Source organism: Streptomyces sp. NPDC059477, assembly GCF_042749375.1.
Lineage (GTDB): Bacteria > Actinomycetota > Actinomycetes > Streptomycetales > Streptomycetaceae > Streptomyces.
Map to the genome: position 1 here is coordinate 117070 of NZ_JBHYUG010000005.1, position 55964 is coordinate 173033.

The 55964-nt window shown below is 71.7% G+C and carries 50 protein-coding genes and 1 pseudogene (1 of these 51 running past the window's edge); 28 read left to right on the top strand and 23 right to left on the bottom strand.

The genetic code is table 11. The features are described from left to right. Positions 1 to 376 precede the first annotated feature (376 nt). Positions 377 to 799: a cobalamin B12-binding domain-containing protein gene (locus tag ACFXAZ_RS04275; protein ID WP_384584782.1), complete on the top strand. Its 423-nt coding sequence runs from the start codon at positions 377 to 379 to the stop codon at positions 797 to 799. A 51-nt stretch (positions 800 to 850) separates the two neighbouring features. Here ACFXAZ_RS04275 and ACFXAZ_RS04280 read toward each other — a convergent pair whose 3' ends face one another. Together ACFXAZ_RS04280 and ACFXAZ_RS04285 are read right to left on the bottom strand one after the other, a co-directional pair. Further along, a complete protein-coding gene (locus ACFXAZ_RS04280) occupies positions 851 to 2536 on the bottom strand; it encodes a DUF5691 domain-containing protein (RefSeq protein WP_384584785.1) in 1686 nt (561 codons plus the stop codon). Between the two features lie 279 nt (positions 2537 to 2815). Next, complete coding sequence (locus tag ACFXAZ_RS04285; RefSeq protein ID WP_384584787.1) at positions 2816 to 4168, bottom strand: SWIM zinc finger family protein; 1353 nt, start codon at positions 4166 to 4168, stop codon at positions 2816 to 2818. Positions 4169 to 4299: 131 nt separating this feature from the next. Here ACFXAZ_RS04285 and ACFXAZ_RS04290 point away from each other — a divergent pair, with 131 nt between their 5' ends. The 5 genes from ACFXAZ_RS04290 (at position 4300) to sucD (ending at position 12034) form a co-directional block, all read left to right on the top strand. Further along, positions 4300 to 5490, top strand: a complete 1191-nt coding sequence (locus ACFXAZ_RS04290) for an AAA family ATPase (protein ID WP_384584790.1) — start codon at positions 4300 to 4302, stop codon at positions 5488 to 5490. Positions 5491 to 5664: 174 nt separating this feature from the next. Beyond that, entirely contained in the window at positions 5665 to 8055 is a 2391-nt protein-coding gene (locus ACFXAZ_RS04295; protein WP_384584792.1) for a DUF5682 family protein, read from the top strand. A 215-nt stretch (positions 8056 to 8270) separates the two neighbouring features. After that, positions 8271 to 9575: a vWA domain-containing protein gene (locus tag ACFXAZ_RS04300; RefSeq protein WP_384584795.1), complete on the top strand. Its 1305-nt coding sequence runs from the start codon at positions 8271 to 8273 to the stop codon at positions 9573 to 9575. A 365-nt stretch (positions 9576 to 9940) separates the two neighbouring features. Then, the gene (sucC, locus tag ACFXAZ_RS04305) at positions 9941 to 11122 is read left to right on the top strand and encodes an ADP-forming succinate--CoA ligase subunit beta (protein WP_384584798.1); all 1182 of its coding nucleotides are present in this window, start codon (positions 9941 to 9943) and stop codon (positions 11120 to 11122) included. Between the two features lie 27 nt (positions 11123 to 11149). Next, on the top strand, positions 11150 to 12034 hold the full coding sequence (gene sucD / locus ACFXAZ_RS04310) for a succinate--CoA ligase subunit alpha (protein WP_382680462.1): 885 nt from the start codon (positions 11150 to 11152) through the stop codon (positions 12032 to 12034). 212 nt (positions 12035 to 12246) lie between these two features. Here sucD and ACFXAZ_RS04315 read toward each other — a convergent pair whose 3' ends face one another. Continuing rightward, positions 12247 to 13551: a helix-turn-helix domain-containing protein gene (locus tag ACFXAZ_RS04315; RefSeq protein WP_384584801.1), complete on the bottom strand. Its 1305-nt coding sequence runs from the start codon at positions 13549 to 13551 to the stop codon at positions 12247 to 12249. A 96-nt stretch (positions 13552 to 13647) separates the two neighbouring features. Here ACFXAZ_RS04315 and ACFXAZ_RS04320 point away from each other — a divergent pair, with 96 nt between their 5' ends. After that, entirely contained in the window at positions 13648 to 15165 is a 1518-nt protein-coding gene (locus ACFXAZ_RS04320; protein ID WP_384584804.1) for a DUF6350 family protein, read from the top strand. Here ACFXAZ_RS04320 and ACFXAZ_RS04325 read toward each other — a convergent pair. After that, positions 15162 to 16019, bottom strand: coding sequence for a hypothetical protein (locus tag ACFXAZ_RS04325; protein WP_384584807.1), 858 nt, complete (start codon positions 16017 to 16019; stop codon positions 15162 to 15164). The genes ACFXAZ_RS04320 and ACFXAZ_RS04325 overlap by 4 nt on opposite strands. A gap of 353 nt (positions 16020 to 16372) precedes the next feature. On the opposite strand from ACFXAZ_RS04325, the gene purN reads away from it, so the two are divergent. Further along, complete coding sequence (purN, locus tag ACFXAZ_RS04330; RefSeq protein ID WP_384584961.1) at positions 16373 to 17017, top strand: phosphoribosylglycinamide formyltransferase; 645 nt, start codon at positions 16373 to 16375, stop codon at positions 17015 to 17017. Continuing rightward, positions 17014 to 18618: a bifunctional phosphoribosylaminoimidazolecarboxamide formyltransferase/IMP cyclohydrolase gene (gene purH, locus ACFXAZ_RS04335; RefSeq protein ID WP_384584809.1), complete on the top strand. Its 1605-nt coding sequence runs from the start codon at positions 17014 to 17016 to the stop codon at positions 18616 to 18618. Before purN ends, purH begins: the two co-directional genes overlap by 4 nt. Before the next feature lie 11 nt (positions 18619 to 18629). On the opposite strand, the gene ACFXAZ_RS04340 is transcribed toward purH, so the two are convergent. After that, on the bottom strand, positions 18630 to 19046 hold the full coding sequence (locus ACFXAZ_RS04340) for an ATP-binding protein (RefSeq protein WP_384584812.1): 417 nt from the start codon (positions 19044 to 19046) through the stop codon (positions 18630 to 18632). After that, a complete protein-coding gene (locus ACFXAZ_RS04345) occupies positions 19043 to 19243 on the bottom strand; it encodes a hypothetical protein (RefSeq protein WP_382680469.1) in 201 nt (66 codons plus the stop codon). Before ACFXAZ_RS04345 ends, ACFXAZ_RS04340 begins: the two co-directional genes overlap by 4 nt. Before the next feature lie 118 nt (positions 19244 to 19361). On the opposite strand from ACFXAZ_RS04345, the gene ACFXAZ_RS04350 reads away from it, so the two are divergent. Next, a complete protein-coding gene (locus ACFXAZ_RS04350; protein WP_384584816.1) occupies positions 19362 to 20225 on the top strand; it encodes a Scr1 family TA system antitoxin-like transcriptional regulator in 864 nt (287 codons plus the stop codon). Then, complete coding sequence (locus tag ACFXAZ_RS04355; protein WP_384584819.1) at positions 20194 to 20397, top strand: DUF397 domain-containing protein; 204 nt, start codon at positions 20194 to 20196, stop codon at positions 20395 to 20397. Before ACFXAZ_RS04350 ends, ACFXAZ_RS04355 begins: the two co-directional genes overlap by 32 nt. Before the next feature lie 40 nt (positions 20398 to 20437). Here the strand turns inward: ACFXAZ_RS04355 and ACFXAZ_RS04360 are convergent, their stop codons facing one another. Beyond that, the gene (locus tag ACFXAZ_RS04360) at positions 20438 to 20980 is read right to left on the bottom strand and encodes a hypothetical protein (protein ID WP_384584821.1); all 543 of its coding nucleotides are present in this window, start codon (positions 20978 to 20980) and stop codon (positions 20438 to 20440) included. A 275-nt stretch (positions 20981 to 21255) separates the two neighbouring features. Here ACFXAZ_RS04360 and ACFXAZ_RS04365 point away from each other — a divergent pair, with 275 nt between their 5' ends. The 4 genes from ACFXAZ_RS04365 to ACFXAZ_RS04380 all read left to right on the top strand — a co-directional run bounded on the left by ACFXAZ_RS04365 (position 21256) and on the right by ACFXAZ_RS04380 (position 25818). Further along, positions 21256 to 22110 carry a bifunctional methylenetetrahydrofolate dehydrogenase/methenyltetrahydrofolate cyclohydrolase gene (locus ACFXAZ_RS04365; RefSeq protein WP_384584824.1) on the top strand — a complete coding sequence of 285 codons (855 nt, stop codon included), beginning with the start codon at positions 21256 to 21258 and terminating at the stop codon, positions 22108 to 22110. A 46-nt stretch (positions 22111 to 22156) separates the two neighbouring features. Next, on the top strand, positions 22157 to 22624 hold the full coding sequence (locus tag ACFXAZ_RS04370; RefSeq protein ID WP_384584964.1) for a DUF3017 domain-containing protein: 468 nt from the start codon (positions 22157 to 22159) through the stop codon (positions 22622 to 22624). 377 nt (positions 22625 to 23001) lie between these two features. Beyond that, the gene (locus tag ACFXAZ_RS04375; RefSeq protein WP_384584827.1) at positions 23002 to 24471 is read left to right on the top strand and encodes a DUF2690 domain-containing protein; all 1470 of its coding nucleotides are present in this window, start codon (positions 23002 to 23004) and stop codon (positions 24469 to 24471) included. 357 nt (positions 24472 to 24828) lie between these two features. After that, positions 24829 to 25818: a malate dehydrogenase gene (locus ACFXAZ_RS04380; RefSeq protein WP_384584830.1), complete on the top strand. Its 990-nt coding sequence runs from the start codon at positions 24829 to 24831 to the stop codon at positions 25816 to 25818. 97 nt (positions 25819 to 25915) lie between these two features. Here ACFXAZ_RS04380 and ACFXAZ_RS04385 read toward each other — a convergent pair whose 3' ends face one another. Continuing rightward, entirely contained in the window at positions 25916 to 26359 is a 444-nt protein-coding gene (locus tag ACFXAZ_RS04385) for a carboxymuconolactone decarboxylase family protein (RefSeq protein WP_384584833.1), read from the bottom strand. Beyond that, on the bottom strand, positions 26356 to 26865 hold the full coding sequence (locus tag ACFXAZ_RS04390) for a carboxymuconolactone decarboxylase family protein (protein WP_384584836.1): 510 nt from the start codon (positions 26863 to 26865) through the stop codon (positions 26356 to 26358). The genes ACFXAZ_RS04385 and ACFXAZ_RS04390 overlap by 4 nt, the downstream gene beginning before the upstream one ends. Positions 26866 to 26912: 47 nt before the next feature. Here ACFXAZ_RS04390 and ACFXAZ_RS04395 point away from each other — a divergent pair, with 47 nt between their 5' ends. Next, positions 26913 to 28346 carry a PLP-dependent aminotransferase family protein gene (locus tag ACFXAZ_RS04395; protein ID WP_384584839.1) on the top strand — a complete coding sequence of 478 codons (1434 nt, stop codon included), beginning with the start codon at positions 26913 to 26915 and terminating at the stop codon, positions 28344 to 28346. A 175-nt stretch (positions 28347 to 28521) separates the two neighbouring features. Here ACFXAZ_RS04395 and rocD read toward each other — a convergent pair whose 3' ends face one another. Then, positions 28522 to 29814: an ornithine--oxo-acid transaminase gene (gene rocD / locus ACFXAZ_RS04400; RefSeq protein ID WP_384584842.1), complete on the bottom strand. Its 1293-nt coding sequence runs from the start codon at positions 29812 to 29814 to the stop codon at positions 28522 to 28524. A 364-nt stretch (positions 29815 to 30178) separates the two neighbouring features. On the opposite strand from rocD, the gene ACFXAZ_RS04405 reads away from it, so the two are divergent. Beyond that, positions 30179 to 31630, top strand: coding sequence for a glycine hydroxymethyltransferase (locus ACFXAZ_RS04405; protein WP_384584845.1), 1452 nt, complete (start codon positions 30179 to 30181; stop codon positions 31628 to 31630). A 70-nt stretch (positions 31631 to 31700) separates the two neighbouring features. On the opposite strand, the gene ACFXAZ_RS04410 is transcribed toward ACFXAZ_RS04405, so the two are convergent. The 3 genes from ACFXAZ_RS04410 to ACFXAZ_RS04420 form a co-directional block, all read right to left on the bottom strand. Next, positions 31701 to 32417, bottom strand: coding sequence for a hypothetical protein (locus ACFXAZ_RS04410; RefSeq protein ID WP_384584848.1), 717 nt, complete (start codon positions 32415 to 32417; stop codon positions 31701 to 31703). A 218-nt stretch (positions 32418 to 32635) separates the two neighbouring features. Further along, entirely contained in the window at positions 32636 to 33601 is a 966-nt protein-coding gene (locus ACFXAZ_RS04415) for a hypothetical protein (protein WP_384584851.1), read from the bottom strand. Then, positions 33594 to 34229, bottom strand: coding sequence for an RNA polymerase sigma factor (locus ACFXAZ_RS04420; protein ID WP_384584854.1), 636 nt, complete (start codon positions 34227 to 34229; stop codon positions 33594 to 33596). The genes ACFXAZ_RS04415 and ACFXAZ_RS04420 overlap by 8 nt, the downstream gene beginning before the upstream one ends. Before the next feature lie 179 nt (positions 34230 to 34408). On the opposite strand from ACFXAZ_RS04420, the gene trpS reads away from it, so the two are divergent. Together trpS and ACFXAZ_RS04430 are read left to right on the top strand one after the other, a co-directional pair. Next, the gene (trpS, locus tag ACFXAZ_RS04425; protein WP_384584857.1) at positions 34409 to 35422 is read left to right on the top strand and encodes a tryptophan--tRNA ligase; all 1014 of its coding nucleotides are present in this window, start codon (positions 34409 to 34411) and stop codon (positions 35420 to 35422) included. A gap of 195 nt (positions 35423 to 35617) precedes the next feature. Next, on the top strand, positions 35618 to 36199 hold the full coding sequence (locus ACFXAZ_RS04430; RefSeq protein WP_384584859.1) for a 2'-5' RNA ligase family protein: 582 nt from the start codon (positions 35618 to 35620) through the stop codon (positions 36197 to 36199). A gap of 163 nt (positions 36200 to 36362) precedes the next feature. Here the strand turns inward: ACFXAZ_RS04430 and ACFXAZ_RS04435 are convergent, their stop codons facing one another. Continuing rightward, positions 36363 to 37118, bottom strand: coding sequence for an SDR family NAD(P)-dependent oxidoreductase (locus tag ACFXAZ_RS04435; RefSeq protein WP_384584967.1), 756 nt, complete (start codon positions 37116 to 37118; stop codon positions 36363 to 36365). Between the two features lie 217 nt (positions 37119 to 37335). Between ACFXAZ_RS04435 and ACFXAZ_RS04440 the strand changes: the two genes are divergently transcribed. Then, positions 37336 to 38478 carry a YihY/virulence factor BrkB family protein gene (locus tag ACFXAZ_RS04440; protein ID WP_384584862.1) on the top strand — a complete coding sequence of 381 codons (1143 nt, stop codon included), beginning with the start codon at positions 37336 to 37338 and terminating at the stop codon, positions 38476 to 38478. Between the two features lie 143 nt (positions 38479 to 38621). On the opposite strand, the gene ACFXAZ_RS04445 is transcribed toward ACFXAZ_RS04440, so the two are convergent. Continuing rightward, a complete protein-coding gene (locus tag ACFXAZ_RS04445; protein WP_384584865.1) occupies positions 38622 to 39950 on the bottom strand; it encodes a D-alanyl-D-alanine carboxypeptidase family protein in 1329 nt (442 codons plus the stop codon). Between the two features lie 91 nt (positions 39951 to 40041). Here ACFXAZ_RS04445 and ACFXAZ_RS04450 point away from each other — a divergent pair, with 91 nt between their 5' ends. The 3 genes from ACFXAZ_RS04450 to ACFXAZ_RS04460 all read left to right on the top strand — a co-directional run bounded on the left by ACFXAZ_RS04450 (position 40042) and on the right by ACFXAZ_RS04460 (position 43504). Next, the gene (locus tag ACFXAZ_RS04450) at positions 40042 to 40281 is read left to right on the top strand and encodes an SCO4848 family membrane protein (protein WP_384584868.1); all 240 of its coding nucleotides are present in this window, start codon (positions 40042 to 40044) and stop codon (positions 40279 to 40281) included. Between the two features lie 161 nt (positions 40282 to 40442). After that, on the top strand, positions 40443 to 41780 hold the full coding sequence (locus ACFXAZ_RS04455) for a metallophosphoesterase (protein WP_384584870.1): 1338 nt from the start codon (positions 40443 to 40445) through the stop codon (positions 41778 to 41780). 182 nt (positions 41781 to 41962) lie between these two features. Further along, complete coding sequence (locus ACFXAZ_RS04460; RefSeq protein ID WP_384584873.1) at positions 41963 to 43504, top strand: ABC transporter substrate-binding protein; 1542 nt, start codon at positions 41963 to 41965, stop codon at positions 43502 to 43504. A 64-nt stretch (positions 43505 to 43568) separates the two neighbouring features. Here ACFXAZ_RS04460 and ACFXAZ_RS04465 read toward each other — a convergent pair whose 3' ends face one another. The 3 genes from ACFXAZ_RS04465 to ACFXAZ_RS04475 form a co-directional block, all read right to left on the bottom strand. Then, complete coding sequence (locus ACFXAZ_RS04465; RefSeq protein WP_384584876.1) at positions 43569 to 44183, bottom strand: Uma2 family endonuclease; 615 nt, start codon at positions 44181 to 44183, stop codon at positions 43569 to 43571. Positions 44184 to 44274: 91 nt separating this feature from the next. Beyond that, on the bottom strand, positions 44275 to 45003 hold the full coding sequence (locus ACFXAZ_RS04470; RefSeq protein ID WP_384584879.1) for a TetR family transcriptional regulator: 729 nt from the start codon (positions 45001 to 45003) through the stop codon (positions 44275 to 44277). 74 nt (positions 45004 to 45077) lie between these two features. Continuing rightward, positions 45078 to 45509, bottom strand: a complete 432-nt coding sequence (locus tag ACFXAZ_RS04475; RefSeq protein WP_384584882.1) for a VOC family protein — start codon at positions 45507 to 45509, stop codon at positions 45078 to 45080. 68 nt (positions 45510 to 45577) lie between these two features. Between ACFXAZ_RS04475 and ACFXAZ_RS04480 the strand changes: the two genes are divergently transcribed. Both ACFXAZ_RS04480 and ACFXAZ_RS04485 read left to right on the top strand, forming a co-directional pair. Next, the gene (locus ACFXAZ_RS04480; protein WP_384584885.1) at positions 45578 to 45970 is read left to right on the top strand and encodes a hypothetical protein; all 393 of its coding nucleotides are present in this window, start codon (positions 45578 to 45580) and stop codon (positions 45968 to 45970) included. Continuing rightward, entirely contained in the window at positions 45970 to 48543 is a 2574-nt protein-coding gene (locus tag ACFXAZ_RS04485; protein ID WP_384584888.1) for a DUF4132 domain-containing protein, read from the top strand. Before ACFXAZ_RS04480 ends, ACFXAZ_RS04485 begins: the two co-directional genes overlap by 1 nt. 104 nt (positions 48544 to 48647) lie before the next feature. Here the strand turns inward: ACFXAZ_RS04485 and ACFXAZ_RS04490 are convergent, their stop codons facing one another. The 5 genes from ACFXAZ_RS04490 to ACFXAZ_RS04510 form a co-directional block, all read right to left on the bottom strand. Beyond that, on the bottom strand, positions 48648 to 49409 hold the full coding sequence (locus ACFXAZ_RS04490) for a succinate dehydrogenase iron-sulfur subunit (protein WP_384584891.1): 762 nt from the start codon (positions 49407 to 49409) through the stop codon (positions 48648 to 48650). Next, the gene (gene sdhA / locus ACFXAZ_RS04495; protein WP_384584894.1) at positions 49409 to 51163 is read right to left on the bottom strand and encodes a succinate dehydrogenase flavoprotein subunit; all 1755 of its coding nucleotides are present in this window, start codon (positions 51161 to 51163) and stop codon (positions 49409 to 49411) included. The genes ACFXAZ_RS04490 and sdhA overlap by 1 nt, the downstream gene beginning before the upstream one ends. A 19-nt stretch (positions 51164 to 51182) precedes the next feature. Continuing rightward, positions 51183 to 51665 carry a succinate dehydrogenase hydrophobic membrane anchor subunit gene (locus ACFXAZ_RS04500; RefSeq protein WP_384584897.1) on the bottom strand — a complete coding sequence of 161 codons (483 nt, stop codon included), beginning with the start codon at positions 51663 to 51665 and terminating at the stop codon, positions 51183 to 51185. A 5-nt stretch (positions 51666 to 51670) separates the two neighbouring features. Beyond that, on the bottom strand, positions 51671 to 52051 hold the full coding sequence (sdhC, locus tag ACFXAZ_RS04505) for a succinate dehydrogenase, cytochrome b556 subunit (RefSeq protein WP_384584900.1): 381 nt from the start codon (positions 52049 to 52051) through the stop codon (positions 51671 to 51673). Between the two features lie 251 nt (positions 52052 to 52302). Next, complete coding sequence (locus tag ACFXAZ_RS04510; protein ID WP_384584903.1) at positions 52303 to 52968, bottom strand: 2-oxo-4-hydroxy-4-carboxy-5-ureidoimidazoline decarboxylase; 666 nt, start codon at positions 52966 to 52968, stop codon at positions 52303 to 52305. A 126-nt stretch (positions 52969 to 53094) separates the two neighbouring features. Between ACFXAZ_RS04510 and ACFXAZ_RS04515 the strand changes: the two genes are divergently transcribed. The 3 genes and pseudogenes from ACFXAZ_RS04515 to ACFXAZ_RS04525 form a co-directional block, all read left to right on the top strand. After that, on the top strand, positions 53095 to 54687 hold the full coding sequence (locus ACFXAZ_RS04515; RefSeq protein WP_384584970.1) for a glycoside hydrolase family 20 protein: 1593 nt from the start codon (positions 53095 to 53097) through the stop codon (positions 54685 to 54687). Positions 54688 to 54840: 153 nt separating this feature from the next. After that, a pseudogene (locus ACFXAZ_RS04520) lies at positions 54841 to 55275 on the top strand (hypothetical protein); the annotation flags it as partial. A gap of 504 nt (positions 55276 to 55779) precedes the next feature. Further along, positions 55780 to 55964 carry the 5' end (the start) of a hypothetical protein gene (locus tag ACFXAZ_RS04525; protein ID WP_384584906.1) on the top strand. 238 nt of this gene lie beyond the right edge of the window, so 185 of the gene's 423 nt are visible here — the first part of the coding sequence; the start codon lies at positions 55780 to 55782; its stop codon lies off the right edge, out of view.

Sequence of the window (55964 nt, forward strand, 5' to 3'; positions counted from 1 at the left end):
GGGGGGCGGGCCCGGGGGGGGGGCGCGGGGGGCCCCCCCCCCCCGCGGCGGGGGGCGGGGGGGGGGGGGCGCCCACGACCTCGTTGCGGCTCCCGGTGCGTGTGGTCCCTCCCGTGGTCCCTGAACCACGGACGCTTGCGGTCCCTCGACCGCGGAGCGCTGGGGCGACGCGCTGTGGATGTGTCCCATTATGTGATTTCCCCGTTGGTCCCGACCGTGAAACTGCCGGTTGCGGGATGCTGGAGACAACGCTCGTTCACTTCACTCGTCTGCCCGGGCCGAGGTGCGTGTGGGGGATATGTGTGATATTGCCCTGTAATGCCGCATATTGTCGGTGCGGAGGGATGACGTCGCTTCATGGAGGCAGGAGGCAGTGATGGGTGTGGCAGCCGGTCCGATCCGCGTGGTGGTGGCCAAGCCGGGGCTCGACGGCCACGACCGGGGCGCCAAGGTGATCGCGCGGGCGCTGCGCGACGCCGGTATGGAGGTCATCTACACCGGGCTCCACCAGACGCCCGAGCAGGTCGTCGACACCGCGATCCAGGAGGACGCCGACGCCATCGGGCTGTCCATCCTCTCCGGCGCCCACAACACGCTCTTCTCCGCCGTGATCGGCCTCCTCAAGGAGCGCGACGCGGCGGACATCCTGGTCTTCGGCGGCGGGATCATCCCCGAGGAGGACATTCCGGAACTGAAGGCGAAGGGCGTCGCCGCGATCTTCACCCCCGGGGCGACCACGACTTCGATCGTGGAGTGGGTGAGGGAGAACGCGCGGCACCCGGCGGCATCGGAGGGCTGAGCACGCCCCCGACGCCCTCTCCCTGCCCCACGCCCTACTCCCGCCCCTGCCTCAGCTCCGCTGCCTCAGCTCCGCCGTCATCGCCGCCCGCAGCCGCAGCGTCGTGACCAGCCGCTGGAACGCCTCCGCCCAGTACCCGCCCGCGCCCGGTGACGCGTCCTCCGGTTCCTCCGGTACGGCGAGCAGGCCGTCGAAACGGCTTGCCTCGGCCGGGTCGAGGCAGCGCTCGGCCAGGCCCATCACCCCACTGAAACTCCATGGGTAGTTCCCCGTGTCCCGCGCGATGTCGAGCGCGTCGACCACCGCCCCGCCCAGCGGCCCCGACCACGGCACCGCGCACACCCCGAGCAGCTGGAACGCCTCCGACAGCCCGTGCGCGGCGATGAACCCGGCGACCCACGCCGCCCGTTCGTCCGCCTCCAGCGTCCCGAGGAGCCGGGCTCGCTCGGCCAGCGACACCGCCCCCGGCCCGCCCGCTTCCGGCGCGGACGGGGCGCCGAGCAGCGCCCGCGACCAGCCGGCGTCCCGCTGCCGTACGGCCGCCCGGCACCACGCCGCGTGCAGCTCGCCCCGCCAGTCGTCGGCCACCGGCAGTGCCACGATCTCCTCCGGCGTACGGGCGCCCAGCCGGTCCGGCCAGGTCGCCAGCGGCGCGGCCTCCACCAACTGGCCCAGCCACCATGACCGTTCGCCCCGCCCGCTCGGCGCCTTGGGCGCCACGCCGTCCCGCTCCATCGCCGCGTCGCACTCGTGCGGCGCCTCGACCGCGATCGTCGGGGTGTCGCGCAGCGGGTCCAGGGCCACGCACGACCACGCCCGGACCGCCATCCGCGCGGCGAGCGCCGAACCGGGCAGCGCCGACAGCAACTCCGCCGCCGTGGCCCGCACATTGCGGCTCCGGTCGGACAGTGCCTGTTCGAGGAACGCTTCGTCGGCGCCGGAGAGTTCCGTCCGCAGCGAGTCGAGGAACATCAGCCGGTCCTCGGCCCGCTCGGTCTGCCAGGTCGCGGCGAGCAACTCCCGCGCGGCGGCCGGTCTGCCCGCCCGTATCGCGGACAGCAGGGCGACCCGCTCGGCGAACAGCCCCTCCTGCCACAGCCGACGCACCCGCTCGCCGTCGTCCAGGTCCGGCAGCGCCGCCCCGCCGCCCGGAGTCGACCGCAGGGCGAACCGCCAGTCCGGATTCAGCCGCGCCAGCCACAACGCCCGCTTCCCCGCGAACGCCAGTGCCGCCGGGCGCAGATCCGTACGGCCCCGGGCCGCGTTCAGCAGCGCGGGCAGCGCCTGCGGGGGTGCCGCGTACCCGTGGGCGTTCGCTGCCGCGAGCCATTGGGGGAGCAGCTCCATCAGGTCCGGGGCGGTGCCTCGGCGGCTGCCGCCGGCCCCGCCGGGGCGGTCGTCCAGGAGCTGGGCGAGTCTGCGGGCGGCGGCCGTGGGGAGCGCTGGGCGAGGGTCCTCGGGCGCGGGCTCCGGCCGCCGCGCCGCCCGCGCGGGACGCAGCCCGGCCCGCCGCCGTACGGTCTCCAGGGCCGCCGCGTCCAGCAGCGCGGCCGGTGCCTCACGTCCGGGCGGGACACCGGCCGGGGTCCGGCGCTCGGTGCCGAGCAGGGCGGCGGTGACGAGGTCCTCCCAAGGGGGAGGAGGGGCGGGTGGGGCCGCCAAGCCGGGTGATGTGGGCGGGTCGGGGGCGGCAACCGGTGAGGGGGGTGTGGTGGCCGGGGTGGAGGGCCGGTTCATGGGGGTCCTTTCCGGTCCGGGGGAGGCGGGCTGTGCGCCTGGGGCCTGGTGCGAGTGGTGCCGTGGGATCGCGTCGGGGTGGTGCTCCGGGGGCTGGTGTCGGTAGTGCGCCTGAGGTCTGGTGCAGTGGTGCTCAGGGGTCTGGGGTGCGGGGTGCGCCGGGGTCTTGTCCGGAAGGTGCGCCCGGTCCTGTAGGAGGGGTGTGCCGAGGTGTTGTCCGAGTGGTTCACCCGGGGTCTTGTGCGAGGGGTGCAGTGGGGCTTGGCCGGGTCGGTGGTTCTAGGTGAGGGGTATGGCCTCGCCCGGGTCCCGCGGCCAGGCCGTCAGGGGGGTGAAGCCGTGGTGGCCGCATTCGCCGAAGACCTTGACGGGGGCGCCGCCGGACAGGGCGACCAGGCGCCACAGGCCGGGGCGGTTCCGGGCGGCCGGGGTGAGCGGCAGGGCCGTGTCCCCGTCGGCGTCGGCCAGTTGCCAGGAGTCGCCGTCCGGTGTCGGTACGACCCGGTCCAGGGTCACCGGGACCGACTCCAGCCAGGGATCGTGCCGCAGCGCGTCGCCGTAGCGGGCGGCGGCCTGGGCCGTCGTACCGCCCGGGGGCCGTACGGCGGTGGGGGCCGGGGGCGTGAACTGCTCGCCCAGCGCCGCCCGTAGCCGGTGGGCGCCCGGGTAGGTGGACAGTTCGGCGTCCAGGGTGAGGCCGACCGGCAGGGTGATCTCGGGGGAGCGGCCGGCCGCGCCGTACGACAGGATCAGCGCCGTGCGGTCCGAGTCGGTGCCGTACAGCCAGATGCGGCGGGTCGTCAGCTTCGGGTCGGCCGTGTCGTACTGGGCGAGGACCAGCCAGTGGTCGCGCGTCGGTGGTCCGTCCGCCGAGGCGGGCAGGCCGATCCGGGAGCGGACGGTGGCCGCCAGGTCGTCCGGGAGCAACTCGCGGTGCAGCCAGCCCCGGTCGAGGAGGTGCAGCAGCGCGCACTCCTCCAGCAGCCGCACGGGCCAGCCGGGCCCCGACGCCGGTATCGACCCCAACTCCCTCGCTCTCGACGCGAGTCCGGGGGCCTGGGCGTCGACCATGCGGGCGGCCGTCTCCTCCCACAGCCCGTACCCCGCGCCCTCCGCCGTGGCCAGGCCGCCGCGCAGCAGATCGGCGAGGCGCCGCTCCAGCTCGGTCGCGCCCGCCGTGACCCGCTCGGCCCGGCGCTCCGCCCGGCGCCGCGCCGCCCCGGGATCAGCGGTGGCGCCGCCCGGCGCGGTCCGCTCCCCCTCCGCGCGCTCCCTTCTCCCCTCTGTCCACCCCGCCACCCAGTCCGGCACCGCGCCGACCGGCACCACGGCGTCCCCGTCCGCCCAGAGCAGCAGCAGCCCCAGCGCGTGCTTGCACGGAAACTTCCGGCTCGGACAACTGCACCGGTACGCGGGCCCGCCGCCGTCCGTGCTGTCCGCGAGATCGACGACCGTTTGATACGGCGTGCTGCCGCTGCCCTCGCACTGCCCCCACACCGTCCCCTCCCGCGAACTGCCCGCCCCGGACCACGGACCGGCCGTGCCGAGCTTGCTCCCCGCTTTGCGTGACGCCGCGTCAGGTGCCAGTGCCAGCACCTGGTCCGCGGTCCAGCGCACCCCCTGCTCAGTCATGACATCGAAGGTAGATCCCCCCACTGACAATCGGCCCAGCGAGCACGTTTTCGCAGGTCAGAGCGATTGTCAGTGGGGTGGTGCATGGTGGAGTCAGATCCGAACCGGCCGAGCTGGAGGGGGCCTCAGCCATGTCCGTGTCCGCCGAAAAGAAGTCCGCCGAAGAGAAGCCCGTCGAAGAGAAGCCCGTCGAAGAGAAGCCAGCCGACGGGAATTCGGCCGATCCACATGACCAGGCGGGAGCCGAGCTGCTGCGCCCGCACGCCGAGGACGTCTTCGCGGGGGAACTCGCGGCGCTGGCCGCGCAGGACGACCGGCCGCGCCCGGCCCGCTGGCGGCTGTCGCCCTGGGCGGTGGCGACCTATCTGCTCGGCGGCACCCTGCCCGACGGCACGGAGATCACCCCGAAGTACGTGGGTCCGCGCCGGATCGTCGAGGTCGCCGTCAGCACCCTCGCCACCGACCGCGCCCTCCTGCTGCTCGGCGTGCCCGGCACGGCGAAGACATGGGTGTCCGAGCATCTGGCCGCCGCCGTCAGCGGCGACTCGACCCTGCTGGTCCAGGGCACGGCGGGCACCCCGGAGGAGGCGATCCGGTACGGGTGGAACTACGCGCAGTTGCTCGCCCACGGCCCCACTCATGACGCCCTGGTGCCCAGCCCGGTCATGCGGGCCATGGCCCAGGGGATGACGGCCCGGGTGGAGGAGCTGACCCGCATCCCGGCCGACGTACAGGACTCACTGATCACGATCCTGTCCGAGAAGACACTGCCGATACCGGAGCTGGGCTCGGAGGTCCAGGCCGTGCGCGGCTTCAACCTCATCGCCACGGCCAACGACCGCGACCGCGGGGTCAACGACCTGTCCAGCGCCTTGCGCCGCCGCTTCAACACGGTGGTGCTGCCGCTGCCGGAGAGCGTCGACGTCGAGGTCGACATCGTCTCCCGGCGCGTCGATCAGATCGGCCGCTCGCTGGACCTGCCCGCCGTCCCCGACGGCGTCGACGAGATCCGCCGGGTCGTGACCGTCTTCCGCGAACTGCGCGACGGGGTCACCGCCGACGGCCGTACGAAGGTGAAGTCGCCCAGCGGCACGCTGTCCACCGCCGAGGCCATCTCCGTGGTGACCAGCGGTCTTGCCCTCGCCGCCCACTTCGGTGACGGCGTGCTGAGGGCCGGCGACATGGCGGCGGGCATCCTCGGCGCCGTCGTCCGGGACCCGGCCGCCGACCGGGTGGTCTGGCAGGAGTACCTGGAGGCGGTCGTTCGCGAGCGTGACGGCTGGACGGACTTCTACCGGGCGTGCCGGGAGGTGAGCGCGTGAACAGGCAGCTGGGCAGCGGCCCGAGGAACTACGAGGTGAGCGACGAGGTGAGCGACGAGGTGAGTGGTGCGGTGAGCGACGAGGAGAAGGACCTGGGGTGGCCGTTCGCCGGTCGGGGCGGGGGAGTCCGGGGTCGGCGACGGGGGGCGGGACGCGGATCGCGCGGAGGACGCGATGACGGTTGCTGAGGGGGACGGGGGCGGGGGAGCGCCGCGCGCGTCCGGGGGCGAGCCGCTGTTGCTGGGGGTGCGGCATCACGGGCCGGGGTCCGCGCGGGCGGTGCGGGCGGCGCTGGACGCGGCGCGGCCCCGGGTGGTGCTGATCGAGGGGCCGCCCGAGGCGGACGGGCTGATCCCGCTGGCCGGTGACGCCGCCATGCGCCCGCCGGTCGCGCTGCTCGCCCATGCCGTGGACGAGCCCGGCCGGTCGGCGTTCTGGCCGCTCGCCGAGTTCTCCCCGGAGTGGATCGCCCTGCGCTGGGCCGTGGAGCGCGGGGTACCGGCCCGCTTCATCGACCTCCCGGCGACGCACACGCTGGCGTGGGAGAGGGATGGGGAGGCGGGGGCGCCCGATGCGGGTGAGACCGGCGGGGGCGACGGTCCCGGGGAGGGGGCGCGGGACGTCCGGATCGATCCGCTGGCCGTGCTGGCCGCCGCCGGGGGCTATGACGATCCCGAGCGGTGGTGGGAGGACGTCGTCGAGCACCGGGGGGTCGGTGGGGACGTGTTCGCGCCGTTCGGGGTGGTGGCGGAGGCGATGGGGGCGCTGCGGGAGGCGTACGGGAGCGGTGGGCACGAGCGGGATCTCGTGCGGGAGGCGTACATGCGGCTCCAGGTGCGGGCGGCCCGGCGGGAGTTCGGGGACGGCGTGGCCGTGGTGTGCGGGGCGTGGCATGTCCCGGCGCTGCGGGAGCGGACGGCCGTGGCGGCGGACCGGGCGCTGGTGAAGGGGCTGCCCAAGGTCAAGGCGGACATGACGTGGGTGCCGTGGACGTACCGGCGGCTGGCACGGGCCGGGGGATACGGGGCGGGTGTCGACTCGCCGGGCTGGTACGGGCATCTGTTCGCGGCGCCGGACCGGCCGGTCGAGCGGTGGATGGCCAAGGTGGCGGGGCTGTTGCGGGCCGAGGACCGTGTCGTGTCGTCCGCCCATGTCATCGAGGCGGTGCGGTTGGCGGAGACGCTGGCGGTGATGCGGGGGCGTCCGCTGCCGGGGCTCGGTGAGACGACCGACGCGGTGCGGGCGGTGATGTGCGAGGGCTCGGATGTCCCGCTGGCGCTGGTGCGGGACCGGCTGGTGGTCGGGGATGTGCTGGGGGAGGTGCCCTCGGCGGCTCCGGCGGTGCCGTTGCAGCGGGACCTGGACCGGGCGCAGCGCAGACTGCGGATGAAACCGGAGGCACGGGAGCGGGAGCTGGAGCTGGACCTGCGCAAGGAGATTGACGCCGGGCGCGGGAGGCTGCTGCACCGGCTGCGGCTGCTGGGCGTGGCGTGGGGGGAGCCGGCGGAGTCGCGGGGAAGCACCGGCACTTTCCGGGAGACCTGGCGGCTGCGGTGGGAGCCGGAGCTGGTGGTGCGGGTCGCGGAGGCGGGGGTGTGGGGCACGACCGTGCTCGGCGCGGCGACCGCCAAGGCGGCGGCGGACGCGGTGGCGGCGCCGGGTCTGGCCGAGGTCACGGCGCTGGCGGAACGGTGTCTGCTGGCGGAGCTGCCCGACGCGCTCCCGGCGGTGATGCGGATCCTGGCCGACCGCGCGGCCCTCGACGCGGACGTCGGGCACCTCGCCCAGGCGCTGCCCGCGCTGGTCCGTTCCCTGCGGTACGGGGATGTGCGGGGCACGGACACGGGGGCGCTCGCCGAGGTCGCCGCCGGGCTCGCCGAGCGGATCTTCGTCGGTCTGCCACCGGCCTGCGCCGCGCTCGACCGGGACGCGGCCGACGAGATGCGGCGCCATGTGGACGCGGTGCACGGGGCGGTGGGGCTGCTTGCCGAGGGGGCGATGGGAGAGGGGACGGCAGGAGAAGGGGCGGGGAGCGACGCCGGTGCCGGTGCGGGTGGGTTGCTGGAGCGGTGGCGTGAGGTGCTCGGGGTGCTGGCGGGACGGGACACCGTACCGGGGGTGATCCGGGGGCGGGCGGCCCGCCTGCTGCTGGACGCCGGGCGGCTGGACCAGGACGGGGCGGCGCGGCTGATGGGGCTGGCGCTGTCACCGGGGACGCGGCCGGGGGACGCGGCGGCGTGGATCGAGGGGTTCGTCGGGGGCGGCTCCGGGGGCGGGATGCTGCTGGTGCACGACGAGCGGCTGCTGGGGCTGGTGGACACCTGGCTGACGGGGGTGTCGGCGGAGGCGTTCACGGATGTGCTGCCGCTGCTGCGCCGGACGTTCGCCGAGTACGAGGCCGGGGTGCGGCGCACCCTCGGTGAACTGGTGCGGCGGGGGCCGGGGCAGCGGGCGGCGGCCGTCGGGGCGGGGGCCGGGATACCCGGATTCGGGGACGGGCTCGATACGGGGCGGGCGGACGCGGTGGTGCCGGTGGTGCGGTTGTTGCTGGGGGTGGGGGCGTGACGGACGGGGGCGTGGTGGGCAGCGGTGCGGTGGCCGGAGCCGGAGCCGGAGCCGGAGCCGGAGTCGGAGTCGGAGTCGGAGCCGGAGTCGGAGTCGGAGTTGGGGCGGTGGCCGAGGTGGGGGCCGAAGCCGGGGCCGCGTCCGCGGCTGGGTCTGCGACCCGAGCCGTGGCTGAATCCGGCGGCGGGGTTGGGGCGGTGGCCGGGTCTGGGGCTATGACTCCAGCCGGGTCTAGGTCCGGGGCGGGAGCCGGGGTCGTGTCGGGGGCCGGGGCCGGGGCCGGGGCCGGGGCCGGGTCTGCGGGCAGGGCCGGGGTTGGGGTTGGGGCCGGGGTTGGGGATGTGGCCCTGGCGGAGACCGGAGCCGGTGGGGGGCTCGGTGTGGTGGAGGAGCGGTTGCGGCGGTGGCGGTTGGTGCTTGGGGGTGGGGAGGGGGCCGACGGGACCGGGTACGGGTTGGTCGGGCGGGACGCCGGGATGGACGGGGCGCTCTCCGCGCTCTATGGGAAGAAGGGGCGGTCGGGGAAGGAGCGGTCGGCGGGGCTGGGGGCTTCGGCGCCGGCCGTGGCGCGGTGGCTCGGGGACATCCGGACGTACTTCCCGGCGTCCGTGGTGCAGGTGATGCAGCGGGACGCGATCGACCGGCTCGGGCTGTCGACGCTGCTGCTGGAGCCGGAGATGCTCCAGGCGGTGGAGGCGGACGTGCACCTGGTGGGCACGCTGCTGTCGCTGAACAAGGCGATGCCCGACACGACGAAGGAGACCGCGCGGGCGGTGGTGCGCAAGGTCGTCGACGATCTGGAGAAGCGGCTGGCCGCGCGGACCCGGGCCACGCTCACCGGGGCGCTCGACCGCAGCGCCCGGGTCACCCGCCCACGCCACCGGGACATCGACTGGAACCGCACGATCGCGGCCAACCTCAAGCACTACCTCCCGGAGCGGCGGACGGTCGTCCCCGAGCGGCTCGTGGGGTACGGGCGGGCCTCGCGGGCGATGAAGAAGGAGGTCGTGCTCTGTATCGACCAGTCGGGGTCGATGGCGGCGTCGGTGGTGTACGCGTCGGTGTTCGGGGCGGTGCTGGCGTCGATGCGGTCGATCGGTACGCGGCTGGTGGTGTTCGACACGGCGGTGGTGGATCTGACGGATCAGCTCGACGATCCGGTGGACGTGCTGTTCGGCACGCAGCTCGGGGGCGGTACGGACATCAACCGGGCGCTGGCGTACTGCCAGTCACGGATCACGCGGCCCGCGGACACCGTGGTCGTGCTGATCAGCGATCTCTACGAAGGGGGCATCCGCGACGAGATGCTCAAGCGGGTGGCGGCGCTGAAGGCGTCGGGCGTGCAGTTCGTGGCGCTGCTCGCGCTGTCGGACGAGGGGGCGCCCGCCCACGACCGGGAGCACGCGGCGGCGCTCGCGGCGCTGGGCGTGCCGGTGTTCGCGTGTACGCCGGATCTGTTCCCGGACGTCATGGCGGCGGCGATCGAGAAACGGCCGCTTCCGGTACCGGACGGGACGTGACGCGGCCGGGTGCGAGATGTGGCCGAGTGCGGGATGTGGCTGAGTGCGTGACGCGGCCGGGTGCGGGATGTGGCCCGATGGGGATGTGACTGAATGGGGTATGTGGGCTAATGGGGGATAGATGTGAATAGTGTCTAGTGACACTCCGTGCCGTGAAATGCGGCATCATGTGACGGGTATCACCGCTCATGTGTGACTCTCGATTTAGGGGCCTTCGGTAAGCAGCGATAACCTGCGAGACGGACATGCCGCGCGCTCGGACACCGTGTGCGCTTCCCCTGTGACCCATGCGGACGTCACGTTGCCCTTCGCGGCACGCCCACGCATCCAACGAACCGCGAGATCACTGATAGGGACGGAAGCGCGTGGACCTGTTCGAGTACCAGGCGAGGGACCTCTTCGCCAAGCACGATGTACCGGTGCTGGCCGGTGAAGTCATCGACACGCCTGAGGCGGCGCGCGGGATCACCGAGCGGCTGGGCGGCAAGTCCGTCGTCAAGGCCCAGGTGAAGGTCGGTGGCCGCGGAAAGGCCGGCGGCGTCAAGCTGGCCGCGACCGCGGACGAGGCCGTCGCCCGTGCGACGGACATCCTCGGCATGGACATCAAGGGCCACACGGTCCACAAGGTGATGATCGCCGAGACCGCGCCGGAGATCGCCGAGGAGTACTACGTCTCCTTCCTCCTGGACCGCGCCAACCGCACCTTCCTCTCCATCGCCTCCGTCGAGGGCGGCATGGACATCGAGGAGGTGGCCGCCAACCGTCCGGAGGCCGTCGCGAAGACGCCGATCGACGCCATCGACGGGGTGACGCCCGAGAAGGCGCGCGAGATCGTCGAGGCCGCGAAGTTCCCGGCCGAGGTCGCCGACAAGGTCGCCGATGTCCTGGTCAAGCTGTGGGACGTGTTCATCAAGGAGGACGCCCTCCTGGTCGAGGTGAACCCGCTGGCCAAGGTCGCCTCCGGCGCTGTTCTCGCGCTCGACGGCAAGGTGTCGCTGGACGACAACGCGGAGTTCCGGCACCCGGACTTCGAGGAGTTCCACGACAAGGCCGCGGCCAACCCGCTGGAGGCCGCCGCCAAGGAGAAGAACCTCAACTACGTCAAGCTGGACGGCGAGGTCGGCATCATCGGCAACGGTGCCGGGCTGGTCATGTCCACCCTGGACGTCGTCGCGTACGCCGGTGAGAACCACGGCAACGTCAAGCCGGCGAACTTCCTGGACATCGGTGGTGGCGCCTCCGCGCAGGTGATGGCCAACGGTCTGGAGATCATCCTCGGGGACCCGGACGTCAAGTCCGTCTTCGTCAATGTCTTCGGTGGCATCACCGCGTGCGACGAGGTCGCCAACGGCATCGTCCAGGCGCTCCAGCTGCTCGCGGACCGCGGTGACGCCGTCACCAAGCCGCTGGTCGTCCGCCTCGACGGCAACAACGCCGAACTGGGTCGCAAGATCCTCACCGACGCCAATCACCCGCTGGTGCAGCGCGTCGACACCATGGACGGCGCGGCCGACCGGGCCGCCGAGCTGGCCCACGCCGCTAAGTAAGCACTCAGGACGAGGACACAACACACCATGGCTATCTGGCTCAACAAGGACAGCAAGGTCATCGTCCAGGGCATGACCGGCGCCACGGGCATGAAGCACACCAAGCTCATGCTCGGCGACGGCACCAGCGTCGTGGGCGGGGTGAACCCGCGCAAGGCGGGGCAGACCGTGGACTTCGACGGCACCGAGGTACCCGTGTTCGGGACCGTCAAGGAGGCCATCGAGAAGACCGGTGCGAATGTCTCCGTGATCTTCGTGCCGGAGAAGTTCACCAAGGACGCGGTGGTCGAGGCGATCGACGCCGAGATTCCGCTGGCCGTCGTGATCACCGAGGGCATCGCCGTCCACGACTCGGCGTCCTTCTGGGCGTACGCCGGGAAGAAGGGCAACAAGACGCGGATCATCGGTCCGAACTGCCCCGGGATCATCACCGTCGGTCAGTCGAACGTCGGGATCATCCCGGGCGACATCACCAAGCCGGGGCGGATCGGGCTGGTGTCGAAGTCGGGCACGCTGACGTACCAGATGCTGTACGAGCTGCGGGACATCGGGTTCTCGACGGCCGTCGGTATCGGTGGGGACCCGATCATCGGGACCACGCACATCGACGCGCTGGCGGCGTTCCAGGATGACCCCGACACCGATCTGATCGTGATGATCGGTGAGATCGGAGGGGACGCGGAGGAGCGGGCGGCTGCGTTCATCAAGGACAACGTGACGAAGCCGGTCGTCGGGTATGTCGCCGGGTTCACCGCGCCCGAGGGCAAGACGATGGGGCATGCCGGGGCGATCGTGTCCGGGTCGTCCGGGACGGCGCAGGCCAAGAAGGAGGCGCTTGAGGCCGCCGGGGTCAAGGTCGGCAAGACGCCTACCGAGACGGCGAGGCTCGCCCGCGAGGTTTTGGCCGGCTGAGGTCGGTTCGGCTGAGCGTCCGTAGGCCCGTCCCCGGCGTGGGGGCGGGCCTATCGGCGTTTTCGCTGGCGGCGCGTTTGCGTGTTTCGGCGGGATCCGGCGGGTTGTTCGGCTGCGGGGCGGTGGTGGGCTGGTCGCGCAGTTCCCCGTGCCCCTGTGGGGGTGGGGGCGGCTCGCGTTCGCAGTCGTCGTCGCTGCCGCTGCGGCAGGGCTCACTCCACCCTTGGGATCAGGCGTTCCGGGCCCGTTGCTGATTCGTTCCTCAGTTTTTCTCGGAGGGCGAGTTGTTCGGCTGACAGGGGGCCCGGGGCCGGTTTGGGGGGGACTCCTCGGACGGTTTGGCCGGGGGGGATCGGGGGCTCGTACTGGGTGGGGGCCGTGCGGACGGTCAGGGCTGTTGCGCCGATCAGGGCCACCGTGAAGGCGATGGCGGCCCGGGTCCAGAAGCGGGCCCGGCGTTCGCCGGCCAGGCGGACCGGCTTGGGCTGGGCGGCGCGGAGCCGTTCCGCGGAGGCGAGCCGGGCCAGCCGGTCGTGCAGGACGGACGGGTCGGCCAGCTCGGGCAGCCACCCGGCGACCGTCTCGCGGGCGTGCATCAGACGGGTCGCCGCCGCCGGAGTGCTCGCCTCCGTCTCCGCCGCCGTGTCCGCCAGGTCCAGCCCCACGCCGTCGTAGAGGAGCAGCGTGCGGCGGTGCGGTGCGGGCAGGGCCAGGAGCGAGCCGAGCAGGGCGCGGTCGGCCGGGTCCGCCGGAGGGGCCTCCGGATGGCGGTATCGCGGGCGGTAGCGGTGCCAGGGGGCGAGCGCGTACTCGTACGCCGCCGCGCGGACCCAGCCCGCCGGGTCCCGGTCCACCGCGACCTCGGGCCAGCGCTGCCAGGCCAGTTGGAACGCCCGTTCCACCGACTCCCGCGCCAGCTCCCGCCGCCCGCACAGCAGATACGTCTGCCGTACGAGGGCGGGCGCGCAGAAGGTGTACAGCGCGTCGAACGCCTGATCGGGGGTCAGTGACCCGGTCTCCTCCGGCGGACCGGCGGACACGGATTCCGCGACCGCCGTCACCGTCTGCGCGACCCCCGGCATCGGCTGCTTCTGGTGTACGGGCATGGCCAATGGCTCCTGACGTGCGCTCACCTCGATGTCCGGGGCGATGTCCCGGACCGGCCTTTCCTGCGCCGCCGCCTTCTTCGGCCGCGGGGTTTTCCTCGACGGCTCCGGCCTCCGCGGCTCGGCCGTCCTCTCCGGCTCGGCCGTCCCCTCCGCCTCCCCGGCCGCCCCCTCGACCTCCCTGGCTGCCCCTTCTGCCGCGTCGGCCGCCCCGGCCAGCCGCGCCAGCACCTTCGCGTACGTCTCGCGCTTGCGTCCGCGCGGGGTAGTACGCCCGGTCTCCCAGGCGCGTACCGTCTCGCGGGTGACACCGACCTGGGTGGCGAGCTGAGCCTGTGTCAATGAGGCGGCCTCGCGCAGCCGTCGGCACTCCTTGGGCGGCGGGAGCGGAGTGGCAGGACTCCGTGTCACAGGGCGCCCCTTCGCTCGATAAAGTACATAAACATATATTGGGCGACACTTCGGAACTTCGCCTGTTACGGCGGGAAAGCGTGTGTCGTTGGGAGCATGGCGCACGTGATCCCGATGACCGATCGCCCGACAGGTCGCCCCCCTTCCCGCCTGCCCCACCTGCCGCCGCCGCTCACCCGGCAACTGACCCGGCTGCGCGGGCGCTCGCCCGGCATCGTCTCGGGCATGCTGGGCGGCGCGGTCGCGGCCGGGCTGGGGCTCGGCTCGTTCGCCGTCCTGGTGACGATGCTGTGGATCAGCTCGCCCTACCCCGACAGCGGCCCCGGTGGCGCCCTGCATGTCGCCGCCGCGCTCTGGCTGCTCGCGCACGGCGCCGAACTGGTCCGCGCCGACACCCTCTCCGGTGCCGCCGCCCCCGTCGGCCTCACCCCGCTGCTGCTCCTCGCCGTCCCCCTCTTCCTCCTCCACCGCGCCGCCCGGGACGCCGTCGACCGCGCCGCCGAGGGCCACACCCCGTCGTCCGCGCGTACGGCGTGGGCGGGCGTCGTCCTCGGCTATGTCGCCGTCGGCGCGGCGGCTGCCCTCTACGCCACCGGCGGTGACCTGCGCCCTTCCTGGCCCTGGGCCGTCGGCTGTGTTCCGCTGGTCGCGGTGGTGGCGGCCGGTGCCGGGGTCTGGACGGCGTACGGGCGCCCCCACGAGCCGTTCCTCGGGCTGCTGGTCAGGCTGCCGCGCCGACTGCGCCGCCCGCTGATGCCGCCCGTCGCCCGGGACCGCTACGGCGAGGCGGTGCGCGGTGCGGCGGCCGGTACGGCGGTGCTGGTCGGCGGCGGTTCCCTGCTGGTCGCGGCCTCACTGCTCGGACACACCTCGGCCGCCGTCGCCGCCTTCGGGCAGCTGACGGAGGGCTGGTCGGGACGGTTCGCGGTCTTCCTGCTCTGTCTGGCGCTGGTCCCCAACGCCGCGATCTGGGGCGCCGCCTACGCCCTCGGCCCCGGCTTCCTCCTCGGCGTCGGCCACACCACCGGCCCCCTCGCCTCCGCGCCGGGCCCGCTGCTGCCCCCCTTCCCGCTGCTGTCCGCCGTACCCGCCACCGGCCCCGGCACCCCCCTGACCTGGGCGACCGCGGCGATCCCGGTGGCGGCGGGCCTGACGCTCGGCTGGTTCATGGCGACCGCGGCGGTACGCCCCCCGGCCCCCCTTCCGGACCCGGCCACCGCCCCCCACCCCCCGTACGACTACGCCCCGCCCCCCTGGTCCGCCCGCCGCACCCTCGCTTTCACTTTCCTCGCCGCCCTCCTGTGCGCCGCCGCCCTCGCCCTCCTCGGCGCCCTCTCCGGCGGCCCCCTCGGCGCGTCCGCCCTGGCCCGCTTCGGCCCGGTGTGGTGGCAGACCGGCACGGCCACCCTGGCCTGGACAGCCCTGCTGGGCCTCCCGACCGCCCTGGTCGTACGGGGCTGGCGGCTCCGAGCGCAGCGCCGCGCCCCCAAACACACCGGCAAACACACGGACAAGCACACCGGCAAACACACCGACGCCGCCCAGGAGCCCTCCCGGACGGCGTCGAAACAAAAGCCCGCTGGACGTACCGGCGCGGGAACCGGCGACGGCTAACCCTGCCCCAGCACGTCCCGCAACTGCTCCGGCAGCAGCCGGTCACAGGACTGCCGCTGCTCATTGGTGAGGGCGTCGCTGCGGCACGTGTAGTAGTCGCTGTACACCAGCTGGGCCACGAACGTGGCGCCGACCAGCACGATCGCGAGGGACGCCGCCACGATGCCGCTGACCGCCGCCGTGGTCTGCGGCCGTCCGCCGGTCGGCTGCTGCGGCGCCGGGCTGTCCGGGTCCGGCGTACGCGGCTTGGTGTTCAGCGCGCTGATGCCCCAGTACAGGGCGAGCGCGCCGAGCAGCAGCGCCACGTACGGCCAGCTGAAGAGGGCGAAGAAGAAGGCCCACATGCCGCCGAGGAGCGCGTACCGCGCACGGCGCTGGGCGGGGTCGGTCGGGTCCCAGCGCGGAGTGGGTCCGCCACCGGGACCGGTGGGGCCGTCGGGCCTGCCGCCGGGGCGATCGCCGAAGCCACCCCCCGAGGAGCGGCCGGGCTGCTGGTCGCTCCACCCACTGCCCCAGACCGGACCACCACCCCCCTCCCCGCCACGCGAACCGTCATCCGGAGAACCGGACGAACCGGACGAGCCGGAGGAGCCGTTCCCATTACCGGGCGGGCCATCGGCGCCGTCCGGGCGGCGCGGCTGCCAGGGGCGGTCCGGGCTGCCCTCCGGCGGCGGCGCGAAGGGATTGTCGTCCTGCCCGGAACCGCCAGGGTTCCCGGAGTGCCCGGAACCGGTCCGCCCGGACGAGGCATCCGGCGCCGACGAGGGGCGGTCCCGCAGCAGCACACCGCTGCGCCGCCCTCCCCGCTCCGGCAGCGGGGTCGGCATGAGGGGTCTCAGGCTGCGGTCCGGCATCAAGTGAGCGTCATCCCTTGGTGGTTGAAACCTTGCGGTTGCGGCTCGGTGGGTACGGCTGCGGTGCGGTGACCGGGCCATCACCTTATGAAACGCTTCGCTCGCCACGCACGTTCCCGACCCGGCTCCCCCAGACGCTACCTTCCGGCCACGCCCCCGTCCCGTGGGGGCTGTCCGGTGTGCCGGTATCGTTGCTGACGGTCGGCCGCTTCGTAGGCTTCCCCGTATCCGGGGGCGCGAAGCATTCGTACGAACGCACAAACGCGGACGCACAAACGCGAGCGCACAAACGCGGACGCGTAAACGCGAACGCACAAACATCCGCCGACCCCATAGGACCAGGACATCGACGTATCTCCAGAAAGGGCCGACCCGTGGCCGAGCGTGTCAAGCGCCTTGTCGTGCTGGTCTCCGGATCGGGCACCAACCTCCAGGCGCTGCTCGACGCCATCGCCGAGACCGGCGTCGCGCGCTACGGCGCCGAGATCGTGGCCGTCGGCGCGGACCGTACCGGCATCGAGGGGCTGGCCCGTGCCGAGCGGGCCGGGCTGCCGACCTTTGTGCGCAGGGTGAAGGACTACGCGACCCGCGAGGAATGGGACGCCGCCCTCGCCGAGGCGGTCGCCGCCCACGAACCCGACCTCGTGGTGTCCGCCGGGTTCATGAAGATCGTCGGCAAGGAGTTCCTGGCCCGCTTCGGCGGGCGGCTGGTGAACACGCACCCGGCCCTGCTGCCCAGTTTTCCCGGCGCCCACGGCGTCCGTGACGCGCTCGCGTACGGCGCCAGGGTCACCGGCTGCACCGTCCACTTCGTCGACGACGGCGTCGACACCGGCCCGATCATCGCCCAGGGCGTGGTCGAGATCCGGGACGAGGACGACGAGAGCGCGCTGCACGAGCGCATCAAGGAAGTCGAGCGAAGGCTGCTCGTCGATGTCGTGGGGCGGCTCGCCCGCAACGGCTATCGCATCGAGGGACGAAAGGTAGTTATCCAGTGACCGCCGAAAACGCCGGGTCCGCCGGGTCCACCGGGACCGCCGAGAGCAACGGCAAGCGGGGTATCCGCCGCGCGCTGGTCAGCGTGTACGACAAGACCGGCCTGGAAGAGCTGGCCCAGGGGCTGCACGCCGCCGGGGTCCAGCTCGTCTCGACCGGTTCCACGGCCGCGAAGATCGCCGCCGCGGGCGTCCCCGTCACCAAGGTCGAGGAGCTGACCGGCTTCCCCGAGTGCCTGGACGGCCGGGTCAAGACCCTGCACCCCAAGGTGCACGCGGGCATCCTCGCCGACCTGCGCCTCGCCACCCACCGCGAGCAGCTCACCGAGCTGGGCGTGGAGCCCTTCGACCTGGTCGTCGTGAACCTCTACCCGTTCCGCGAGACGGTCGCCTCCGGCGCCTCCCCCGACGAATGCGTCGAGCAGATCGACATCGGCGGCCCCTCCATGGTCCGCGCCGCCGCCAAGAACCACCCCTCCGTCGCCGTCGTCACCAGCCCCGCCCGCTACGCGGACGTGCTCGCGGCGGTCGGCTCGGGCGGCTTCGACCTGCGCACCCGCAAGCGGCTGGCCGCCGAGGCGTTCCAGCACACGGCCGCCTACGACGTGGCCGTGGCGAGCTGGTTCGCGAGCGAGTACGCGCCCGTCGACGACTCCCCGTTCCCCGACTTCCTCGGCGCCACCTGGGAGCGCGAGAACACCCTGCGCTACGGCGAGAACCCGCACCAGCCCGCGGCCCTGTACGTCGACCCGGCGGGCGGCGGCCTCGCCCGCGCGGAGCAGTCGCACGGCAAGGAGATGTCGTACAACAACTACACGGACACGGACGCCGCCCGCCGGGCCGCCTACGACCACGACGAGCCCTGCGTCGCGATCATCAAGCACGCCAACCCGTGCGGGATCGCGATCGGCGCGGATGTGGCCGAGGCGCACCGCAAGGCGCACGCCTGTGACCCGCTGTCCGCGTTCGGCGGCGTGATCGCCGTCAACCGGCCGGTCAGCAAGGAGATGGCCGAGCAGGTCGCGGAGATCTTCACCGAGGTCATCGTGGCGCCCGGGTACGAGGACGGCGCGCTGGAGGCCCTCTCCCGCAAGAAGAACATCCGGGTCCTCACCGCGCCCGGCGCCCCCGCCAACCCCGTCGAGGTCAAGGCCATCGACGGCGGCGCGCTGCTCCAGGTCACCGACCGCCTCCAGGCCGACGGCGACGACCCGGCGAACTGGACCCTGGCCACCGGCGAGGCCCTCACCCCCGCCGAGCTGCGCGAACTCGCCTTCGCCTGGAAGGCGTGCCGCGCGGTCAAGTCCAACGCCATCCTCCTCGCCAAGGACGGCGCCTCCGTCGGCGTCGGCATGGGCCAGGTCAACCGGGTCGACTCCGCGAAGCTCGCCGTCGCCCGCGCGGGCGCCGACCGCGCGCAGGGGGCGTACGCCGCCTCCGACGCGTTCTTCCCCTTCCCGGACGGCCTGGAGATCCTGACCGACGCCGGGGTCAAGGCCGTGGTCCAGCCGGGCGGTTCGGTCCGGGACGAGCAGGTCGTGGAGGCGGCGAAGAAGGCCGGCGTGACGATGTACTTCACGGGGACCCGGCACTTCTTCCACTGACCGCCGCTCTCTCAGAAACCCCGGGGAGTGTCGGGCGGCTCCTCGGCGGCCAGCTCGCACCACACCGTCTTGCCGTCCGTCTCCCCGACCATGCCCCACCGCTCGGCGATCGCGTCGAGCAGCATCAGGCCCCGGCCGGTCTCTTCATACCGGCCGGGGTCTCGTGCGACCAGGACGGCGGGCGGTCCGGAGTCCGTGACCTCCAGTCGGGTACGGCCGTCAGCCGCCCGCGTGAGCCGCACGGTCACGGGCGTGCCCTCGCCGACATGCCGGATCACATTGGCCAGCAGCTCGCTGAGGCACAGTTGTACGTCGGGGCAGGGCCTGCCCAGGTAGATCCGGACCGCCTGCCGCGCCTCGGACACCAGCTCGCGATCCGCGACGAACGCGAGCGTCATGGTCTCCTCGGCCGTGAGTTCGCCGATCACTCCGCCCTCGCCTCCCGCAAGACCTTGACGAGGGCCTGGGCGGTGGCGGTGTTGCAGTTGCCGAGTGACACCAGGGGCATCCCCGAGCCTGCGAACGCCGGTAGATCCAGACCGAGCGAGGGCAGCGTGATGCCGTGGGCCTTTAAGGCCGCGCGCAGGTCTTCTACGTGGACGTCGATCTCGTGGTGGGGGGTCATGGGGGGTACGCCTCCGTGTGCGGGGTGTGACGAATCCCTCACAGAGTGGCGTGAAGGGGCGTACCGTGAAAGGGGTTTCTGCTGGACACGAGCAACTGTTGAACGGTGGTGGTGGGTTGTGCCCGCGAAGAAGGACCCCGACGCGTCCGAGAGCATTCCTTCCTTCTACGGCGCCGAGTTGCGGTATCGCCGTGAATTGGCGGGGCTGACTCTGGAACAGATGGTTGAAGGGAGCTTTCGGGGGGCCTCGTATCTCAGTCTGATCGAACGGGGTGAGCGCCGGATGCCGCCCGACCTGGCCCGGCATGTCGACAAGAAGCTGGGAACGGACGGGTTTTTCGAGCGGCGGTGTGAAGACACGGCCAAGGCGCGGCGGGTGGGGCATTCCGCGAACTTCGAGGACGTGCCCGACCTAGAGAAGCAGGCGATGTCGCTGGAGGAATGGCAGCCCGAGATCATCCCCGGCCTGCTCCAGACGGCGGCGTACATGAGCGGGCTCATTCGCCATGGGGCCCCCTACACCACGCCGGAGACGGCGGCGGAACGCATCAGTGCCCGCATGGCGCGCGCGAAGCTGTGGGAACTCCCCGACCGCCCCCAGTACTGGGCGATCGTGCGGGAGTCGGTCATCCGGAACACGCCGCTCTCAGCGGTCGTGATGGCCGAGCAGTTGGAGCACGTCGCCGCACTGATCCGGTCCACGCAGAGCGTTTTCCAGATCGTTCCGGAAACGACCTTCTGGCATCCCCTCAGGCGCGGCACGGCCAAGATCATGACCTTTGCCGATTCCCCGCAATTGGTGTGGGCGGACGGCAACTTCGTGGGTCAGATGATCGACTATCCGCCGCTCGTGCGTCAGTACCGCCAGGCGTACGATCTGCTCCGGGCCGCCGCACTCTCACCCGAGGCGTCCCTGGCACTGATCGACGAAGCAGCGAGGACCTACAGAGATGAAGCCGACAAGGAAGCCCGACCTGCGTAGCGCGGCTTGGCGCAAGAGCAGTTTCAGCGAGGAGTACGGGGCAGACTGCGTAGAAGTCGCCACTAACTTCCCCAGCGTCACCCCGGTCCGCGACTCGAAGGCGCCCGAAGGCCCCACCCTCCTCCTCTCCACAAACGCTTGGGCCGCCTTCGTCACCGCCGTGAAGGCGTGACGAAGACGGCCCATTCCTGCCCCTCGCGGAGCGCTACCGCTTAGTAGCGCGGGCGGTTGAACCACGCCTTGCCATTGGCGTTGCCCGCGAACACGGCTATCAGGACGCCGAGGATGAGGTGGATGATGCCGAAGACGGTGAACGGGTAGATGGCGAACACCGCCGTCAAGATGCCGAACACCAGGATCGTCACACGCGAGCCACTACCGCCGGACTTGAACTTGGTGGCGAGCACGGCCGCCCACACCAGCCAGCCCAGCGCCAGCACGAGGAGGCCCCACAGCACGCCGGTCGAGTAGCCGGAGAGGTCATCGAACGCCGGGTCGTCCTTCAGCTGGTCGATGGTGAACACGGCGAAGGCGAACAGCACCACGCCGATGACCTGGAGACCGGCGATCACCCACAGCAGCACCCGGGCGGTGCTGACCGTGCCGGGCATCGTGGTCATCGCGGGGGAGCCATCCCCGTACGGGCTGACGGGCGGCGCCTGCGGGTACCCGTACCCCTGGTTGGCCGGCGGCTGGCCATACGGCTGTCCGCCCTGAGGGGCGCCGTAGGGATTGTTCTGGTCGCCGAAACTCATGGCGGGGGTTCCTCCGTTGTTGCGGGTGCGGGGACGACGCGCGGCACTTTGCGGAGGAAAGGATGTACAGAAAGCGGTCCGTCCCCCCGGTACTGCCCGCGGCACTGTGCTGTACATCGTTCTTCAGCCATCGCGCGATTGTCCAGCCACGGGCGGGAGGTGTTGTGCAAGTGCAACATCACCGATCTTGGGACGAACGGGATGGGAATCGGGATGGGACGGGCGTCACGCGCCTGGATTGGAACCGGGGCCCGGTCATCCGGGAGTATGGGGCCATGACCGCCCAGATTCTCGATGGCAAGGCCACCGCAGCCGCGATCAAGTCCGATCTGTCCGTCCGCGTGGCGGCTCTGAAGGAGAAGGGCGTCACGCCCGGCCTCGGCACGATCCTGGTCGGGGACGACCCCGGCAGCCGTAAGTACGTCGCGGGCAAGCACCGCGACTGCGCCGAGGTCGGCATCGCCTCGATCCAGCGTGAGCTGCCCGCCACGGCGACGCAGGAGGAGATCGAGACGGCCGTCCGCGAGCTGAACGACGACCCGGCCTGCACCGGCTACATCGTGCAGCTCCCGCTGCCCAAGGGCATCGACGAGAACCGCGTCCTGGAGCTGATGGACCCGAACAAGGACGCCGACGGCCTGCACCCCATGAACCTGGGGCGCCTGGTCCTGAACGAACCGGCCCCGCTGCCCTGCACCCCCAACGGCATCCTCACCCTGCTGCGCCGCTACGGCGTGGAGATCAAGGGCGCCGAGGTGGTGGTCGTCGGCCGGGGCGTGACGATCGGCCGCCCGATGCCGCTGCTGCTGACCCGCCGCAGCGAGAACGCGACGGTCACCCAGTGCCACACCGGCACCCGCGACCTCTCCTCCCACCTCAAGCGCGCGGACATCATCGTCGCCGCCGCCGGGTCCGCCCACCTGGTGCGCGCCGAGGACGTCAAGCCGGGCGCGGCCGTCCTCGATGTCGGGGTCTCGCGCAGCGCCGAGGGCAAGATCGTCGGCGATGTGCACCCGGACGTCGCCGAGGTGGCCGGTTTCCTCTCCCCGAACCCCGGCGGGGTCGGCCCGATGACCCGGGCGCAACTGCTGGTCAACGTGGTCGAGGCGGCGGAGCGCAGTGTCGGCTGACGGCAGGACCGAGGAGCGGGGCACCGGCGCCGGTACGGAGCGGCGCATCGAGGCCGGTGGGGCGGAGGACGATCTCGCGGTGACCGACGCGGTCAGCGCGCTCGACGCCGAGGGCCGGCCGGTCCGGACCACCCGGCGCTTTCCCCTGTTCACCCGGGACACCGCCCGGCCCGAGGGGGGAGGTGTGGCCGCCTCCAGGGACGCGCCCGCGCCCGCCCGCCAGTGGCCGATGCTGACCGTGCTGTCCCTGGTCGGCCTCGGTCTGCTGCTGACCGCGCTCGATGTGTTCCGCGTCGGTCTGCTGCTGATCGGCGCCGCGCTGCTGGCGGGCGCGGTCCTGCGGTTCGTGCTGCCCGGCGTCGGCATGCTCGCCGTACGCTCCCGCTTCACCGACATCGTCACGTACGGCGTGCTGGGGCTGTCGATCGTGGTGCTGGCGCTGATGGTGCAGCCCAGGCCGTGGCTGGAGATCCCGTTCCTCAAGGACACCCTGCATTTCACGGTGGATCAGTAGCCCCGCGCGAGCCCCGCGCGGTTCGTGCACGGAAGAACGGCGGCCCGTCCTCACCCCCGATGAAGGACGGGCCGCCGCCGTTCCCCACGTTTGCGCAGGAGGAACGGCCGATTCAACGGCTGTCCGGGTGCTGTGGCATGGAAGTGACCGTTCCGCTACGGTGTCCGCGCGCCGGAAAGCTAATCTGCTGACGGGTTAATGTGATGAGGCGTGCGATGGTGCATGTCCGCAGACCCCGCGCTCCCGTGCGCCCCCACCCCGGGAAACTGAGATCCTGATCCGGTGCATCCCTGTGGGTAGCCAGACCAGGGCTCGGAGGAACGGCACCTCGCGCGGGGGAACGAACCAGCACGTACCGGGGGAAAGAGGGGGATGCAATGCCTCGTTGGAAGGCACTGCCCGATGAACTCGATCCACAGATCAGGGAGTTCACCAGCCAGCTGCGTCGGCTGGTGGACCGCAGTGGCCTGAATGTCGCCGCCGTCGCCGACCGCACGGGCTACAGCAAGACGTCATGGGAGCGTTATCTCAACGGCCGGCTGCTCGCGCCCAAGGGCGCGATCGTCGCGCTCGCGGAGGTCACGGGGACCAATCCGGTCCATCTGACGACCATGTGGGAGCTGGCCGAGCGCGCCTGGAGCCGTTCGGAGATGCGGCACGACATGACCATGGAGGCCATCCGGATCTCCCAGGCCCGCGCCGCGCTGAGCGAGTTCGGCGCGCCGCCCGGCAAGGGGAAGGCCGGGCGGCGGGGCGGCGGCGGTCCGGCCGCGACGCCGGGGGGCGCGGGACCGGCGGGGTCGCGGGGCGCGGGCCCGGCTGGGGTGGCGCCGACGGTGCCGCAGCAGCCGACGGGGCCCCGGGATTCGGCGAGGGTGCGTCCGCAGGATTCGAGGTCCTCGGGGTCCGCAGGGTCCGCGGGGTCCGCGGGGTCTTCGGGGTCGTGGGGGGCGTCGAGGTCGGCTGGGCCTTCCGGGGCGTCTGGGCCTTCACGTGGGTCGTCCTCGGGCGTGGGTTCCACCGATTCCAGGGGGTCCACCGATTCCAGGGGTTCCACCGATTCCAGGGAGTCCGCTGATTCCGCCAACTCCTGGAAGCTCGCGGGCTATCAGGGGCCGTCGCGTCCGGGCGGGCGTCCGGGCGGTGCCGAGAGCCCGGCATCCGGAACGCCGTCGGTGAAGCCGTCGGCAACGCCGTCGTCGGGGACGCCCTCGGTGGACGGCTGGCTGCGGCCGGGAGTCTCCGGTGCTTCCGGGCCGGGCGCCGGCTCCGGTACGGCCATGGGGGCCGGACCCGGTACGTACGGTGAGCCGCCGCGCGGTGGCCGGTCCGACCGGCGGGACTCCGGAACCGGCGGGGGCAAGCGGCGTACGGCGATGTTCCTCGCGGGGATATTCGGGGTGCTGATATTGGTCGGGGCGGCGTTCTTCCTGACCAGGGACGGTGACACCGCGAACGAGGGCGCCGATCCGACGCCCACCCCCACGCCCAGCACCAGCGTCGAACTGCCGCCGGGTGTGGAGTGCAGCGGCGCGAGCTGCACCGGCAAGGACGCCGAGGCCATGGGGTGCAGCGGCGATCTGGTGACCACCGCCGCGACCGCCGTGGTCGGCACCAGCACCGTCGAGGTCCGCTACAGCGAGATCTGCCAGGCCGCGTGGGGCCGTATCTCCCTGGCGACCCAGGGCGACGAGATCGAGGTCAGCGCCGACAGCGGCAAGCAGGTCGGCGCCATCACCGAGGCCGGGGACACCAGCGCGTACACCCCGATGGTCGCGGTGAAGAGCGAGGCCGAGGCGGTCGCCTGCGCGACGCTGCTGGCCGGGCAGCAGGGCTGCACGCAGTAACGCGGCGGCAGGGCTGCGCTGGATTCACCCGTACGAGTGATGCGGGGGGAGGTATGGCCGTCGGGAGGCCGGGAATGCGGACGGTACCCCCACGGGATCCGGCAACGGAATCCCACCCCGGGCGGCCGTCCCGTCCCACCCCTCCCGGACGGACGGCCGCCCCTCCTCCTCCCCTTGTGCCGCGGCGAGTCGGTCGCCGGGCCGTTCCGGGCCGTTGTGGTGTCGGCCACAGCACCCCGAGGGTCCCCGTTGACCAATGCGCGATAGCCTGACGGCTGGATCTGTCTTGATATGAAGAGATCGATCATCCGCCCGGGGCCGGGACGCCCCACCGCCAGCTGTCATACGGAGAACGCCATGACCCGCACTCCCGTGAACGTCACCGTCACCGGCGCGGCCGGCCAGATCGGTTACGCCCTGCTCTTCCGCATCGCCTCCGGCCAGCTGCTCGGCGCGGACGTGCCGGTCCGGCTGCGTCTGCTGGAGATCACCCCGGCGCTCAAGGCCGCCGAGGGCACCGCGATGGAGCTGGACGACAGCGCGTTCCCGCTGCTCCAGGGCATTGACATCACGGACGACCCGAACGTCGCCTTCGACGGGGCCAACGTGGCACTGCTGGTGGGCGCCCGGCCGCGTACCAAGGGCATGGAGCGCAGTGAGCTGCTCTCGGCCAACGGCGGCATCTTCAAGCCGCAGGGCAAGGCCATCAACGACCACGCGGCCGACGACATCAAGGTGCTGGTGGTCGGCAACCCGGCCAACACCAACGCGCTGATCGCGCAGGCCGCCGCGCCGGACGTACCGGCCGAGCGGTTCACCGCGATGACCCGCCTCGACCACAACCGCGCGCTCACGCAGCTGGCGAAGAAGACGGGCACGCCGGTCTCCGAGATCAAGAAGCTGACGATCTGGGGCAACCACTCCGCGACCCAGTACCCGGACATCTTCCACGCGACCCTCGCGGGCAAGAACGCGGCCGAGATCGTCAACGACGAGGCGTGGCTGGCCGACGAGTTCATCCCGACCGTCGCCAAGCGCGGTGCCGCGATCATCGACGCCCGGGGCGCGTCCTCGGCGGCCTCCGCCGCCAACGCCGCCATCGACCACATCTACAGCTGGGTCAACGGCACGGACGAGGGCGACTGGGTCTCGATGGGCATTCCGTCCGACGGGTCGTACGGTGTGGCCGAGGGGCTCATCTCGTCCTTCCCCGTGACCTGCAAGGACGGGGCGTACGAGATCGTCCAGGGGCTGGAGATCAATGACTTCTCGCGGGCGCGGATCGACGCGTCGGTGAAGGAGCTGGCGGAGGAGCGGGAAGCTGTGCGGGGGCTCGGCCTGATCTGACGGTCCCGACGACGTCGTCTGCGGGTGCGTGGGGGCTGGTCGCGCAGTTCCCCGCGCCCCTAAGGCGATCTACGCGTTCCCCTGCGCCAAGTGCCGCTTACGGGGTGCTGCCCGGTGGGATGCGGCGGGTGACCATCAGGCGGTTCCAGCTGTTGATGGCCGTGATCAGGGCGATGAGATGGGCGAGGCGCGGGGCGTCGAAGTGGCGGGACGCCTCCTCGTACACCTCGTCCGGTACGTAGCCTTCGGTGAGGACCGTGATCGACTCGGTCAGCGCCAGCGCCGCCCGCTCGCGCGCGTCGAACGCCTCCCCCGCCTCCTCCCACGCGGCCAGCAGATCGAGCTGACGCTCGCTCACCCCCTGCTTGCGGGCCAGGGTGAGATGCATGTCCAGGCAGAACGCGCAGTGGTTGAGCTGCGAGGCCCGGATCTGGACCAGTTCGGCGAGCGCCGGGTCCCCCAGGCCGCGCTTGGCGGTGGCGCTGACCGACTGCATCGCCGTACGGACGCCCGCGTCCAGCGCGGTGGTACGGGCCGTCACCGGGACCCGGCCGGGTGGTAGTGGCCCGGGGTCATCCGGGTGGTCACGCCGAACCGGTTCCAGGCGTTGATCACCGTGATCGCGGCGATCAGCTGGGCCAGCTCCGGCTCCTCGAACAGCTTGGCGGCCCGCTCGTACACCTCGTCCGGCACGAAACCGTCGGTGAGGACCGTGATCGCCTCGGTCAGCTCGATCGCCGCCAGTTCCTTCTCCGTGTAGAAGTGGCGGGACTCCTCCCAGGCGCTGAGCTGGATGATCCGCTCCACGCTCTCCCCGGCCGCGAGGGCGTCCTTGGTGTGCATGTCCAGGCAGAACGCGCAGTGGTTGAGCTGCGACGCGCGGATCTTCACCAGCTCGTACAGGGTGGGGTCGACGCCCTGTTTGGCGGCGGTGTCGAGCCGGATCATCGCCTTGTAGACCTCGGGGGCGTGCTCCGCCAGCTTCAGGCGGGGTGGTACCTCGGGGGCGCAGCGGGGAGGCCCGGTGGGGGGCTTCTGTGTGGTCATGTGCTTGACCCTACGGAGGATCCGGCCCGGGGGTATGGTCCATTTTCATGGAGAATGGCTGGGCCAATTCCGGGGAGTCGCCGGGGGCCGCCGCGCCGGTTCCCGGCGGGCTCGGGATCGATCTGCATGTGGCGCCCTCCGGTGGCGGGCTGCGCCGGGGGCTGACCGACGCCCTGCGCGAGGCCGTGCGCACCGGACGGCTCGCGCCCGGCACCCGGCTGCCGTCCAGTCGTACGCTCGCCGGGGATCTGGGGATCGCCCGCAACACCGTCGCCGACGCGTACGCCGATCTGGTCGCCGAGGGCTGGCTCACCGCGCGACAGGGGTCGGGCACCCGGGTCGCCGAGCGTCCGCCGAGCGCGCCCGCCGTCCGCCGGGCGACCGTCCCGCGTACCCCCGGCCGCCCCGTCCACGACCTGGAGCCCGGCTCCCCCGACCTCGGCTCCTTCCCGCGCGCCGCATGGCTCAAGGCCGCCCGCCGCGCGCTGGCCGCCGCCCCCAACGACGCCTTCGGCTACGGCGACCCGCGCGGCCGTCCCGAACTGCGCACCGCCCTCGCCGGATACCTCGCCCGCGCCCGGGGCGTCCGGGCCGACCCGGGACGGATCGTCATCTGCTCCGGCTTCGCCCACGGCCTCGGCCTGCTGGCGCGGGTGCTGCGCCGGCGCGGGCTGGACGCGCTGGCGGTGGAGGCGTACGGCCTCGACGTGCACTGGAACCTGGTCGAGCGGGCCGGTCTGACGGTCCGCCCGATGCCGTTCGACGGCCTCGGCACGGTCGTCCCCGTCGATGAACTCCCGGTCCCCGGCGCCGTACTGACCACCCCCGCCCACTCCTTCCCGCTCGGACTCGCGCTCCTGCCCGAGCGCCGCGCGGCCTTGGTCGACTGGGCGCGGCGGACCGGCGGGCTGGTCCTGGAGGACGACTACGACGGCGAGTTCCGGTACGACCGGCAGCCGGTCGGTGCGCTACAGGATCTCGGGCCGGACCATGTGGTCTATCTCGGCACCGCCAGCAAGTCCCTCGCCCCCGGGCTGCGGCTGGGCTGGCTGGTGCTGCCGCCGGACCTGGTCACCGAGGTGACGGACACCCTCGGCAGCAGTGCCACCGGGGTCGTCGAACAGCTCACGCTCGCCGAGTTCATCGTCTCCGGGGGCTACGACCGTCATGTGCGCGCCGCCCGGACACGCTACCGGCGGCGCCGGGACGCGCTGGTCGCCGCGCTCGCCGTCCGTGCGCCCGAGGTGACGGTGACCGGGATCGCCGCCGGACTGCACGCCGTACTCCGGCTGCCGCCCGGGACCGAGGAGTCGGTGATCCGCGCCGCCGCGTGGCAGGGGCTGTCGGTGCACGGGCTGTCGCGGTTCCGGCATCCCGACGCGCCCGCTCGTTCGATTGACGCGCTGGTGGTGGGGTACGCGACGCCGCCGGATCATGCGTGGGCGGGGGCGCTGGAGGCGCTGTGCCGGGCGTTGCCTTGAGGGGGTGCCGGGAGAGGAGGGGGTGCCGGGAGAGGAGGCGGGCCTACGCTACGGGGGTGGCGTCGGGGCCGCCCCCACGACTTCGGGCGTCCTCAGGTGTCCCCTCGCCTGTCCTCGGGGGTTCGCAGGCGTATTCGGGCGTCCTCGCCTGTCCTCAGGCGTCTTCGTGTGTCCTTCAGGCCCCCAACACCCCCCGCAACTGATGCAACCCCCACTCCAGATCCTCCTCGCTGATCACCAGCGGCGGCGCGATCCGGATCGTCGACCCATGGGTGTCCTTCACCAGCACCCCCCGATCCATCAGCTTCTGCGACACCTCCCGCCCCGTGCCGTGCTCCGGCGCGATGTCCACGCCCGCCCACAGACCGCGCCCCCGTACCGCCGTGACCTGGCCGCCCTCGGCCAGCGCGGCCAGCTCGCGGTGCAGATAGGTGCCCAGCTCGGCCGCCCGCGCCTGGAACTCCCCCGACCGCAGCATCGCGATCACCTCCAGCGCCACCGCGCACGCCAGCGGATTCCCGCCGAACGTCGATCCGTGCTCCCCGGGCCGGAACACCCCCAGCACGTCGGCGCTCGACACCACCGCCGACACCGGCACGATCCCCCCGCCCAGCGCCTTGCCCAGCACATACATGTCCGGCACCACGCCCTCGTGCTCACACGCGAACGTCTTCCCCGTCCGCCCGAGCCCCGACTGGATCTCGTCCGCGACGAACAGCACCCCCCGTTCCCGCGTCAGCTTCCGCACCGCCGCCAGATACCCCGCGGGCGGCACCAGCACCCCCGCCTCCCCCTGGATCGGCTCCAGCAGCACCGCCACCGAGTTCTCCGTCAGCGCGTTGCGCATCGCCGCCAGATCTCCGTACGGCACGATCTCGAACCCCGGCGTGTACGGCCCGAAGTCCGCCCGCGCCTCCCGGTCCGTCGAGAAGCTGATGATCGTCGTCGTACGCCCATGGAAGTTGTTCGCCGCCACCACGATCTTCGCCATCTCCCACGGCACCCCCTTCACCCGGTACCCCCACTTCCGTGCCGTCTTCACCGCCGTCTCCACCGCCTCCGAGCCGGTGTTCATCGGCAGCACCAGCTCCATTCCGCACAGCTCCGCCAGCTCCCGGCAGAACGCCGCGAACCGGTCGTGATAAAACGCCCGCGAGGTCAGCGTCACCCGCCCCAGCTGCGCCTTCGCCGCCTCGATCAGCCGCCGGTTGCCGTGCCCGAAGTTGAGCGCCGAGTACCCGGCCAGCAGATCCAGATAGCGTCGGCCCTCCACATCCGTCATCCACGCGCCCTCGGCGGTGGCCACCACCACGGGCAGCGGGTGGTAGTTGTGCGCGCTGTGCTCCTCGGCGGCTGCGATGAGGGTTTCCGTGGGTGTGGGTGTGGGTGCGGGTGCGGGGGTGGGGGTGGGGGTCGGTGACGGTGACGGTGACGGTGACGGTGAGGGCGACGGGGATGTCGGGGACATGCGGACCTCCGGAAGACTGACCTCGGCTCCTACCTCGGCTCCTATCGAATCGTCGGCCAGGCCCCACCCCTTTAGAACCGTCCGGCACACCCGCCTCGGAACCGTCCGCCACCCGCCGCGCCCCGCCGTGGGGCGCGCGCCGCCCTCGCCCGCATGGTGGACGTGACGGCCCGCCCGGTCTCCGGCGCCGGTAGGCTGACGGCGAGCCGTGACTGGCGCGCTGGGATGGGACCGACCATCGGGGAGCGGCTCCGGCAGGACCCGCTGTGGTGCACCGCCGCCGCGGACCTGATGAGCGAGTGCCGTGCGCCTGGGCCGAACCGTGAACCGTGACCGCGTCGAGCCACGCCACCCGGAGGCCGAGATGTCCGATCAGCAGCCCCTCTCCACCGAATCCACCGCGTTCCGCGCCGCCCTCGATGTGATCCGTGCCGTCGAGCCCCGGGTCGCCGACGCCATCGGCCAGGAAGTCCACGACCAGCGCGAGATGCTCAAGCTGATCGCCTCCGAGAACTACGCCTCCCCGGCCACCCTCCTCGCCATGGGCAACTGGTTCAGCGACAAGTACGCCGAAGGCACCGTCGGCCGCCGCTTCTACGCCGGCTGCCGCAATGTCGACACCGTCGAGTCCCTCGCCGCCGAACACGCCCGCGAACTCTTCGGCGCCCGCCACGCCTACGTCCAGCCCCACTCCGGCATCGACGCCAACCTCGTCGCCTTCTGGGCCGTACTCGCCGACCGGGTGGAGGCGCCCTTCCTGGAGAAGGCCGGTGCCCGCCAGGTCAACGATCTGACCGAGGCCGACTGGTCCGAACTCCGCCACGCCTTCGGCAACCAGCGCATGCTCGGCATGTCCCTCGACGCAGGCGGTCACCTCACCCACGGCTTCCGCCCGAACATCTCCGGCAAGATGTTCGACCAGCGTTCCTACGGCACCGACCCCACCTCCGGTCTCCTCGACTACGAGGCCCTGCGCGCCTCCGCCCGCGAGTTCAAGCCCCTGATCATCGTCGCCGGTTACTCCGCCTATCCCCGGCTGGTGAACTTCCGCATCATGCGGGAGATCGCCGACGAGGTCGGCGCGACCCTGATGGTCGACATGGCCCACTTCGCGGGCCTGGTCGCCGGCAAGGTCCTCACCGGCGACTTCGACCCGGTCCCGCACGCCCAGATCGTCACCACCACCACCCACAAGTCGCTGCGCGGCCCGCGCGGCGGCATGGTCCTGTGCGACGACTCCCTCAAGGACCAGGTCGACCGCGGCTGCCCGATGGTCCTCGGCGGCCCGCTCCCGCATGTCATGGCCGCCAAGGCCGTCGCCCTCGCCGAGGCCCGTCAGCCCTCCTTCCGTGACTACGCCCAGCGCATCGTCGACAACTCCCGCGCCCTCGCCGAGGGCCTGATGCGCCGCGGCGCCACCCTGGTCACCGGCGGCACCGACAACCACCTCAATCTGATCGACGTCGCCACTTCCTACGGCCTCACCGGCCGCCAGGCGGAAGCGGCCCTTCTCTCCTCCGGGATCGTCACCAACCGCAACGCCATCCCCTCCGACCCCAACGGGGCCTGGTACACCTCCGGCATCCGCGTCGGCACCCCCGCCCTGACCACCCGTGGCCTGGGCACCGCCGAGATGGACGAGGTCGCCGCCCTCATCGACCGGGTCCTGTCCACCACCGAACCCGGCACCACCGGCAAGGGCGCCCCCTCCAAGGCCCAGCACATCCTGGACCCGAAGATCGCCGACGAGATCTCCCGCCGCGCCACCGACCTCGTCGCCGCGTTCCCCCTCTACCCCGAGATCGACCTGGGCTGAGGGCCCGCCCGGTCCGGGCGGTGCGGCCGGTCCGGGCGCCGGGCAGGTGAGGTGGGGGCTCAGGGACCCGTCATAGGTCCCGCAGCTCCTGCCTCGGGCCTTTCTCCGAGCGACGCAGCCGGACCGATTCGATCGCGCCCGGCAGCCGGAGTGCCAGGGGACGCAGGGCCAGCGCCGCTATCGCTCCGGCCGCCAGGCCCGGCAGGGCCCACCACCAGTCCGTGGAGTCGGCCGAGGTCCCTGCGGCTGCCGCCGCCGCTCCGCCCGGGGCGGCGGCCCGCTCCGGGGTCGGCTCGACGGCCGGTTCCTGTGCCGCGCCCGCCTCCAGACCGAAGGCCGGTGGGGCCGGGAAGATTCCGGTGCCGCCGTCGTCGGAGACCTTGCCGAGCACTCCCAGATCCTGGAGCAGGGCCGTCAGGCGCTCGGGGTCGGCGGCGGTGTGCCAATTGCCGTCCCAGGAAGCCAGGTCGACCGAGGTGTGGACCCAGATGTCCTGGGAGCCGGGGATCAGGAACACCCGGTCGAAGCGGTGCGGTGATATGTCGTGTGCCATCCAGGTGACGTTGATCTGCCGGGTGTTGGACTCGTCCACCCCTTTCGGTGACGCGGGCCCGCCCTGGTCCGGTGGGCCCAGAAGGGTCTCCAGCTCTCTGTACCTCCGGTCCGTGTAGTACAGCGCTGTCGCTTCCAGGCTCTGCGGTGAGACCACCAGCACGCTGGTCGGGCCGCCCGCCGAAGCGGTGGGTGCGGCCCACAGCGTCAGGGCGAGGGCCGCCGCCAACGCCATGACCGCCGCCGTCAGTTCACGGATTTTTCCACCTTTTCCACTCCACCAGCTGCGCATGTCCCACCCCGACCGGACCGTAGCCGTGCGGCCCGTCCCCGGGCCGCCTGTCACTTCTGGTACACCGCCCGACCGCTTCGGGTTCCCATCCGCCGCGAGACTTTTCCGTCCGGTTCGGGACGTGGACTTCCCTCATTCCGGCTCGGGGACGCGGACTTCGCTCAGTCCGACTCCGGAAGGGACTTCGCGATCCGTACCGCCCGATCCTTCGACTCCACGCCCTCCAGCCGCAGCGTGATGTAGCGCGTGCCCGCGTCATGGGTCCACAGCAGGGTCGGGCCCGCGACGCGGGTCTCCCGGGCGAAGCGGTCGCCGTCGATGGTCAGCAGCCAGTAGTCCAGGTCGTGCGGGCGGGGGAACCACAAGGCGGAAGCGGTGTTCAGGTCCCCGCCGGTGGGTCTCAGGGAGATCCACTCCAGCTCTTCCGACACGGTTTTCACGAACCCCATGTCCAGCAGGCCGAGATCCTGCTCCAGCCGGATCGTGCCGCCCCCCGGCTCGGTCCAGCACAGGGTGATCAGGGAACGCCGGTCCGGTGCCGGGGTGACCGTCACCCCGTCCGGCTCGCCCAGCGCGTCCGGGACCAGTGGACGCACACCCGCGCGCCGCTCGGCCTCCGCCAGGGACATCGAGGGGCCGCAGCCGGGTACCTCGGCGGACGGCGGCGGGGACGCGGCGGGGTCGTAGCGCACCTCGACCCCGCCGAACTCGAACCAGTCGAGGACCGCCGCCCGCACCGGGGGAGTCAGCGCCAGCACGGTCAGCAGGCCGCAGAGGGTCGCGGTGAGCGAGCGCCAGCGCGTCCGCGTCCAGCGACGGGCCGCGCGCAGCCGGGCGGGCGGCCCCGGTGGCTCGGCGACCGGGACCGCGAGATGCTCGGCGAGTATCTGGCCCAGGACCCGCTCGACCATCGAGTCCGGCAGGTCCGGCCCGGTGGCGTCCAGCGAACGGCCGAGCGAGCGCAGCTCCTCCGGCAGCCGGGGCGGCACGCCGCGCGCCGGGCGATCGGCGGGCCGTCCGGTGCGGTCGTGCGCCCCGCTCCCGCTCCCATGCCTCCCGCCCCTCTCGTGTGCGCTCCCCTGTTTGCTCCCGTTTCCGTGGCGGTCCGGGTGTCCGGGGTCACTCATGCTCTTCACCTCCCTCCTTTCCCCTCTCGGGTCCCTCCCCGGACCCCTCCTCGGGCCGGAAGCCGGGCAGGAGCCGGCTCAGCTTGCGCAGCGCGCGGTTCAGCCGTGATTTCACCGTGCCCCGGGGCCAGCCCAGGGCCTGGGACGTCTCCGCTTCGTCCATCTCCAGCAGATAGCGGTACGTGACGACCAGGCGGTGTTCCTCGGTCAGCTGCTCCAGGGCGGCCAGCAGCGCGTCCCGGCGCTCGCTCTCCAGCATCGCCAGCGCCGGGTCCGCCGACTCGGGTATCAGCGGCTCGGCCTCCGCGAAGGCCGCCTCACGGCCGGCCAGCGTGCGCTGCCGGGCCGCCGTACGCACTGTGTTCCTCGTCTCATTGGCGACGATGGACAGCAGCCAGGGCTTGAACGCCGAGCCGTCCTGGAACCGGCCCAGCGCGCAGTACGCCTTGACGAACGCCTGCTGCACCACGTCCTCCGCATCCGCGCCCGCGCCGAGCGCCGCCGCCGCCCGCAGGGCGATGCCCGTGTGGGCGCGGACCAGCTCCGCGTACGCCTCCGGCTCTCCGGCGCGTACACGGGCGATCACCGCGGCCTCATCGACGATGCGGACCCCCTCCCGCGTCTTCACACTCTTGGTACACCGCCCGACCCCGATCGGTTCCCACTTAGTCGGGAAGCCGGCGGAAAGCCGGTGGGAAGCCGGTGGGAAGCCGGTGGGAGGCCGGTGGGAGGCCCCCCGGAAGCGCCGCCGTCGTGGCGTCGCGGTCCGTTCCTGATCGGTGCCGGGCACCTGAGAGAATGGTGAGCATGGCCTCTGACAGTCCCCGCGTGCTCTCCGGGATCCAGCCCACCGCAGGCTCGTTCCACCTCGGCAACTACCTCGGCGCGGTACGCCAGTGGGTGGCGCTCCAGGAGACCCACGACGCGTTCTACATGGTCGTGGACCTGCACGCGATCACGATCCCGCAGGACCCGAAGGAGCTGCGGGACAACACCCGCCTGGCCGTCGCCCAGCTGCTCGCCGCCGGTCTCGACCCCGAGCGCTGCACGCTCTTCGTCCAGAGCCATGTCCCCGAGCACGCCCAGCTGGCATGGGTCATGAACTGCCTGACCGGTTTCGGCGAAGCGTCCCGGATGACCCAGTTCAAGGACAAGTCCGCCAGGCAGGGCGCCGACCGCGCGTCGGTCGGCCTGTTCACGTACCCGATCCTCCAGGTCGCGGACATCCTGCTGTACCAGGCCAACGAGGTCCCGGTCGGCGAGGACCAGCGCCAGCACATCGAGCTGACCCGTGATCTCGCCGAGCGTTTCAACGGACGTTTCGGCGCGACCTTCACGGTCCCCGAGCCGTACATCCTCAAGGAGACGGCGAAGATCTACGACCTTCAGGACCCGTCGATCAAGATGAGCAAGTCGGCGTCCACGCCGAAGGGCCTGATCAATCTGCTCGACGACCCCAAGGCCACCGCCAAGAAGGTCAAGAGCGCGGTCACCGACACCGACACCGTGATCCGCTACGACGCCGCGAACAAGCCGGGCGTCAGCAATCTCCTCTCCATCTACTCGACCCTCACCGGCACGGGCATCGAGGAACTGGAGAAGAAGTACGACGGCAAGGGCTACGGCGCGCTCAAGACCGACCTCGCCGAGGAGATGGTCGAGTTCGTCACGCCGTTCCGGGAGCGCACCCAGCAGTATCTGGACGACTCCGAGACGCTCGACTCGATCCTGGCCAAGGGCGCCGAGAAGGCCCGCGCGGTGGCCGCCGAGACCCTCGCAAACGCGTACGACCGGGTGGGTTTCCTGCCGGCGAAGCACTGACCGAAGGCCCGGGAGCCGGGTCGTGTGCCCCGTACCACCGCACAGCGCTGCATATCACCATGCCTGCGCCTGCCCAGAGCCCGGCCGTGGTCGTACAGTCGATAGCCGGATGGCCGCGCGAGCGGCCACCCGCGCGCGTAGAGCCCCCGCCGGGCGACCCGCACAGATGTGACCGACACGACGACAGGAGACGACGTGGGGACCGTAACGATCGGTGTGTCGATCGCGGTCCCGGAGCCCCACGGCAGCCTGCTCCAGCAGCGGCGCGCGGGCTTCGGCGACCCCGCGGCGCACGGCATTCCCACCCATGTCACCCTGCTGCCGCCCACCGAGGCGGACGCCGCGCTGCTCCCGGCGATCGAGGCGCATCTGGTCCAGGTGGCCCAGGCCGGGCGCCCCTTTCCGATGCGGCTGTCCGGCACCGGCACCTTCCGACCGCTGTCGCCGGTCGTCTACGTGCAGGTCGTCGAGGGCGCCGAGGTCTGCACGTGGCTCCAGAAGCAGGTCCGTGACGCCTCCGGGCCCGTCGCGCGCGAGCTTCAGTTCCCGTACCACCCGCATGTCACGGTCGCCCACGGCATCGACGAGGCCGCCATGGACCGCGCCTACGAGGAGCTGTCCGGCTACGAGGCCAAGTGGCCCTGCACCGGCTTCGCCCTCTACGAGCAGGGCGCCGACGGCGTGTGGCGCAAGCTCCGCGAGTTCGCCTTCGGCACGCCGGTGGTACCGCCGCAGGCGTCCGCGCCGGCCGAGCAGGGGTCGCTGCCCGCGCACTGACCGCGCGGCGGCCGTCCCCCGTCCCCCGTCCCGCACCCGCCCGTACCCGCCCGTACACGCCCATCCACGGCCTACCGCCCGTCCGGAGCCTGTCGCGGTGCTCCTATGCGGTCCTTTCGGAGACCGTCCTTAGGACGAGGCTTCGGGCCCCGTCCTCGGCGTGTCAGAGCGGGAGTCTCCTGAAGGCCGCCCTCGGCAGGTGCCGCAGCGCCGACATCAGCACGCGCAGCGCGCCCGGCACCCACACGGTCTCCGAGCGGCGGCGCAGGCCCAGTTCGATGGCGGTGGCCACGGCCTCGGGGGTGGTCGCCGGTGGGATCTCCTCCCGCGCGGACGTGGACCTCGTACGGACGAAGCCGGGGCGTACGACCATGACGTGCACGCCGGTGCCGTACAGGGCGTCGCCCAGGCCCTGGGTGAAGACGTCCAGGCCCGCCTTGCTGGAGCCGTAGATGAAGTCCGAGCGGCGGGCGCGTTCCCCGGCGACCGAGGAGAGCACCACGAGGGAGCCGCGGCCCTGGTCCTGGAGCGCGCGGGCGCTGATCAGGCCCGCGGAGACGGCGCCGGTGAAGTTGGTCTGGACGACGCGTACCGCGTCCACGGGTTCGCGTTCGTCACGGGCCTGGTCGCCCAGGACGCCGAAGGCGAGCAGCACCATGTCGACGGTGCCCTCCGCGAAGACCTTGCCGAGCACGTCCTCGTGGGCGCCGGGGTCGAGGGCGTCGAAGGGGACGGTACGGACGTCCGCGCCCAGCGCGCGCAGATCCCGCGCCGCCTCCTCCAGGGCCGGGGACGGGCGTCCGGCGAGCCACACCGTACGCGTGCGGCGGGCGATCAGGCGGCGGGCGGTGGCCAGCGCGATCTCGGAGGTACCGCCGAGGACGAGCAGGGTCCGGGGCAGGTCGGGGGCGTCCTTCATGAGGCTCCGGGGAACGGGGACGAGAGCGGAGTCGGCAGACATGTCGGTGACCGTATCGCCCTATATGACGGAGTTCAGTTGGTCGACGCAGCGAACCGCGACATCCCTCCCCGAAACGGGTGATTAGTGGTATGTCGCTCTATATCGCCGGAGTTTGTGGGTCTTCTTCTCGGCGCGCTCGGACATCGGGCACCCGCAACAGGGGCAGAGTCGGATCATGGACTGGCTGAAAAGGCTCCCGGTCGTCGGGCCGCTCGTCGCGCGTCTGATGACCACGCACGCGTGGTCGTCGTACGAACGCCTGGACCGTGTGAAGTGGACGCGCCTGGCCGCCGCGATGACGTTCATCAGCTTCATCGCGCTGTTCCCGCTGCTGACCGTGGTCGCCGCGGTGGCCGCCCTGGCGCTCAGCACCGGCCAGCGCGCCGAGCTGGAGGAGAAGATCGCCGACCAGGTGCCCGGCATCTCCGACCAGCTCGACATCGGCGGCCTGGTCGACAACGCCGGAACCGTCGGGCTCATCGCCGGTGCCGTGCTGCTGTTCACCGGCATCGGCTGGGTCAGCTCGGTGCGCGGCTGTCTGCGCGCGGTGTGGGAGCTGCCGGACCCCGAGGAGAACCCCTTCCTGCGCAAGGCCAAGGACGCGGGCGTACTGTTCGGCCTCGGCGGCGCGCTGCTGGTCACCCTCGCCGCCTCGACCGTCGCCTCCGCGCTGGTCGACTGGATCGTCCGGCACCTCGGCATCGAGGAGGGCGGCTGGGGCAGCGTGCTGCTGCGGACCGCCGCGTTCGCCGTCGCCGTCCTCACGGATTTCCTCATCCTCCTGTACGTCCTCACCCTGCTGCCCGGAGTGGAACCCCGGCGCCGCCGCCTGATCGAGGCCGCGCTGATCGGCGCGGTCGGCTTTGAACTCCTGAAGCTGCTGCTCAGCGGCTATATCCAGGGCGTGGCCGCCAAGAGCATGTACGGCGCGTTCGGCGTCCCTGTCGCCCTGCTCCTGTGGATCAACTTCACCGCGAAACTGATCCTCTTCTGCGCCGCGTGGACGGCGACGCGCAATGGGGAGGCGGAGGCAGTGGAGGGAGCTGAGGGGGCGGAGGGGGCTGAGGCGGAGACGGATGAGGCGCAGGAGGTGGATGGGCCGGGGGAGTCAGGGGAGTCGGGGACGCGGGTGAGGCCCGGAGGCGCGGCGGGGGCGGGCGGGCCGGTGCGGGGCGAGCCGTCAGAGGGGGCGGAGAGGGCGGAGGGGCCTGCCGGGCCGGGGGATCGGGCGGAGCCGGAGGGGCAGAGGGAGCCGGAGGGGCTGGAGAGGCAGGAGGGGCGAGGGTCGGAAGGGGCGGGCGGGGCCAAGGGGGAGTAGCGGCCCGGTCTGCCCTGCCGGAACCGGGAGTGCCCAGCGCCGGGGGTCACCTTCGGCGGCGTACCGGCCGCACCCGACCCGGCCGCACCCGACCCGGCCGCACCCGACCCGGCCGCCCCCGATCCCCCCGATCCCACCCGGCGTCACTTCCGGCGGCGTACCAGGTCCGGGAGGGGCCAGCGGCGGTTGACCAGGAAGGCCGCGGAGGCCAGGAGGAGCAGCACCGCGCCGGTGATGCCCAGGGCGACTCCGATGCCGTCGGAGGCGTTCTGCGCCACGTCGGCGGCCATCGGGTCGCCCGACGCGTTTCCGGCGCCCCCGGCCTCGCCCCCGGTGTCGGAGGCGGTGGCGCCCGGCTGGGGCTCCGCGCCCTTCGGGGCGACGAGTTCGCCGACCGGCTCGACCTTGCCCGCCGCCTCGAAGCCCCAGTCGAACAGCTGCGCGGTCTCCTTGTAGACCTGGTTGGTCTCGTCCTTCTCGGGGTTCATGACGGTCACCAGCAGCACCCGGCCGTCGCGCTCGGCGACTCCGGTGAAGGTGGCGCCCGCGTTCGTCGTGTTGCCGTTCTTGACGCCCGCTATGCCGTCGTACTGAGGCAGGCCGTAGTCGCCGGTCAGCAGGCGGTTGGTGTTCTGGATCTCGAAGGACTCCCGGGTCGTCTTGCCCTTGTCGTCCTTCTTCGTCTCGCCGGGGAACTGGGCGGTCGCCGTCGAGGAGTACTCGCGGAAGTCCTTCTTCTGCAACCCGGAACGGGCGAACAGGGTGAGGTCGTACGCGGAGGAGACCTGGCCGGGGGCGTCGTAGCCGTCCGGGCTGACCACGTTGGTGTCGAGCGCCTGGAGTTCCTCGGCGTGGTCGTTCATCTCCTGGACGGTGTTCTCCACACCGTCGTTCATCGCGGACAGCACATGCACCGCGTCGTTGCCGGAGCGCAGGAAGACGCCGAGCCACAGATCGTGGACGGTGTAGGTCTCGTCCTCCTTGATGCCGACCATGCTGGAGCCCACCCCGACGCCCGCCAGATCCGACGGGACGACCTTGTGCTCCTGGTCCTTGGGGAACTGCGGCAGCAGGGTGTCCGCGAACAGCATCTTCAGGGTGCTCGCCGGGGCCAGCCGCCAGTGCGCGTTGTGCGCCGCGAGCACCTCGCCGGACTCGGCGTCCGCCACGATCCACGACCGCGCGGTGACGTCCTTGGGGATCACCGGGACACCGGGCGCCAGCTCGACCTGGGTACCGGACTGCCCTAGCCGCTCACCGCCGACCGTCGACATGTCCGCCGGAGGGGTCGCGGAGGGAGTCGTCGACGGGGTGCCCGAAGAAGTCGTCGAGGGGGTGGCCGACGGGGTCGTCGACGGACTGTTCGATGGGTCCGGTGCCGCGAACGCCACGGGCGCGGTCAGCGAAATCGTCAAAAATGCGGCAGAAGTGACCAACAGGCTGCGCCTGACGGTCTGCTGGGGAGCGGACACGACCGAGAACGTACATGCGCGACCTGTGGACCTCCCACCCCCCTCCCGACCCCGGGCATGGATTCGGACACCCGGCGGTGATACTGAAGGTATGACACTGAGCCGCCCCGTCTCCTGGTTCCTGCTCGCGTTCGGGGTGTGGAGCTGGATCATCTGGGTCACTTTCGTCAAGAACCTGATCAACGACGGCAGCGGGCTCGCGTTCGACGACGGCCGGCCCACGGCGTACTTCTGGGTACACCTGACCCTGGCGATCGTCTCCTTCGTATTGGGGACGGTCGTCGGTGGCATCGGGTTGCGTGGAGTGCGGGCACTGCGTCGCACGTCATAGGGCACGCCTCGTAAGAGGGCCCCAAGAGGGCCCCTGGGAAGCCCCCAAGGGCACTTCCCAAGAAAACCGCCCCGGCAAGAACCGCCTCACGGCAACGGCACAAGAACCGCCCTACCGAAGCGCCTCCCCGGAAGCGCCGCACAGCAAGGGACAACAACAGCGTGGTCTTCGTCTTCATGCTCGCCGTCGTGGGCATCCTGGTGGCGGCGAACTGGTATCTGTGGCGCCGCCTGTTCCGCGACACGACGAGCGGCCCCGGCTGGGTGCGCCGGGGCGGCGTCTTACTGATAGCGGGCGGCTGGGCCGTGGCCATCGGCGCCCTGGTCGCCGAGCGCACCGGTGCCCCGTTCGTGGCCCAGCAGCTCCTGGCCTGGCCGGGCTTCCTGTGGCTCCCGCTGTCGCTCTATCTGCTGCTCGCCCTCCTGCTGGGCGAGGCCGTACGGCCGCTGCTGCGCCGGTATCTGGAGCGGCGCAAGCCCGCAGTGCCCGCCGCCGTGCGCGAGAGCCGGCCGGTGCCCGCCTCGGCGACGCCCGCCGAGCGGCCCGCCGGGACACCCCCCGCGCCCCCCACCCCCACGGACGACACGCCGGACCACCCCGGCGACACGCCACGACACCCCGCCGACACGCCGCGACACACCGACGACACGCCGTCCCAGCGGCTCGTGGCCGCCCCCTCACGGCGCCTGTTCGTCTCCCGCGTGGTGGCCGGTGCCGCCGCCGCGGCGGCCGTCGGGACCGTCGGTTACGGCACGTTCAGCGTCCTGAACGGCCCCAGCGTCAAGCGGGTCACCGTCCCGCTGGCCAAGCTCCCGCGCGCGGCGCACGGCTTCCGGATCGCGGTCGTCAGCGACATCCACCTGAGCCCGGTGCTGGGCCGGGGCTTCGCCCAGAAGGTCGTGGACACGATCAACTCCACCCAGCCCGACCTGATCGCGGTGGTCGGTGACCTGGTCGACGGCAGCGTCAAGGACCTCGGCCCGGCCGCCGCCCCGCTCGCCGGGCTCAGGGCCCGGCACGGCACGCACTTCGTCACCGGCAACCACGAGTACTTCTCCGGCGCGGAGCAGTGGGTCGAGGAGGTACGCCGGCTGGGCATGAACCCGCTGGAGAACGCCCGTACCGAACTGCCCCACTTCGACCTCGCGGGCGTCAATGACGTGGCCGGGGAGAGCGAGGGCCAGGGACCGGACTTCGCACAGGCCCTCGGCGACCGCGACCGGAACCGCGCGTGTGTGCTGCTCGCACATCAGCCGGTGCAGATCCATGATGCCGTCGACCATGGCGTCGACCTCCAGCTCTCCGGCCACACCCACGGCGGCCAGCTCTGGCCCGGCAACTACCTCGCCGAGCTGGCGAACCCGACCGTGGCGGGCCTGGAGCAGTACGGCGACACGCAGTTGTACGTGACCCGGGGCGCGGGCGCCTGGGGCCCGCCGACCCGCGTCGGCGCCGAGTCGGACATCACGGTGATCGAGCTGGCATCCCGGCAGGCCTGAAGCCGGGAGCACCATCGGCAGGAGTGGCCGAAACACGCCGGTAACCCGCCCTTCTTCAACTTTCTGCCATGCACAGGAAAAGGCCCTTCCCCCGCCGGAAACCGCTGTGATTGGGTGGCCGAGCCACCGGGTGAGGTGGCTTCGCTGGGGCCTGGGGAGGGCTGGCGGTGCGATCCGTCCGGATGCGGATACTCGCGGGGGTACTGGTGCTGGCGGCGGCCGGAGCGGCGGCCTGGCAACTGGTGCCGTCGGGGGCGGACCACGGCGAGGCGATCACCGTCGGCACCACCGACGCGGTCACCTCGCTCGACCCGGCGGGGGCCTACGACGCCGGGTCCTGGGCGTTGTTCAGCAATCTCTTCCAGTCACTGCTGACCTTCGACCCCGGCGGCACCGCGCCCGTGCCCGACGCGGCGAAGAGCTGCGCCTTCACCGACTCCGGCCTGCGCACGTACCGCTGTGAGCTGCGTTCGGGCCTGACCTTCCCGAGCGGCCGGGAGATGACGGCCGACGATGTGAAGTTCTCCGTCGAGCGGGTGCTGAGGATCAACTCCGACCTCGGCCCCGCCTCCCTCCTCGACACCCTGGAGACGGTCAGCGCGCGCGGGAACACGGTCACCTTCGGCCTCTCCGCGTCCGACGCCACCTTCCCGTACCGGCTGGCCACCGGCGCGGGCGCCATCGTCGACTCCACCACGTACCCGGCGAACGCCCTGCGCACCGAACCCGGCGCCGACGGCACCGGGCCCTATCGACTGTCGTCGTACACGAAGGACAAGAGCGCGCTCCTCACGCCGAACACCGGCTACCGGGGCGCGGTGGACGGCTCCGGCCGCCCCATCGAGCTGCGCTACTACACCGACTCCGCCGCCCTGGACCGCGCCTACCAGGCCGGGCAGGTCCAGGTCGCCACCCGCCAACTGCCTCCGGAGACCCTCGCCGGGCTCTCCGCCAGCGATCCCGACCAGCGGGTCTCCGAGGCGGACAGCTCCGAGACCCGCAATCTGTACCTCAACACCCGCGAGGACGCGCCGCTGGGCGATGTGCGGGTGCGGCAGGCGCTCGCCTGGCTGGTCGACCGGGAGAAGCTGGCGGCCGACGTGTACCGGGGCACGGTCGACGCGCTGTACTCGCTGATCCCGGCCGGGATCACCGGCCACACCACGTCGTTCTTCGACCAGTACCCCGCCCAGGACGCCGACAAGGCCCGGGAACTGCTCACCGAGGCGGGCGTCTCCCTCCCCGTCCGCTTCACCCTCTCCTACGGCCAGGGCCGCGGCGCCGCCGCCGAGGAGGCCGCCGAGCTGAAACGGCAGCTGGAGGCCGACGGGCTCTTCCAGGTTACGGTCAAGGGGTACGAGTGGACCGAGTTCCAGGAGCGCTGGGCGGCCGGTGAACTCGACGCGTACGCCGTCGGCTGGGTGGCCGACTATCCCGACCCGGACACCTTCGGCGCCCCGCTCGTCGGCACGGGCTCCACGATGAACACCGGCTACAGCAGCGCGACCGTGGACCGGCTGATCAAGGAGGGCCAGCAGTACGCCGACCGGGGCCGCGCCGCCGACGAGTTCAGCGACATCCAGGACACCGTCGCCCGTGACGTACCGGTGATCCCGCTGTGGCAGCGCAAGGAGTACGTGGTGACCGACGAGGCCGTGGCCGGTGGCCAGGACCTCATGGACGGCACCGGGGTGTTCCGGCTGTGGCGGCTGGACTGGATCTGAGCCAGCCGGGGCCGAGCCGCCCCGGTGTTCGACGTGGTGATGCTGGAGGAGGAGGCGGACGTGGTCAACTGGCGCGGGATTGACCTTCCTTGATGATGTTCTCGACGTCGATGGTGACCTCGGCGCCTACCGTGTCGGGCAGCGTGACGGTCTCACCAGGAGCGTGAATGCGGTGGCTCGTGTACTCGCCCCCGGTAGGTTCGGTGAGGACGTGCAACCGCTGATGCTTGCGGTCGACGATGAGGTACACGGGGACGTTCGCCTCGGCGTAGGCGCCTACCTTGGTCCTCAGGTCGTCCTTCCAGTTCTTGGAGGTCACCTCCAGGACGAGACGGAAGCAGACCGGGTCGTACGCGTTGTTCTCGATGAGGTGGTGGTCCACGTCGGCGTCCACCACCGAGAGGTCGGGAATGGCGTAGTCCTCGACCCCGGTGGGCAGCCAGATGGCCACGTTCTGAAGGACCTCGGTCTCGCCGCCGTCCAGCCCGGCAGCCATGAAGGGGCTCATCAGCTTCGTTAGGGCGCGGGCGTGGGGGGCATCCGGAGAAGGGGTCACGAGGAGGTGGCCTCCGATGATCTCGACGCGGTAGCCCGGATGGCGCTCCATGATCTCGTCGGCGATCGCGGTGAGGGAGAACCGCTCGTCGTTGAAGAACTGCTCGACGGATGCTGCGGACATCGCGTGCCTCCTGTGGGCTGGTATCGAGAGCATCATCGTAGGCAGGCCGCAAGCCCTCTGTCCCGTTCCGGGCCGTTCACCCGAACGGGGTTCACCCCGTCTTCGTCATCCCCGGCAAGAAGTCCGTGAACAGCTCATGCACCTCTCTGACCAGCGGGCGCAGCACCCGGAAGCGGGCCAGCGAGACACCGCGCGCGGTGAGCCGGGCGCCGCGCGCGGCGAGGCGGTAGCTGCGCTCGCGGCCGGGGGTGCGGTCGAAGATCCAGTACAGGCACAGGCCCATCTGAGCGAGCCACATCAGCTCGGGAAGGGCGTCGCGCAGTTCCTCGGGGACCTTGGTGGCCGACCCGGCGAGCACCTCGCGATGCACGCTGATCGCCTCCTCGCGCGCGTGCTCGCTCTCCGGGGAGAACGGGCTGAGCGGGCTGTCGGGGTCGGCGGCGTTCCTGAAGAACTGCACCGCGAACTCGTGGTACGGCGTGGCGACGTCCAGCCACGCCGTGAGCACCCCCGCGAGCCGCGCCTCCAGGGCGGTCTCCCGGTCCAGGGCCTCCCGCGCGGCATGCTGGTGCTCGGCGGCGAGCCGGTCGTAGAAGCCCTGGATCAGGTGTTCCTTGCCGTCGAAGTAGTAGTAGGCGTTTCCGACGGAGACGCCGGCCTCCTGGGCGATGGCCCGCATCGTCGTCCGGTCGTAGCCCCGCTCCTGGAACAGCCGCATGGCCGTCTCCAGGATCAGCGCCCGGGTCTGCCGGGACTTGCTGGGGGCGCCGCCCTCGCCGGGGCGTTCGTCGCCTTCGTCGCCTTCGTTCTTCGCGGGCATGGGGAGTGAGCCTAACGACCGCCGCGCGCCCGGCAGCGGGCGGCCGTCACCGGCACGGTCCGTTCCCCGAGGGCTCAGGACGCCGCCGAGTGCGCCGACACCGTACGCCCCAGCTCAGGCCGCTTGGAGTAGTCGGTGAAGCCGAGCACGTTCCCCCACGGGTCGGCGATCTCGACCGTCCAGCCGGTGGCCACCGGGAACGGCGGGTCCAGCGGGGCGATGCCCGCCCCCGCGAGCCGGTCGGCGGCGGCGCGGGCGTCCGGCACCTCCAGCCACACCCGCGCCGACGGCCACGGGGGTGGCCGGTGCCCCACCCCCTCCTCGTGCCGCAGCAGGATGCCGGGCGCCTCGGCGCCGACCTTCAGCAGCGCGATCCCGGCCTCGTCGAAGCGGAACCCGACCGTGAACCCGGCGCGTTCGTAGTAGGCCACCGCCTCGCCGAGGTCCCCGACGGGGAGCAGGACGTTGTCGAAGCCGAGCAGTTCGTACGACTGGTTGTCTGACATACCGTCAGAGTAGGTGGATGATCGGCCGCAGCCCGGCATTGTCAGTGGTGGCCCGTACTGTCGTCGGCATGGGAATGGTGACGTTCGTCGACGAGACGACGACAGGGGACCGCTCGGCGTCCTGGGGACTGGAGATCGCCGAGGAGCGGCTCACGGTGCGTGAGCTGATCCGGCGCCGGGTGTTCCAGGAAGTGGCCGAGTTCAACGCGCGGACACCCGGTGTGTTCCGGGGCCTGGTGCAGCCCACGGACACCGAGCGGGTGATCAACGGCTACGCGCTGCGCACACCCCGCCGGATAGACCCCGAGACCCAGTCGGAGCTGGCGCTGACGGCGTTCGCGGGCAACGGGTTCCTGGTGCTGGTGGGGGACCGCCAGGTCACCGACCCCGACGAGGAGATCGACCTGGCGCTCGGCACCGAGGTCACGTTCCTGAAGCTCGTCGCCCTGGTGGGTGGCTGATGGCCGGCACACCCGAGCGGTACGCCGACGAGGCCGCCCCCAGCCTGAAGCTGATCGCCGACGGGCAGCTCGACGGGCTGGTGCCCGAGCTGCTCGCCCTCGCCGAGGTGATCGCGGACGACTGGAGGACGGCCCGTCAGGTCATCGACGCCGTCCGCTGGACCGACCGGTCCTTCCGGGGCGGACTCGTGCGCCGCCTCGCCGCCCGCTACCAGGAGGCGGAGCGGGGTTCGTCCGACCCGCGCCGCATCGCGATCCTGTTCGCCCACCTCGACATCACGGACCTGGTGAGCGAGTCGTCCCGGGACACCCGCGAGGCCCTCATGACGCTGGCCGCCGTGCAGGAGATGAGCTACGAGACGGCCGGTCTGATCCGGCTCGCCGAGGCCGAGCTGGACGAGGGACACGCGCTGCCGGGCCTGTTCGTCGCCCTGATCCGCCGCTCACAGCTGACGATGTGGTACGGCGGCAAGGACCTGAGCCCCCTGGTGGAGCGCATCGCCCCGACCGCCCCGGTGCTCAACCCCGGCGAGGCATGGGCGGACCGGGCTCTCGCCGACCTGGAGGCACTCACAGCGACGGACAAGACAGACAAAGCAGATAAGGCGGACAAGGGCGAGGACTGGCGGCGGCTGCTCGCCCACGCCATCACCGCGAACTCCGCCCGCCCGTCCACCAAGTGGGAGCGCGCGGGGCGGACACTGATCGACGCCGTGGGCGCGGACGAGGCCCGCGCACGGCTGCTGGACTGGCTGTCCCTGGTGGGCCGTCCCCGCACGGCCCCACTGCAACCGGGGCAGTACGGAAACGACCCCGCCGCCACCTTCGACCCGTACAACGCGACCGGGCTGCGGGGGCTGATCTGGCTGGTGTCGTTCCTGCCGACCGAGGGCGCAGCCGACGCCACCGATACCTCCCACGCCCCCCTCACCGCCCGCACCCTGGGCGCCCTCGTGGACACCTCCCTCCGCCGTGTCCCCGGCGTCGGTCCCGTCAACCCCAAGGTCGCCAACGCCGCCGTCAACGCCCTCGCGCGGATCGAGCACGAGGCCGCTCTCGCCGAGCTGGCCCGCCTCGCCACCCGCGTCACCTACAAGGGCACCCTCAAGCTGGTGGACGCCGCGCTGGACACCCGCGCACAGGCACTCGGTCTCAGCCGCGAGGAGATCGAGGAACTCGCCGTCCCGGCCTACGGCCTGACCGAGGTCGGCCGCGCCGAACACCGGCTGGGCGAGGCCACCGCCGTCCTGGAAGTGCACGGCGCCAAGGCCACCCTGACCTGGTCCAACGCATCCGGGAAAACCGTCAAGGGCATCCCCGCCGCCGTCCGCCGCGACCACGCCGACGAGCTGAAGGAGCTGAAGGCGGCGGTCAAGGACATCGACAAGATGCTCTCGGCGCAGAGCGAGCGCCTGGACCGCCAGTTCCTGGCCCGCCGCAGCTGGCCGTACGCCGCCTGGCGCGAGCGCTACCTGGACCACCCCCTCGTCGGCACCCTGGCCCGGCGCCTGCTCTGGACCATCGACGGGAACACGACCGTCGGATTCGCCGACGGCGAGCTGCGCACCCTCGCCGACACCCCGGTGACCGAGGGCCGCGAGGTGACCGTATGGCACCCGGTCGACCATGAACCGGCGCGGATCGTCGCCTGGCGCGACTGGCTGGAGCGGCACGGCATCACCCAGCCGTTCAAGCAGGCCCACCGCGAGGTCTACCTCCTCACCGACGCCGAGCGCGCCACCGGCACCTACTCCAACCGGTTCGCCGCGCACATCCTGCGCCAGCACCAGTTCCACTCCCTGGCCGCCGTCCGGGGCTGGCGCAACAAACTGCGGCTGTGCGTCGACGACCAGGCCCCGCCCGCCGTCCGGGAGCTGCCGGAATGGGGACTGCGCGCGGAGTACTGGATCGAGGGCGACGGCCGGGAGTACGGCATCGACACCACCGAGTCCGGCAGCTTCCTGCGGTTGCGCACCGACCAGGTCCGCTTCTACCCGATCGACGCGCCGGGGAACTGGGCGCACTGCTGCGGCGGCGAGTACGGGATGTGGCTGGGCGACGGAGCCGATCCCGTCGAGGCCCTGCCCCTGTCCGGGATCCCGCCCCTGGTGCTGTCGGAAGTCCTGCGGGACGTCGACCTGTTCGTCGGCGTCGCCAGCGTCGGCAATGACCCGACCTGGCAGGACGGCGGACCCGAGGGCCGCTACCGCGAGTACTGGACGTCGTACGGCTTCGGTGAACTCAATCAGACCGCGCAGACCCGCCGGGTCCTCCTGGAGCGGCTGATACCCCGCCTCGCGATAGCCGGCCGCTGCCGGCTGGAGGGCCGCTTCCTGTATGTCGAGGGCGAGCGCCACACGTACAAGATCCACCTCGGCTCGGGCAACATCCTGATTTCACCGCACGACCGGTACCTGTGCATCGTCCCGAAGTCCGGTGGCGGCACCGCCGGGGCGCAGGCCGGCTATCTGCCGTACGAGGGCGACCGGATGCTCGCGGTGATCCTCAGCAAGGCGATGATGCTGGCGGCGGACACGGAGATCACCGACCCGACGATCCTGAGCCAGCTGTAGCGGCGGCGGACATGCCGAAGGGTCCTGCTCCCCCAGGACAGCGGGGGAGCAGGACCCTCAGGACGGCGGGGAACAGGCCCCTCGGAAAAAGGCCGGTACGACGGTCAGAACCGCCGGGTGATCAGCGCCTTCTTCACCTCGGCGATCGCCTTCGTCACCTCGATGCCGCGCGGGCAGGCGTCCGTGCAGTTGAAGGTGGTGCGGCAGCGCCACACGCCGTCGCGGTCGTTGAGGATCTCCAGGCGCTGCTCGCCCGCCTCGTCACGCGAGTCGAAGATGAAGCGGTGGGCGTTGACGATGGCGGCCGGACCGAAGTACTGGCCGTCGTTCCAGAACACCGGGCACGAGGAGGTGCAGGCCGCGCACAGGATGCACTTCGTGGTGTCGTCGAACCGCTCGCGGTCCGCGGCCGACTGGTAGCGCTCGCGGGTCGGCTCGTTGGTGTCCTTGGTGATCAGGAACGGCATCACGTCCCGGTACGCCTGGAAGAACGGCTCCATGTCCACGACCAGGTCCTTCAGGACCGTCAGGCCCTTGATGGGCTCGACCGTGATGGGCTTGTCCGGGCTGAGGTCCTTGATCAGCGTCTTGCAGGCCAGCCGGTTCTTCCCGTTGATCCGCATGGCGTCCGAGCCGCAGATGCCGTGCGCGCAGGAGCGGCGGAAGGTCAGCGTGCCGTCGATGTCCCACTTGATCTTGTGCAGACCGTCGAGGACGCGTTCCTTGGGGTCGATCTCCAGCTGGAAGTCTTCCCAGGTCGCCTCGGCCGAGATCTCGGGGTTGAACCGGCGGACACGGAAGGTGACCGTGATGTACGGCGACGCCGCGGCCTCCGCCTCCACCTTGTCCAGAACGGGGGTTGCCATCAGTACTTACGCTCCATCGGCTGGTAGCGGGTCTGGACGACCGGCTTGTAATCGAGACGGATCGACTCGGTTCCGTCGGCGCCCACCTCGCGGTACGCCATGGTGTGGCGCATGAAGTTGATGTCGTCGCGGTTGGGGTAGTCCTCGCGGTAGTGACCGCCGCGCGACTCCTTGCGGGCCAGCGCGGAGACCGCCATGACCTCGGCCAGATCCAGCAGGTTGCCCAGCTCGATGGCCTCCAGCAGGTCCGTGTTGAACCGCTTGCCCTTGTCCTGGATCGAGACATTGCGGTAGCGCTCGCGCAGCTCCGCGATCTTCTCGACGGCCGTCTTGATGGTCTGCTCGGTGCGGAACACCATGACGTTGGCGTCCATGGTCTCCTGTAGCTCACGGCGCAGTTCCGCGACCCGCTCGGTGCCGGTGGAGGTGCGCAGCCGCTCGATCTGCGCGACGACCTGCGACTCCGGGTTCTCCGGCAGCTCCACGTAGTCGGCCCGCCGGCTGTACTCCGCCGCCGCGATCCCGGCCCGGCGCCCGAACACGTTGATGTCGAGCAGGGAGTTGGTGCCCAGCCGGTTGGCGCCGTGCACCGACACACAGGCGACCTCGCCGGCCGCGTACAGACCCGGGACGACGGTGGTGTTGTCGGACAGCACCTCGCCCTCGACATTGGTCGGGATGCCGCCCATCGCGTAGTGCGCGGTGGGCTGGATCGGGATCGGGTCGGTGTACGGCTCGATGCCCAGGTAGGTGCGCGCGAACTCGGTGATGTCGGGCAGCTTGGCGTCCAGCTGCTCCGGCGGCAGGTGCGTGAGGTCGAGGTAGACGTGGTCGCCCTCGGGACCGCAGCCGCGTCCCTCGCGGATCTCCGTGTAGATGGACCGCGAGACGACGTCACGGGACGCCAGGTCCTTCATGACCGGCGCGTACTTCTCCATGAAGCGCTCGCCGTCCTTGTTGCGCAGGATGCCGCCCTCACCGCGGGCGCCCTCCGTCAGCAGGATGCCCATGCGCCAGATGCCGGTCGGGTGGAACTGGAAGAACTCCATGTCCTCCAGCGGCAGCCCGCGCCGGTACACGGCCGCCTGGCCGTCACCGGTCAGCGTGTGCGCGTTCGACGTCACCTTGAAGAACTTGCCGCAGCCGCCGGACGCGTAGATCACGGCCTTCGCCTGGAAGACATGGATCTCGCCGGTGGCGAGTTCGTAGGCCACCACGCCCGCCGACCGCTGCACGCCGTCGACCTCGGTGATCAGCTGGTCCAGGACGTAGAACTCGTTGTAGAACTCCACGCCCTCCTTCACGCAGTTCTGGTACAGCGTCTGGAGGATCATGTGGCCGGTGCGGTCGGCCGCGTAGCAGGAGCGGCGGACCGGCGCCTCGCCGTGGTTGCGGGAGTGCCCGCCGAAGCGGCGCTGGTCGATGGTGCCGTTCGGGGTGCGGTTGAACGGCAGGCCCATCTTCTCCAGGTCGAGGACCGAGTCGATGGCCTCCTTCGCCAGGATCTCGGCGGCGTCCTGGTCGACCAGGTAGTCACCGCCCTTGACCGTGTCGAAGGTGTGCCACTCCCAGTTGTCCTCCTCCACATTGGCCAGCGCGGCGGCCATGCCGCCCTGCGCGGCGCCCGTGTGGGAGCGGGTGGGGTAGAGCTTGGTCAGCACGGCGGTGCGGCTGCGCTTCGTCGACTCGATGGCGGCGCGCATGCCCGCGCCACCGGCGCCGACGATGACGGTGTCGTACTTGTGGATCTTCATGAGTCTCGTAACCCCGTGCCTAGCGGATGTTCGGGTCGAAGGTGAAGATCACCAGCGTGCCCAGCAGGATGGTGAACACCGTGGCGGTGTACAGCAGGCCCTTGAGCCACAGCCGTGTGCCGGCGCGCTCCGCGTAGTCGTTGATGATCACGCGCAGACCGTTGGTGCCGTGCAGCATCGCGAGCCACAGCATCAGCAGGTCCCAGACCTGCCAGAACGGGGAGGCCCAGCGGCCCGCCACGAAGGCGAAGCCGATCTTGGAGACACCGCCGTCCAGCACCAGCTGGATCAGCAGATGGCCGATGACCAGGACGACCAGCACGACACCGGACAGCCGCATGAAGAGCCAGGCGGCCATCTCGAAGTTGCCGCGCGTGGAACGCGGGGTCTTCTTGGTGCGCTGCCGCGGCGGCTCGATGAGCGGCGCGGGGTTGTCGACCGTGTAGACGGGCGCGCTCTCGACGGGACCGATCCCGGAGGCGAGGTTCTCAGTCGTGGACATGCGCGTCAGCTCCCGAACACTTCACGAGCGGCGTGGCCGAGGACGGGGTAGATCGCCCCGAGCATCAGCACCACCCAGATGCCCATGACCGTCCAGAGCATCTGCTTCTGATAGCGCGCGCCCTGGGACCAGAAGTCGACGGCGATGACACGCAGGCCGTTGAGCGCGTGGAAGAGGATGGCGGCGACGAGGCCGTACTCCAGCACGGCGACGATCGGCGTCTTGTACGTGGCCACGACCTCGTCGTAGGCCTCGGGGGAGACACGTACGAGAGCGGTGTCCAGCACGTGTACGAACAGGAAGAAGAAGATGAGGACGCCGGTGACTCGATGAGCCACCCATGACCACATTCCTTCCCGGCCGCGGTACAGCGTTCCAGCCGGCACGGAAGTTCCTCCGGGAGCGGGGGTTGGAGCCGCGCCGGCTTGTGCTGTCGGTCGGGCCCGGCCGGGTACGGTCCACCGGCCCCCCGCATGGTATCCACGGTTGCGCTTGCCGCTTAGCGGGGGTGTGGCTGTGTGATCAAAGTGGCACGCGGATGGGGGATTCGCGGCTAATGGGGTGGAATGGGTTGTTGTAGGCCGTCTGAGGGTTCGTCGTGGCTGGTCGCGCCCGCGCGGCGGCAGCCGCAGATCGACTACAGCCCCGCGTCCCTGAGCGCGCTGCCCCTGAGCGCGCTGCTCCTGAGGGCGGTTGCCAGTCGCCCTTTCGCCAGGCGCCGCAGTTCCTCCGCCGTCATCACCCGCTCGTCCTCCTTATCGTTCGTCAAACGTGATCGGAGGGCGGTGAGGGTGTGGTTCAGGGACTCGTTCGGGGGGACTTCGTCCAGGCATATGACGAACACATGGCCGAAGCGGGATTCGTACACGGTGTGGGCCGCGTCCAGGGCGGTGTGGGCCGCGGAGTAGGTGTCGTCCGGCAGGGGCGGGAGGGACTCGCCTGCCAGGGCCTCCGCCAGTTCGGGCCAGGTCAGGTCGTAGGCGGCCTCGTCCGACGCGGCGAGCAGGGAGTCCAGGTCGGGGTAGGGGCGGTGGGCGGCGATCCGCTCGGCCCAGCGCGGGCTGCGCAGACAGGTCAGCAGGGTGCGGCGCGCTTCGGGGGCCGGTGCGGTGTTGAAGCGCTGGAGCGCGGTCGGCGTGTCGGGCGTGGCCGGCGCGGAGCGGGTCTGCTCGGGAAGGAGGCGTGTCACGTCGTAAGTCGGCAGAGGGATGGGCGGGGATGGGGGGAAGAAGGGTGGAGATGGGTGGAGATGGGCGGGCTGGGCGGGTGAAAGAGGTGCCGTCACGGTATCCAGAGTGGTCATTGCGCGTCCGACGGTTATCCGAATTTCACTCGGACGGAAGAGTTTGAGGGCGTACGGGGGACCGGTCGGCATTACGTTGACGAGGTGGGCGAGCACCAGCGCCGGGAACCGGCGCAGACGGACCGGATCGTGCGGCGCAGGGCGCTGCTGATCGCGACCGCCGTGGTCGTGCTCGGCGTCGGCGTCGGACTGTGGGCCACCGGGGGCGACGACAACCCGGTCGGTACGGGCGCGTCCGCCCAGGTCACCCCCAGCGCGGAGCCCAGCCCCAGCCCCACCCCGTCCCGCACCTACGCGTTGTCCCAGGCGCCGCGGACCATACCCGCCGTGCGCTCCCACACCGCGGCCCGCGGGCCCGGCTGGCGGCCCGCGAGCGGCTACCGCGTCGTGGTCGACGATGCCGCGCTGGCCGACGAGGGACAGCTGCTCGCCGGTGAGCTGGGCCTGACGTACGCCGGGGAGCGGACGGACGTGCGCGCCGGGGACGTACGGCTGGCGCTCGGTGGCGAGGAGGGGGCGAACCCGGAGTCGTACGCGATGACCGTGGGCGGGGGGCGGGTGGTGATCAGCGGGCCGGGGGAGGCGGGCGTGTTCTACGGGACGCGGACGCTGAAGCAGGAGGTGGCGGGCGGTGGTACGGCGCCGGAGGGCGTCGTGCGGGACGAGCCGGCCAAGCCGCGGCGCGGGTTCATGCTGGACATCGCGCGCAAGCCGTTCACCGCGGACTGGATCGAGGACCGGGTACGGGAACTCGGCGATCTGAAGTTCAACGAACTGGGCCTGCACTTCTCCGACGACCAGGGCTTCCGGATCGCGTCGGACACCCACCCGGAGATCGTGTCCAAGGTCCATCTGACCACGGCGCAGGTGCGGGAGATCGTCGCGCTGGCGGAGAGCCGGCACATCACCGTCGTACCGGAGATCGACTCGCCGGGGCATCTCGGCGCGGTGCTCAAGGCCCATCCCGAGCTGCAACTGCGCAACGCGAGCGGGGTGGCGGCGACGGGCGCGGTGGACATCGCGAATCCGGACGCGGCGGCCCTCATCGACGAACTGCTCGACGAGTACGCCGGGCTGTTCCCGGGCAGCCAGTGGCATCTGGGGGGTGACGAGTACCGGGCGCTGACCGTGCCCGACCCCGAGGCGTCCTACCCGGGCCTGGCGAGCGCCGCGCGAGCGGAGTACGGGCCCGGCGGGACCATCGCCGACCTCGCCACCGGCTGGCTGAACGACCGCGCCGCCACCGTCCGCGCCCACGACCGCACCCCCCGCGCCTGGAACGACGGCTTCTACGCCGGTACGTCCGTGACCCCGGACGACGACATCATCGCCGCGTACTGGACGGGCAAGGAGATCGGCGCCCGGGAGCCCGTGGAGTACCTGCGCACCGGCCGGGACGTGCTCAACTACAACGACGAGTTCCTCTACTACGTGCTCGGCGAACCGCAGACGTTCGTCTATCCGACCGGGCAGCGGATCTACGAGCAGTGGACCCCCCGGGTGCTGCGCGGCACCGGCGCGGTCGCCGCCCGCTACGAGGACCAGATACTCGGCGGCTCCTTCGCGGTGTGGTGCGACATCGCGGGCGCCCAGACCCAGGACCAGGTCGCCGCGGGCATCCGGATGCCGCTGCGGGCCACCGTCCAGAAACTGTGGGACCCCGACCGGCCGGACCTGACCTGGCAGGAGTTCCGGACCCTGGCCGACCGGGTGGGCTGAGGCGGGGCGCGCGGGGGAGGGGCCGCCGGCGTTCGATCGGGCGGGGATTGCCGGATCCGGCTGCGGAGCCGCGTGCGGCTGTGATGTATTCCGTACGACCGTTGTGCGGTGTTCCGTGCGGGTGTGCGGGGCCGAGACCGGGGGGAACCGGAGATGGGCTACTGGGGGTACTTCGTCGTGGGGCGCGGCGAGCGACCGCTCGGGGAGTACGCGGCGCTGGCGGGGGTGCCGGAGCTTCGGCCGTACCGGTCGGCGCCCGGCGGCTGGCAGGTGTGGGAGTACCCGGGCGGGGACGGCGAGGTCGGCAGCATGAACGCGCTCGCGCTGGAGAGCGGGGCGCCCGCCCTCTTCGGGTACGTCATGGACAGCGCCTGTGTGGTGGTGGAGGCGGCGGCACCGGAGAGCGGGGCGTGGAGCAGCTGTCTGGTACGGGCCGCGATGGCCGGGTATCTCGGCGCCGAGTCGGAGGGGCTCACCCTGGAGGACTACTTCCTGGAGCCGCGTGACGCCGCCGAGCGGTCGGTCGCCTGGGCGGCGGAGGCCGGGCACACGGTGGGGGCGCGGGATCTGGTCGAGGTGTTCACCGCCGGGGCCGATGAGGAGAGGGATGCGGACGCGGGGGGTGTGGGAGGGGGTGTTGCGGGGGGTGATGATGCCTTCGACGCCTCTGACGCCTCTGACGCCTCTGACGCCTCTGACGCCTCTGATGCCTCTGACGCATCCGATGCCTTCGATGCCGAACCGTTGGCCGAGGCGCTGTTCTTCCGGCTGCTGGACCGGCTGGGCGTCGTACCGCACTCCCCGTAGACCCGACGCGCCGTCACCGGCCGCTGTGACACTCCACGCCGGTCGCACGCGGTAGGGGACGTGCGGGCTCGGCGACGGTGGTGCCTCGGACCCTGAGGCGTGGATGAGCCTTCTCCTGGTACGGCGGCGGCGGACTGCGCCGAGTGCTGGAGGTGTCCACGGAGGGACGGCGGGGGCTGCGCGCGGCGGTGTCCCGGCGGGCCCGGTACGCCCAGGGGCCGGGCCTTTCTGCCGCCGTCCCATGATCGCTGTGACGAAATGCCTGGCCGCAGCGCTCTTGTGAATGTGACGAGTTCGAGTTCGAGTTCGAGTGAGACCGGCGATACCGGTACCGCCTCCCCCCGGCCCTCCGCCGCGGCCAAGCCCGTGCGGTGGGCCGCCGATGTCGTGTCCACGCTGCGCGAGGGCGCCCGGCTGCGCCTCGACTACACGGCACAGTCCCTGTGGCGCGCGGACCGGCTGATCGACGA

Bases quoted from the DNA above. Each gene is read 5' to 3' on its own strand.
- ACFXAZ_RS04275 (WP_384584782.1), top strand. From the start codon at position 377: ATGGGTGTGGCAGCCGGTCCGATCCGCGTGGTGGTGGCCAAGCCGGGG.
- ACFXAZ_RS04280 (WP_384584785.1), bottom strand. From the start codon at position 2,536: ATGAACCGGCCCTCCACCCCGGCCACCACACCCCCCTCACCGGTTGCC.
- ACFXAZ_RS04285 (WP_384584787.1), bottom strand. From the start codon at position 4,168: ATGACTGAGCAGGGGGTGCGCTGGACCGCGGACCAGGTGCTGGCACTG.
- ACFXAZ_RS04290 (WP_384584790.1), top strand. From the start codon at position 4,300: ATGTCCGTGTCCGCCGAAAAGAAGTCCGCCGAAGAGAAGCCCGTCGAA.
- ACFXAZ_RS04295 (WP_384584792.1), top strand. From the start codon at position 5,665: ATGACGGTTGCTGAGGGGGACGGGGGCGGGGGAGCGCCGCGCGCGTCC.
- ACFXAZ_RS04300 (WP_384584795.1), top strand. From the start codon at position 8,271: ATGACTCCAGCCGGGTCTAGGTCCGGGGCGGGAGCCGGGGTCGTGTCG.
- sucD (WP_382680462.1), top strand. From the start codon at position 11,150: ATGGCTATCTGGCTCAACAAGGACAGCAAGGTCATCGTCCAGGGCATG.
- ACFXAZ_RS04320 (WP_384584804.1), top strand. From the start codon at position 13,648: ATGGCGCACGTGATCCCGATGACCGATCGCCCGACAGGTCGCCCCCCT.
- ACFXAZ_RS04325 (WP_384584807.1), bottom strand. From the start codon at position 16,019: ATGCCGGACCGCAGCCTGAGACCCCTCATGCCGACCCCGCTGCCGGAG.
- ACFXAZ_RS04345 (WP_382680469.1), bottom strand. From the start codon at position 19,243: ATGACCCCCCACCACGAGATCGACGTCCACGTAGAAGACCTGCGCGCG.
- ACFXAZ_RS04355 (WP_384584819.1), top strand. From the start codon at position 20,194: ATGAAGCCGACAAGGAAGCCCGACCTGCGTAGCGCGGCTTGGCGCAAG.
- ACFXAZ_RS04360 (WP_384584821.1), bottom strand. From the start codon at position 20,980: ATGAGTTTCGGCGACCAGAACAATCCCTACGGCGCCCCTCAGGGCGGA.
- ACFXAZ_RS04365 (WP_384584824.1), top strand. From the start codon at position 21,256: ATGACCGCCCAGATTCTCGATGGCAAGGCCACCGCAGCCGCGATCAAG.
- ACFXAZ_RS04375 (WP_384584827.1), top strand. From the start codon at position 23,002: ATGCCTCGTTGGAAGGCACTGCCCGATGAACTCGATCCACAGATCAGG.
- ACFXAZ_RS04380 (WP_384584830.1), top strand. From the start codon at position 24,829: ATGACCCGCACTCCCGTGAACGTCACCGTCACCGGCGCGGCCGGCCAG.
- ACFXAZ_RS04390 (WP_384584836.1), bottom strand. From the start codon at position 26,865: ATGACCACACAGAAGCCCCCCACCGGGCCTCCCCGCTGCGCCCCCGAG.
- ACFXAZ_RS04395 (WP_384584839.1), top strand. From the start codon at position 26,913: ATGGAGAATGGCTGGGCCAATTCCGGGGAGTCGCCGGGGGCCGCCGCG.
- rocD (WP_384584842.1), bottom strand. From the start codon at position 29,814: ATGTCCCCGACATCCCCGTCGCCCTCACCGTCACCGTCACCGTCACCG.
- ACFXAZ_RS04405 (WP_384584845.1), top strand. From the start codon at position 30,179: ATGTCCGATCAGCAGCCCCTCTCCACCGAATCCACCGCGTTCCGCGCC.
- ACFXAZ_RS04410 (WP_384584848.1), bottom strand. From the start codon at position 32,417: ATGGCGTTGGCGGCGGCCCTCGCCCTGACGCTGTGGGCCGCACCCACC.
- ACFXAZ_RS04415 (WP_384584851.1), bottom strand. From the start codon at position 33,601: ATGAGTGACCCCGGACACCCGGACCGCCACGGAAACGGGAGCAAACAG.
- trpS (WP_384584857.1), top strand. From the start codon at position 34,409: ATGGCCTCTGACAGTCCCCGCGTGCTCTCCGGGATCCAGCCCACCGCA.
- ACFXAZ_RS04435 (WP_384584967.1), bottom strand. From the start codon at position 37,118: ATGAAGGACGCCCCCGACCTGCCCCGGACCCTGCTCGTCCTCGGCGGT.
- ACFXAZ_RS04440 (WP_384584862.1), top strand. From the start codon at position 37,336: ATGGACTGGCTGAAAAGGCTCCCGGTCGTCGGGCCGCTCGTCGCGCGT.
- ACFXAZ_RS04450 (WP_384584868.1), top strand. From the start codon at position 40,042: ATGACACTGAGCCGCCCCGTCTCCTGGTTCCTGCTCGCGTTCGGGGTG.
- ACFXAZ_RS04460 (WP_384584873.1), top strand. From the start codon at position 41,963: ATGCGGATACTCGCGGGGGTACTGGTGCTGGCGGCGGCCGGAGCGGCG.
- ACFXAZ_RS04465 (WP_384584876.1), bottom strand. From the start codon at position 44,183: ATGTCCGCAGCATCCGTCGAGCAGTTCTTCAACGACGAGCGGTTCTCC.
- ACFXAZ_RS04470 (WP_384584879.1), bottom strand. From the start codon at position 45,003: ATGCCCGCGAAGAACGAAGGCGACGAAGGCGACGAACGCCCCGGCGAG.
- ACFXAZ_RS04475 (WP_384584882.1), bottom strand. From the start codon at position 45,509: ATGTCAGACAACCAGTCGTACGAACTGCTCGGCTTCGACAACGTCCTG.
- ACFXAZ_RS04480 (WP_384584885.1), top strand. From the start codon at position 45,578: ATGGGAATGGTGACGTTCGTCGACGAGACGACGACAGGGGACCGCTCG.
- ACFXAZ_RS04485 (WP_384584888.1), top strand. From the start codon at position 45,970: ATGGCCGGCACACCCGAGCGGTACGCCGACGAGGCCGCCCCCAGCCTG.
- ACFXAZ_RS04490 (WP_384584891.1), bottom strand. From the start codon at position 49,409: ATGGCAACCCCCGTTCTGGACAAGGTGGAGGCGGAGGCCGCGGCGTCG.
- sdhA (WP_384584894.1), bottom strand. From the start codon at position 51,163: ATGAAGATCCACAAGTACGACACCGTCATCGTCGGCGCCGGTGGCGCG.
- ACFXAZ_RS04500 (WP_384584897.1), bottom strand. From the start codon at position 51,665: ATGTCCACGACTGAGAACCTCGCCTCCGGGATCGGTCCCGTCGAGAGC.
- ACFXAZ_RS04510 (WP_384584903.1), bottom strand. From the start codon at position 52,968: ATGACCACTCTGGATACCGTGACGGCACCTCTTTCACCCGCCCAGCCC.